Origin of the sequence: Thermococcus sp., assembly GCF_027012695.1 — an archaeon.
GTDB lineage: Archaea > Methanobacteriota_B > Thermococci > Thermococcales > Thermococcaceae > Thermococcus.
Genome location: NZ_JALUYR010000047.1, coordinates 1 through 55,902, shown reverse-complemented (window position 1 = coordinate 55,902; position 55,902 = coordinate 1). Strand labels below are relative to the sequence as shown.

Annotated in this window: 58 protein-coding genes and 3 tRNA genes (1 of these 61 only partly in view); 34 read left to right on the top strand and 27 right to left on the bottom strand. The window is 55.9% G+C overall.

Annotated elements, in window-relative coordinates:
- Positions 1–216 carry the 3' portion of an NOG1 family protein gene (locus MV985_RS03160; RefSeq protein WP_297461577.1) on the top strand. Its footprint begins 864 nt before the window's first position, so 216 of the gene's 1,080 nt are visible here — the last part of the coding sequence; its start codon lies beyond the left edge, outside the window; its stop codon occupies positions 214–216.
- 39 nt (positions 217–255) lie between these two features.
- Here the strand turns inward: MV985_RS03160 and MV985_RS03155 are convergent, their stop codons facing one another.
- Positions 256–648: a 30S ribosomal protein S8e gene (locus tag MV985_RS03155; RefSeq protein WP_297461566.1), complete on the bottom strand. Its 393-nt coding sequence runs from the start codon at positions 646–648 to the stop codon at positions 256–258.
- 134 nt (positions 649–782) lie between these two features.
- Here MV985_RS03155 and MV985_RS03150 point away from each other — a divergent pair, with 134 nt between their 5' ends.
- Entirely contained in the window at positions 783–1,661 is an 879-nt protein-coding gene (locus MV985_RS03150) for a hypothetical protein (RefSeq protein WP_297461552.1), read from the top strand.
- A 3-nt stretch (positions 1,662–1,664) separates the two neighbouring features.
- Here MV985_RS03150 and pyrG read toward each other — a convergent pair whose 3' ends face one another.
- The 13 genes from pyrG to MV985_RS03085 all read right to left on the bottom strand — a co-directional run bounded on the left by pyrG (position 1,665) and on the right by MV985_RS03085 (position 15,678).
- Positions 1,665–3,266, bottom strand: coding sequence for a glutamine hydrolyzing CTP synthase (gene pyrG / locus MV985_RS03145; RefSeq protein WP_297461892.1), 1,602 nt, complete (start codon positions 3,264–3,266; stop codon positions 1,665–1,667).
- 120 nt (positions 3,267–3,386) lie between these two features.
- Positions 3,387–3,767, bottom strand: a complete 381-nt coding sequence (locus tag MV985_RS03140) for a DUF555 domain-containing protein (RefSeq protein ID WP_297461540.1) — start codon at positions 3,765–3,767, stop codon at positions 3,387–3,389.
- 10 nt (positions 3,768–3,777) lie between these two features.
- Positions 3,778–4,065, bottom strand: coding sequence for a DUF357 domain-containing protein (locus MV985_RS03135; protein ID WP_297461882.1), 288 nt, complete (start codon positions 4,063–4,065; stop codon positions 3,778–3,780).
- Positions 4,066–4,234: 169 nt separating this feature from the next.
- Positions 4,235–4,322 (bottom strand) — tRNA-Leu (locus tag MV985_RS03130).
- Positions 4,323–4,471: 149 nt separating this feature from the next.
- Positions 4,472–5,140 (bottom strand): uracil phosphoribosyltransferase, encoded by a 669-nt coding sequence (upp, locus tag MV985_RS03125; protein ID WP_297461871.1) that lies wholly within the window; start codon positions 5,138–5,140, stop codon positions 4,472–4,474.
- Between the two features lie 69 nt (positions 5,141–5,209).
- The gene (locus tag MV985_RS03120) at positions 5,210–6,640 is read right to left on the bottom strand and encodes an MATE family efflux transporter (protein WP_297461532.1); all 1,431 of its coding nucleotides are present in this window, start codon (positions 6,638–6,640) and stop codon (positions 5,210–5,212) included.
- A 38-nt stretch (positions 6,641–6,678) separates the two neighbouring features.
- Entirely contained in the window at positions 6,679–7,482 is an 804-nt protein-coding gene (locus MV985_RS03115) for a DUF2334 domain-containing protein (RefSeq protein WP_297461861.1), read from the bottom strand.
- Between the two features lie 42 nt (positions 7,483–7,524).
- Positions 7,525–8,922, bottom strand: coding sequence for an MATE family efflux transporter (locus MV985_RS03110; RefSeq protein WP_297461517.1), 1,398 nt, complete (start codon positions 8,920–8,922; stop codon positions 7,525–7,527).
- A gap of 118 nt (positions 8,923–9,040) precedes the next feature.
- Complete coding sequence (gene ppsA, locus MV985_RS03105; RefSeq protein ID WP_297461504.1) at positions 9,041–11,392, bottom strand: phosphoenolpyruvate synthase; 2,352 nt, start codon at positions 11,390–11,392, stop codon at positions 9,041–9,043.
- Between the two features lie 132 nt (positions 11,393–11,524).
- Complete coding sequence (locus MV985_RS03100; RefSeq protein WP_297461501.1) at positions 11,525–12,937, bottom strand: glycosyltransferase family 39 protein; 1,413 nt, start codon at positions 12,935–12,937, stop codon at positions 11,525–11,527.
- On the bottom strand, positions 12,919–14,025 hold the full coding sequence (locus tag MV985_RS03095; RefSeq protein WP_297461851.1) for a hypothetical protein: 1,107 nt from the start codon (positions 14,023–14,025) through the stop codon (positions 12,919–12,921). Before MV985_RS03095 ends, MV985_RS03100 begins: the two co-directional genes overlap by 19 nt.
- Positions 14,015–15,016, bottom strand: coding sequence for a hypothetical protein (locus MV985_RS03090; protein ID WP_297461498.1), 1,002 nt, complete (start codon positions 15,014–15,016; stop codon positions 14,015–14,017). The genes MV985_RS03095 and MV985_RS03090 overlap by 11 nt, the downstream gene beginning before the upstream one ends.
- Positions 15,013–15,678, bottom strand: coding sequence for a hypothetical protein (locus MV985_RS03085; RefSeq protein WP_297461496.1), 666 nt, complete (start codon positions 15,676–15,678; stop codon positions 15,013–15,015). The genes MV985_RS03090 and MV985_RS03085 overlap by 4 nt, the downstream gene beginning before the upstream one ends.
- A 240-nt stretch (positions 15,679–15,918) precedes the next feature.
- On the opposite strand from MV985_RS03085, the gene MV985_RS03080 reads away from it, so the two are divergent.
- The 11 genes from MV985_RS03080 to MV985_RS03030 all read left to right on the top strand — a co-directional run bounded on the left by MV985_RS03080 (position 15,919) and on the right by MV985_RS03030 (position 32,707).
- On the top strand, positions 15,919–21,987 hold the full coding sequence (locus MV985_RS03080; RefSeq protein ID WP_297461493.1) for a S8 family serine peptidase: 6,069 nt from the start codon (positions 15,919–15,921) through the stop codon (positions 21,985–21,987).
- 77 nt (positions 21,988–22,064) lie between these two features.
- Positions 22,065–22,364 (top strand): DUF424 domain-containing protein, encoded by a 300-nt coding sequence (locus MV985_RS03075; RefSeq protein WP_297461837.1) that lies wholly within the window; start codon positions 22,065–22,067, stop codon positions 22,362–22,364.
- 52 nt (positions 22,365–22,416) lie between these two features.
- Positions 22,417–23,583 carry a 60S ribosomal export protein NMD3 gene (locus tag MV985_RS03070; RefSeq protein WP_297461490.1) on the top strand — a complete coding sequence of 389 codons (1,167 nt, stop codon included), beginning with the start codon at positions 22,417–22,419 and terminating at the stop codon, positions 23,581–23,583.
- Between the two features lie 47 nt (positions 23,584–23,630).
- Positions 23,631–24,959, top strand: a complete 1,329-nt coding sequence (gene cdr, locus MV985_RS03065) for a CoA-disulfide reductase (RefSeq protein ID WP_297461823.1) — start codon at positions 23,631–23,633, stop codon at positions 24,957–24,959.
- A gap of 63 nt (positions 24,960–25,022) precedes the next feature.
- Positions 25,023–26,462 carry a potassium channel family protein gene (locus MV985_RS03060; protein WP_297461487.1) on the top strand — a complete coding sequence of 480 codons (1,440 nt, stop codon included), beginning with the start codon at positions 25,023–25,025 and terminating at the stop codon, positions 26,460–26,462.
- Positions 26,463–26,466: 4 nt separating this feature from the next.
- Positions 26,467–27,603 (top strand): ATP-NAD kinase family protein, encoded by a 1,137-nt coding sequence (locus MV985_RS03055; protein WP_297461485.1) that lies wholly within the window; start codon positions 26,467–26,469, stop codon positions 27,601–27,603.
- A gap of 96 nt (positions 27,604–27,699) precedes the next feature.
- Positions 27,700–29,523 (top strand): aldehyde ferredoxin oxidoreductase, encoded by a 1,824-nt coding sequence (gene aor / locus MV985_RS03050; RefSeq protein ID WP_297461820.1) that lies wholly within the window; start codon positions 27,700–27,702, stop codon positions 29,521–29,523.
- A gap of 72 nt (positions 29,524–29,595) precedes the next feature.
- Complete coding sequence (locus MV985_RS03045; protein WP_297461482.1) at positions 29,596–30,774, top strand: tungsten cofactor oxidoreductase radical SAM maturase; 1,179 nt, start codon at positions 29,596–29,598, stop codon at positions 30,772–30,774.
- A 205-nt stretch (positions 30,775–30,979) separates the two neighbouring features.
- The gene (locus MV985_RS03040; protein WP_297461480.1) at positions 30,980–31,324 is read left to right on the top strand and encodes a hypothetical protein; all 345 of its coding nucleotides are present in this window, start codon (positions 30,980–30,982) and stop codon (positions 31,322–31,324) included.
- A 65-nt stretch (positions 31,325–31,389) separates the two neighbouring features.
- Positions 31,390–31,866 (top strand): ArsR family transcriptional regulator, encoded by a 477-nt coding sequence (locus MV985_RS03035; RefSeq protein WP_297461477.1) that lies wholly within the window; start codon positions 31,390–31,392, stop codon positions 31,864–31,866.
- A 106-nt stretch (positions 31,867–31,972) separates the two neighbouring features.
- Positions 31,973–32,707 (top strand): sulfite exporter TauE/SafE family protein, encoded by a 735-nt coding sequence (locus MV985_RS03030; RefSeq protein ID WP_297461817.1) that lies wholly within the window; start codon positions 31,973–31,975, stop codon positions 32,705–32,707.
- Positions 32,708–32,709: 2 nt separating this feature from the next.
- Here the strand turns inward: MV985_RS03030 and MV985_RS03025 are convergent, their stop codons facing one another.
- Positions 32,710–33,144 (bottom strand): ferredoxin family protein, encoded by a 435-nt coding sequence (locus MV985_RS03025; RefSeq protein ID WP_297461474.1) that lies wholly within the window; start codon positions 33,142–33,144, stop codon positions 32,710–32,712.
- Positions 33,145–33,302: 158 nt separating this feature from the next.
- Here MV985_RS03025 and MV985_RS03020 point away from each other — a divergent pair, with 158 nt between their 5' ends.
- Genes MV985_RS03020 through MV985_RS03005 form a run of 4 tightly spaced genes read left to right on the top strand, consistent with a single transcriptional unit; the run spans position 33,303 to position 34,782 of the window.
- A complete protein-coding gene (locus tag MV985_RS03020) occupies positions 33,303–33,422 on the top strand; it encodes a hypothetical protein (RefSeq protein ID WP_297461471.1) in 120 nt (39 codons plus the stop codon).
- Between the two features lie 36 nt (positions 33,423–33,458).
- Positions 33,459–33,728 (top strand): hypothetical protein, encoded by a 270-nt coding sequence (locus MV985_RS03015; RefSeq protein WP_297461460.1) that lies wholly within the window; start codon positions 33,459–33,461, stop codon positions 33,726–33,728.
- Positions 33,725–33,958, top strand: coding sequence for a universal stress protein (locus MV985_RS03010; RefSeq protein WP_297461445.1), 234 nt, complete (start codon positions 33,725–33,727; stop codon positions 33,956–33,958). Before MV985_RS03015 ends, MV985_RS03010 begins: the two co-directional genes overlap by 4 nt.
- A complete protein-coding gene (locus tag MV985_RS03005; protein WP_297461428.1) occupies positions 33,955–34,782 on the top strand; it encodes a bile acid:sodium symporter in 828 nt (275 codons plus the stop codon). Before MV985_RS03010 ends, MV985_RS03005 begins: the two co-directional genes overlap by 4 nt.
- Before the next feature lie 206 nt (positions 34,783–34,988).
- Here the strand turns inward: MV985_RS03005 and MV985_RS03000 are convergent, their stop codons facing one another.
- Positions 34,989–35,402: an OsmC family protein gene (locus MV985_RS03000; RefSeq protein WP_297461416.1), complete on the bottom strand. Its 414-nt coding sequence runs from the start codon at positions 35,400–35,402 to the stop codon at positions 34,989–34,991.
- A 64-nt stretch (positions 35,403–35,466) separates the two neighbouring features.
- A complete protein-coding gene (gene tdt, locus MV985_RS02995) occupies positions 35,467–36,468 on the bottom strand; it encodes a tellurite-resistance/dicarboxylate transporter (RefSeq protein WP_297461402.1) in 1,002 nt (333 codons plus the stop codon).
- A 75-nt stretch (positions 36,469–36,543) separates the two neighbouring features.
- On the opposite strand from tdt, the gene MV985_RS02990 reads away from it, so the two are divergent.
- The gene (locus MV985_RS02990; protein WP_297461391.1) at positions 36,544–36,879 is read left to right on the top strand and encodes a NifB/NifX family molybdenum-iron cluster-binding protein; all 336 of its coding nucleotides are present in this window, start codon (positions 36,544–36,546) and stop codon (positions 36,877–36,879) included.
- Positions 36,880–36,945: 66 nt separating this feature from the next.
- Positions 36,946–37,848, top strand: a complete 903-nt coding sequence (locus tag MV985_RS02985) for a cation diffusion facilitator family transporter (RefSeq protein ID WP_297461386.1) — start codon at positions 36,946–36,948, stop codon at positions 37,846–37,848.
- On the opposite strand, the gene MV985_RS02980 is transcribed toward MV985_RS02985, so the two are convergent.
- On the bottom strand, positions 37,845–38,804 hold the full coding sequence (locus MV985_RS02980) for a tetratricopeptide repeat protein (RefSeq protein ID WP_297461383.1): 960 nt from the start codon (positions 38,802–38,804) through the stop codon (positions 37,845–37,847). The two genes, MV985_RS02985 and MV985_RS02980, sit on opposite strands and share 4 nt — an antisense overlap.
- Positions 38,805–38,886: 82 nt before the next feature.
- On the opposite strand from MV985_RS02980, the gene MV985_RS02975 reads away from it, so the two are divergent.
- From MV985_RS02975 to glmM, 8 genes are all read left to right on the top strand, one after another.
- Positions 38,887–39,831: a ribonuclease Z gene (locus MV985_RS02975; protein ID WP_297461380.1), complete on the top strand. Its 945-nt coding sequence runs from the start codon at positions 38,887–38,889 to the stop codon at positions 39,829–39,831.
- The gene (locus MV985_RS02970; protein WP_297461377.1) at positions 39,828–40,517 is read left to right on the top strand and encodes a TraB/GumN family protein; all 690 of its coding nucleotides are present in this window, start codon (positions 39,828–39,830) and stop codon (positions 40,515–40,517) included. Before MV985_RS02975 ends, MV985_RS02970 begins: the two co-directional genes overlap by 4 nt.
- A 27-nt stretch (positions 40,518–40,544) precedes the next feature.
- Positions 40,545–40,724, top strand: a complete 180-nt coding sequence (locus MV985_RS02965) for a KH domain-containing protein (protein ID WP_297461374.1) — start codon at positions 40,545–40,547, stop codon at positions 40,722–40,724.
- Between the two features lie 18 nt (positions 40,725–40,742).
- A complete protein-coding gene (locus MV985_RS02960) occupies positions 40,743–41,315 on the top strand; it encodes a glucose-6-phosphate isomerase (protein ID WP_297461371.1) in 573 nt (190 codons plus the stop codon).
- A 62-nt stretch (positions 41,316–41,377) separates the two neighbouring features.
- Positions 41,378–42,739 (top strand): ADP-specific glucokinase, encoded by a 1,362-nt coding sequence (locus tag MV985_RS02955; RefSeq protein WP_297461804.1) that lies wholly within the window; start codon positions 41,378–41,380, stop codon positions 42,737–42,739.
- Positions 42,740–42,803: 64 nt separating this feature from the next.
- Positions 42,804–44,198: a mannose-1-phosphate guanylyltransferase/mannose-6-phosphate isomerase gene (locus tag MV985_RS02950; RefSeq protein ID WP_297461791.1), complete on the top strand. Its 1,395-nt coding sequence runs from the start codon at positions 42,804–42,806 to the stop codon at positions 44,196–44,198.
- Position 44,199: 1 nt separating this feature from the next.
- Positions 44,200–44,610: a hypothetical protein gene (locus MV985_RS02945; RefSeq protein ID WP_297461368.1), complete on the top strand. Its 411-nt coding sequence runs from the start codon at positions 44,200–44,202 to the stop codon at positions 44,608–44,610.
- Between the two features lie 9 nt (positions 44,611–44,619).
- Entirely contained in the window at positions 44,620–45,990 is a 1,371-nt protein-coding gene (gene glmM / locus MV985_RS02940; RefSeq protein WP_297461365.1) for a phosphoglucosamine mutase, read from the top strand.
- Positions 45,991–46,342: 352 nt separating this feature from the next.
- On the opposite strand, the gene MV985_RS02935 is transcribed toward glmM, so the two are convergent.
- The 5 genes from MV985_RS02935 to MV985_RS02915 all read right to left on the bottom strand — a co-directional run bounded on the left by MV985_RS02935 (position 46,343) and on the right by MV985_RS02915 (position 48,724).
- Positions 46,343–47,143, bottom strand: a complete 801-nt coding sequence (locus MV985_RS02935) for a proteasome assembly chaperone family protein (RefSeq protein ID WP_297461362.1) — start codon at positions 47,141–47,143, stop codon at positions 46,343–46,345.
- 1 nt (position 47,144) lies between these two features.
- Positions 47,145–47,321 carry an RNA-protein complex protein Nop10 gene (locus tag MV985_RS02930; protein ID WP_297461359.1) on the bottom strand — a complete coding sequence of 59 codons (177 nt, stop codon included), beginning with the start codon at positions 47,319–47,321 and terminating at the stop codon, positions 47,145–47,147.
- A complete protein-coding gene (locus MV985_RS02925; protein WP_297461356.1) occupies positions 47,321–48,148 on the bottom strand; it encodes a translation initiation factor IF-2 subunit alpha in 828 nt (275 codons plus the stop codon). Before MV985_RS02925 ends, MV985_RS02930 begins: the two co-directional genes overlap by 1 nt.
- An 84-nt stretch (positions 48,149–48,232) precedes the next feature.
- Positions 48,233–48,424, bottom strand: coding sequence for a 30S ribosomal protein S27e (locus MV985_RS02920; RefSeq protein WP_297461778.1), 192 nt, complete (start codon positions 48,422–48,424; stop codon positions 48,233–48,235).
- A 9-nt stretch (positions 48,425–48,433) separates the two neighbouring features.
- Positions 48,434–48,724: a 50S ribosomal protein L44e gene (locus MV985_RS02915; RefSeq protein ID WP_297461354.1), complete on the bottom strand. Its 291-nt coding sequence runs from the start codon at positions 48,722–48,724 to the stop codon at positions 48,434–48,436.
- A 173-nt stretch (positions 48,725–48,897) separates the two neighbouring features.
- Here MV985_RS02915 and MV985_RS02910 point away from each other — a divergent pair, with 173 nt between their 5' ends.
- Positions 48,898–49,455: a hypothetical protein gene (locus tag MV985_RS02910; protein ID WP_297461768.1), complete on the top strand. Its 558-nt coding sequence runs from the start codon at positions 48,898–48,900 to the stop codon at positions 49,453–49,455.
- Between the two features lie 23 nt (positions 49,456–49,478).
- On the opposite strand, the gene MV985_RS02905 is transcribed toward MV985_RS02910, so the two are convergent.
- Positions 49,479–50,060 (bottom strand): lysine exporter LysO family protein, encoded by a 582-nt coding sequence (locus MV985_RS02905; RefSeq protein WP_297461351.1) that lies wholly within the window; start codon positions 50,058–50,060, stop codon positions 49,479–49,481.
- Complete coding sequence (locus MV985_RS02900; RefSeq protein ID WP_297461348.1) at positions 50,057–50,299, bottom strand: hypothetical protein; 243 nt, start codon at positions 50,297–50,299, stop codon at positions 50,057–50,059. The genes MV985_RS02905 and MV985_RS02900 overlap by 4 nt, the downstream gene beginning before the upstream one ends.
- A gap of 185 nt (positions 50,300–50,484) precedes the next feature.
- Here MV985_RS02900 and MV985_RS02895 point away from each other — a divergent pair, with 185 nt between their 5' ends.
- Positions 50,485–51,681 (top strand): pyridoxal phosphate-dependent aminotransferase, encoded by a 1,197-nt coding sequence (locus MV985_RS02895; RefSeq protein WP_297461759.1) that lies wholly within the window; start codon positions 50,485–50,487, stop codon positions 51,679–51,681.
- Positions 51,682–51,725: 44 nt separating this feature from the next.
- On the opposite strand, the gene MV985_RS02890 is transcribed toward MV985_RS02895, so the two are convergent.
- Entirely contained in the window at positions 51,726–51,929 is a 204-nt protein-coding gene (locus MV985_RS02890) for a MoaD/ThiS family protein (RefSeq protein ID WP_297461747.1), read from the bottom strand.
- A 123-nt stretch (positions 51,930–52,052) separates the two neighbouring features.
- Between MV985_RS02890 and MV985_RS02885 the strand changes: the two genes are divergently transcribed.
- The 5 genes from MV985_RS02885 to MV985_RS02865 all read left to right on the top strand — a co-directional run bounded on the left by MV985_RS02885 (position 52,053) and on the right by MV985_RS02865 (position 55,284).
- A tRNA-Ser gene (locus tag MV985_RS02885) sits at positions 52,053–52,138 on the top strand.
- 19 nt (positions 52,139–52,157) lie between these two features.
- Positions 52,158–52,232, top strand: a tRNA-Cys gene (locus tag MV985_RS02880).
- A 397-nt stretch (positions 52,233–52,629) separates the two neighbouring features.
- Positions 52,630–53,898 (top strand): Nre family DNA repair protein, encoded by a 1,269-nt coding sequence (locus MV985_RS02875; RefSeq protein ID WP_297461345.1) that lies wholly within the window; start codon positions 52,630–52,632, stop codon positions 53,896–53,898.
- A gap of 30 nt (positions 53,899–53,928) precedes the next feature.
- Entirely contained in the window at positions 53,929–54,144 is a 216-nt protein-coding gene (locus MV985_RS02870; RefSeq protein WP_297461342.1) for a hypothetical protein, read from the top strand.
- 18 nt (positions 54,145–54,162) lie between these two features.
- On the top strand, positions 54,163–55,284 hold the full coding sequence (locus tag MV985_RS02865; protein WP_297461339.1) for an alkaline phosphatase family protein: 1,122 nt from the start codon (positions 54,163–54,165) through the stop codon (positions 55,282–55,284).
- A 220-nt stretch (positions 55,285–55,504) separates the two neighbouring features.
- Here MV985_RS02865 and MV985_RS02860 read toward each other — a convergent pair whose 3' ends face one another.
- On the bottom strand, positions 55,505–55,834 hold the full coding sequence (locus MV985_RS02860) for a hypothetical protein (protein WP_297461337.1): 330 nt from the start codon (positions 55,832–55,834) through the stop codon (positions 55,505–55,507).
- Between the last annotated feature and the right edge of the window lie 68 nt (positions 55,835–55,902).

The following is a 55,902-nucleotide window of genomic DNA, read 5'->3' as shown; positions in this document are numbered from 1 at the left end:
AAGGTGGATATAGCCGATGAAGAGAAGGTGAAAGCGGTGGAGGAGTTTCTCCGCTCGAAGGGTCTGGAACCCCTCAGGGTATCCGCTGCCACGGGCGAGGGCCTAGAGGAGCTTAAGAGAAGGGTCATCGAACTCGTTAAACCGATGGTCGAGGAGCAGGCGAGGAAGGTGATGGAGAGGGAACTAAAACGGTATCGGGAAGAGTCCGGGCTCTAGATGTTCCCGGTTCAAATTTTCGAAGAAGGGAAAAGAGAATCAGGCGCCCTCTTCCTTTATGAGAACGGCGTTGACGACGCCATCCTGCCCGGGCCTGCTGGTTACCACGGCCTTCCCGAGCTCGGTTTCTATTATGGCGCCCTTTGTGATGATATCACGTCTGACGTACTGCCTGTTGGCCGGGTTCTCCACGACACCGAGTATCTTGACCCTCTTACCCTTCCCGCCATCGAAGACGTTGGCGTAGAGGGCCTCAACCAGGCGGACTTTCTGGTTGCCGCCGTGGGTTCTTATCAGTTTCATCTTCTCCCTGTCCTCTCCGACCTTTGTAAACGCAGGCTCCCTTCCGAGCTCCCTCTTCCGCTTCTTCCGTGCGAGGATGATCCTTCCGCCTGAGGGCTTCTTGAGTGATCTTCCCTGCCAGATAGCCATTCTTCTCACCTCATGAGATTGATATCAGCCTTTACAACCCATCGCCACTTTCGGAGGTTCGTTTATAAGCTTTTCTGGGAGGGACGGATGGAAAAGACTTTAAAGGTGGAAGCTTTACTCCTCCCGGTGGTGGCATGGGAGCGGTGGAATCATTCGCGCGCACCTTCTCCATCCTGCTGGAGAGCAGACGGCTGTACCTTCTGGCCCTAATCCTGGCACTCCTCCTGGCACCCCTCGAGGCCCAGCTCCTCCTGACCGGGCTTCCCGCGGGTGGAGACGAATCCGTGACCGGAAACATCCTGGTGGAGCACTACGGCAGTCCCGGGGTGGAAGGGGCACATCCCCATGAATTCCTTAAAAATATGGGCCTCTACATGGTCATAGCCTTTGTGCTGAGCTCCATCTTCCAGTATGGGATCGTGAAGGGGGCCCTTGAGCACCTCAGGGGCGGTGAGATACGGTTATCCGGGCTGATATTGGAGGGCATCAGGAGATCCCCCGGGGTTATCGCGGTTAACCTGCTCTACACCGTTGTGGCCCTGCTCCTGATCGGCGTAGCCCTGGTGCCCATCGGCGTGGGCCTGATGACCCTGCCCACGGGTGCCATCCTCCTTGTGGTCGGTTTCATCCTGTTGATACCCCTTGGGGCCCTCGCCACGGTTCTCAGCCTTCTCGCGGTTCCAATTTACGTCGAGAAGGGTCACATCGGTGCATCCTTTAAAGCCATCAACCTTGTTCTGGGAAGCGTACTTCAGAGTATTGGTTTCGGACTGCTCGTCTGGGCGGGAATTCTGGGGATTTCAGTTGCCTCCTCCCCCCTATCCTTTCTTTCGACGCTGATCTTCAGCGGAAAAACTGGGGCCTACGTATCCGCTTTCCTCCAGACCCCCCTCAACGCGCTCCTCTACGAGTTCCTCTGGGTTGCGGGGGTTTCCTTCTACGTGGAGCTCCGAAAAAGAGATGAACCCGAAGAGGGAAAGGAAGGTTCGATCGGGGTGGAAATGAGCTTTTAGTCCTCAGCTTCCGTACTTCCTCTCTTTTGCTGCCTTTACTAGTCCCCTGAAGACCGGCGCGGGATTCATCGGTCTGGACTTGAACTCCGGATGGAACTGAGTCGCTATAAAGTATCTGTGTCCCGGAAGTTCAAGTATCTCCATCCTCCGCTCGTCGTCACCGGCTATCCCGCTGAACACCAGTCCGGCCTTCTCAAACCGCTCTATGTAGTCGGGGTTGACCTCCCAGCGGTGTCTGTGGCGCTCGTAGACTATCTCCCTGCCGTAGAGCTTTCTCGCAAGGGTGTTGGGCTTTACGTGGACAGGATAAGCACCGAGGCGCATCGTTCCTCCGAGCCTGTCCAGATCGCGTTGCTCCGGCATTAGATCGACGACCGGATACGGAGTCTGCGGGTCTATCTCGGTTGAATGTGCCCCCTTGAGTCCGAGGACGTTCCTCGCGAACTCGACAACGGTGAGCTGGAAGCCGAAGCAGATGCCCAGGAACGGAAGGTCGTTCTCCCTCGCGTAGCGTATGGCCATCATCTTGCCCTCTGTGCCACGCGCACCGAAGCCGCCGGGGACGATGATTCCATCGACGCCCTCGAGGAGACTAAAGCCACCCCTCTCAAGGTCCTCCGCTTCCACCCAGCGGATCTTCACCTTGACATCGCTGGCGACACTGGAGTGCTTTAACGCCTCCTTTATGCTCAGGTAGGAGTCCGCCAACTTGACGTACTTTCCAACAACCGCTATCTCGACCGTGTCCTCTAGGGACTTATACTTCTCGACCATCCCGCGCCAGTCGTCGAGATCGGGCTCTCTCTCGGGAAGGTTCAGTCTCCCGGTGAGGTACCTCGCGAGTCCCTCCCGCTCGAGCATTATCGGAACCTCATAGGTATCCTCGACGTCGTGGGCGCTTATTACCGCCTCGTCCGGGACGTTCGTGAAGAGGCTTATCTTTCTCCTGGCCGACTCCTCCAGGGGATCCTCGGAGCGGGCAACTATAACGTCCGGCTGGATTCCGAGGGAGCGGAGCTCCTTGACACTGTGCTGGGTCGGTTTGGTCTTCTGCTCGCCGACAACGCGGAGCTTGGGCACGTAGGTGACGTGGACGAAGGCAACGTTGTCCCCTCCCTCCTCCAGTTGCATCTGCCTGGCAGCTTCAAGGAAGGGCATGCTCTCGATATCTCCCACCGTTCCCCCTATCTCGACGACCACAACGTCGTAGTCCCTCGCTATCCTCCGGATTCTGTCCTTTATCTCGTTGGTGACGTGAGGTATGACCTGGACGGTCGCTCCCAAATATTCGCCTCTCCTCTCCTTCTCGATGACGGCCGAGTAGACCTTTCCCGTGGTTATGTTGTGGTCGAAACTGAGGCTTGTATCGAGGAACCTCTCGTAGTTGCCGAGGTCGAGGTCAACCTCACCGCCGTCGTCGAGGACGAAGACTTCCCCGTGCTGATAGGGGTTCATCGTCCCGGCATCGTAGTTGAGGTAGGGGTCGATCTTGATGTTCGTCGTTCTAAATCCGCGCGCCTTCATGAGCATCCCAAGGGAGGCGCTCGTTATTCCCTTTCCGAGGCCGCTGACGACACCACCGGTGACAAAGATGAACTTAGTCATGGCAAAACCTCCATCCGTTATGTCGTCCATTGATTGGGGGGTGTTTAAAAGCTTTGTCGGGCTGGAAACCCTTGCCCGGATATCTTCACTGAACCCGTCGGAAAGGGTCGGAGAAAAGGATCATCCATCCAGCTCCAAACCGTTACCCTCATCCTCTCCCGTCAGCTCATGGATCTCATAGACCTTGAGGGGGACTTTCTTAAGTGCCTTCCCTATCACCGCCTTGGCTATCCTCTCGGCATGCTCCACCGTCTGCGCGTTGTAGACCTTTATGGTGAGGTACATCCCGACGAGTCCCACGGAGCCGATTACAAAGGCACTCTCAAAGTGGGCACCGCAGACAGGACACCGGGAGTAGCCGATCTCCACCCGAACGAAATCGAGCTTTTCCCTGTTCAGGGCCTTGGCGACCTTGGAAACGGCGACGTTTATTGCATCCTCCCCAGTCTCAACGTCCCTCACTATTATCGGAGCCTCCAAAACAACGACGTAGTCCCCCATGGTCCTCACCTCAGCCGAAGGCAAAGAGTCTGTCATCCTCTCCCCTGAAAACCCCGAGTCTTACGCCTGCATCAATGAAGCCATGGGCGTAGTTCAGGGCAGCAAAAGCGGTCACGTAGTCACCTTTCCCGTAGTAGTATTTTGCGTCCTCAAAATAGCTCTTGGCCATGGTCAGAAAATCCTGAGCGGCAACCCAGAGGAGGCTTTTCTCGTGAACGGCAACTTCGAGGGTTTTAAGGGCCTCTTCAGTTATTTTAAAATACTTCAGGAGCTTTTCCTCGGTTATCTCTCGTCCCACCGGTCTCGCCTCAGCCATCGTTGGGAGGCCGTCTTATAAACCTTATCCCACGGGCTTTCTCAACTTCACCAATCGAACTTTGCACTTCCTAAGATGGAAATCCGAGTTATATATGACCTAAGAAACAGTCAGCAATATTCCGCCAGCGCTTTCGTCAGAAAGGGCTGAATGGTGCGGGGGCGGGGATTTGAACCCCGGAACCCCTGCGGGAGTGGATCTTGAGTCCACCGCCTTTGACCAGGCTCGGCAACCCCCGCGCCGGACAGTTCACCATGACGGGAACACCCAAGATACTTTATAAATTTTTAGCCTGAAAGCCCTGTGAATTGGACAGTTTAGACTTTGCCGCTCAACCCCTGACAGGCCGGAGTAATCCCAGGAAGGGGGTAAAATCAATAAAGGAGAATCAGGGTCGCACCGGTTCCCCGAAGGCCCTGTCTCCAGCGTCCCCAAGACCCGGCAGAATGTAGCCCTTCTCGTTGAGCTCCCTGTCTATGGCCGCCACGAAAATCTCAACGTCCGGATGTGCCTCCTTTATTCTGCTTATCCCCTCCGGGGCCGCGAGAACGCCGAGGACAACGAGCCTCTTCGGCTTCCCGTAGCGCTTGACCTCGTCGAGAACCCTGATGAGCGTCGAACCGGTCGCTATCATCGGGTCAGCCACGATGACCGTATCCTCTGCCTTCACCTGCGGAACCTTAACGTACTTCATCTCTATCTCGAACTTCGGTGCCTTTCCGCGCGATGCCGAGACGATACCAACGCGCGCATGCTCGAGGACCTTTATCAAACCTTCCATCAACGGTATTGCCGCGCGGAGGACGGTTATTATTACCACGTTGCGCCGGTCCTTTATGATCATCCCCTTCGTCTCCTCGAGGGGCGTTTTCACCCGGACTTTCTCCACATCCATCGTTTTGGTCAGTTCGTAGGCCATGTAGCGACCGAGTCTCACGAGACCCTTCCTAAAGGCTATCGGTCCGGTTTTTTCGTCTCTCAATTCGGTCAGAATCTCCATGATGAAGGGGCTGTCCTCGAAGGAGTAGACACCCTTCCAGCGTTCGTCCCTCTTCACAGACCTCACCGGCGAACCTTCGGTACCTGGTTTATTAGATTTCCGCCTGACGATTTGTGGGGCGACCGGTTATCCTTTTGACTCATCTATGATGCGCCTCATCCAGCTGCCGCGCAGGAACCAGGCCAGCGCAATCATCGCGGCTATGAAATTGCTCAACCCCATCCCGAAGAAAACCCCCCTGCTCGTGAAGTCGAAGAGGCTCGCGAGCGGTATGGTAAGACCGAGGATGGTTATGGCTCCAACGTAACCGAAGGCGTAGCTCAGGGGTATTCTAAGCCCCCACAGGCGAAATATCCCGAGAAGCATGCTCTTCTTAGTATGACCCGCTGCGCTGAAGGTCCTGTTCACAACCATGAATATGCCGTTGAAAAATGGCACGGATATCAGGAAGTACTTTAGAACCACCCCGCTCTCCCCTATCACCGCAGGATCGTTGAGGAAGAAACGAAAGACATCCTCGCGGAGGAGTGCTATTACAACAACCGCAAGGGTTGCTATGGCGAAGTTCACGGCCATCGTCCGCTCCGCGATTCCCTTAGCCCTCCCGTAGTTCCCGGCCCCGACGTTCTGAGCTATCATCGTTCCCATCGCCATGGTTATTCCCCTGGAGATGCTCGTCAGGAAGTTGACCAGCCTGGTCGTTATGACATATGCCGCGTATGTAACATCCCCAAAGCCGAAGATTATTCTAGTGAGGACGATGAAGCCGAAGCTGTTGGCGGACTGACCGATGCTTGAAGGCAGGCCAACGCGGAAGATTTTCCCGTAGAATTCCCTGTCGGGCCTCAGATTTTGCCAGGTTAGATGGACTCCTACCTTACCCCGGAACATCAGGTAGAAACCTGTGAGGGCACCTACGATGTTCGAGACCACCGTGGAAAGGGCAGCTCCGGCCACCCCCATCCCGGAAAATCCCATCCAGCCGAAAATGAGGAAGGGGTCCAGGATTGTGTTTATCGTCACGGTGAGAAGGGTTATCTTAACCGGTGTTCTGGTATCCCCCGCGGCGCGCATCAGGGCGGAGAAGGACATGAAGGCAAAGCTGAAGGGCAGCCCGAGGAAGACTATCGCCGCGTAGGTGAGGGCGTAGGGGTAGACGTTGTCGCTGACCCGCATGAAGCGGAGCGCAAGGGGAAGTACTAGGAGAGCCACCATCGCCGTTGCCACGGAGAAGAGCAGCATGAGCGAGTAGAGGGCCCCGGCGGATCTACTGGCCTTCCCGTATTCTCCCGCCCCGATGTACTGGCCCACGAAGGCGAAGCCCGCCGTTGCAAACCCCATGCCGAGGGCCATGAGCGTTCCTATTATCGGCCACACGGTACCGGGGGCGGATAGTGCCTCCCTTCCGAGTTTACCGAGCCAGTAGGTGTCCGTTATGTTGTAAACGACCTGGACGAGATTGTTGACGATGAGGGGGCCCGCGAGAACGAGCAGGGTCTTCTCGATAGGCCCGTGGAGTATTTGCTCCCGCATCCTCTGGATTTTCTCGCCATTCATTTCGATCAGACAGCAATCGAAACGCTGATATAAAAAGCTTATGACCTCCCCGGCGTCCCAACCTCCTCCAAGAACTTCCTCAGGAAGTCAAGTCCGCCCCCGTAGTTGACGACCCCGGGATGAACGGAGAGGCAGAAGGGCACCCCCTCCCTTGAGGCCATCCTGTAGTCGTGTAACGCAACGCGCAGCCTGTCCGGAACCTGGCTCTCGTTAATGTACCAGGTGTACTCTCTGTTCACTATCCTCACCCTGCTCCCCTTTGGAAGTATCATGTAATCGACCATTATGACCGTCAGGTTGTGTTCAAGGATCGCCCGCAGGGACTCGTTGTTGATGGCCCAGGCGGGTGGTAGGAAGAGGCTCAGGTTTTTGAAGCCCAGCGATGTCATCAGGGAAATGGCTTTGTCGAGCTTCCCGCTGGCGAGTTCGTAGGAACAGTTAAACTCATGGTAGGTGTGGGCGTAGCCGTGAAGCTCTATCCGGTAGCCCCTTCCACGGAGCTCGTTGAGGTATCTAATGAAATCCGGGTGCTTCCTCAGATCCCATTCGTCCCCGTAGTGGGTGGTGTCGAAAACGGGAATGACGAAGAGAATCGTGGAGTTCGAATAGTTGTATTCGTCGAGCACTCCGATTATCTCGCGTATCTCCTCGAAGTAGTAGGGCGTGACGTCGTGGACCAGAACCGTTGGCCTTTCGTGACGAAAGTCGGTTTTTACCCTGTGGAGGGATCCCGGAGCCTTGGGAGAATCTTCCCCGGGAACGGATGTTTCTCCCCTGTGGAAGGTACCGATCGGCAGAAGGAGGAGAAGGAGGATCACCGACAGGAGGATCCAGCGTTTCATCGGTGGCACCTGTGAGAGGTTAACGCCACCAGTATAAAAGACTTACCCTTTTCCGGAGTGCCCCTCGATTATGCCCACCATCCAGCTGCCGCGCAGGAACCAGGCGAGGGCAACTAAAGCTCCCAGGACGTTGCTCAGCCCCATGCCCAGCCATATGCCCGCCGTGTCCCTCATCAGAACGCCAAGACCGTAGCTGAGGGGCAGTCTGAGTCCCCAGAGCCGGAACATGCTGAGGAGCATGCTCTTCTTCGTGTGCCCCGCGCTCTGGAAGACGTTGTTCACCGCAGAGAAGATGCCGAAGAAGGGTAGCGAGGCCGAGAAGTACTTCACCACCTTGGCGCTTTCCGCTATTATGGCGGGGTCGTTGATGAAGAAGCTGAATATCTCAACGCGGAAGAGGGCAAAGAGAAGCGTTCCAGCGCCGAGGATCGTGAAGTTTATTGCCATTGTCCTCTCGGCGATTGCCCTTGCCCGATCATAGAGCCCCGCCCCTATCGCCTGCCCAACCATCGTGCCCATTGCCATGCTTATCCCGTCGGAGAAGGCGAACATGAAGTTTGTAAGGCGATTGGTTATGGAGTACGTGGCAAAGGCCACGTCGGGATCACCGTACCGCGCCCCGAGGGTGAAGATTATCCTGGTGAGGATTACGAAGCCAAGGGCCGTCGTTGATGAGCCCACACTCGAGGGGATCCCAACGCGAAAGATCCGACGGTAGAAGGGCCAATCGGGTTTGAGGGCCTCGGGTGTCAGGTGAATCCCCACCCTGCCCCTGAAGAGAAGGTAGCCGCCGATGGCCGAGCCCAGGCTGTTGGAGAACATCGTCGCAACCGCCGCTCCGACGACACCCATCTCGGGGAACGGACCCCAGCCAAAGATCAGGAAGGGATCGAGGACGAGGTTAAGCAGAACCGTCGCTATGTTTATCTTGACCGGCGTCTTAGTGTCCCCTATAGCCCTAAGGAGGAAGTTGAAGGCGAAGAGGGTAAAGGAGAAGGGTATCCCTGCAAAGATAACCCGGGTGTAGGCCAGGGCGTGGGGGTAAACCGTATCGCTCACGTTCATGAACCTGAGGAGATAGGGAGCCGAGATAACACCAAATACCCCGACGCCAATTGCGAAGAAGGTCATGAGCGAGTAGAGCGCTCCAGCCGCCCTGTTGGCTTTCCCGTACTTCCCCGCCCCGACGTACTGGCTAACGAAGGCAAAGCCTGCCGTTGCAAAACCCATCCCCATGCTCATGAAGAACCAGACGAGGGGCCAGGCCGTTCCGGGAGCGGCCAATTCCTCCCTTCCAAGTTTGCCAAGCCAGTAGGTGTCGGTCAGGTTGTAGAGGACCTGAACGAGACGGTTTATAATGAGGGGATACGCTAACAGGAGGAGTGTCTTAACCATCGGTCCGCTGAGGATCTGCTCGCGCATCGCTTCGACTCGCTTCATTGAGATGGCTGTCGAAACGTTGGTATAAAAAGCTTGGGGTGAATGGAAGGGCCAGCCTTAATGAGTTGTGTCACATAAGCGGAGAAAACGAAGTAGAAAAGAGGAAGCCGAAAAGGCTTCACTCGAAGAGCCTCTTGCGAGCAGCCTCGAGGATGATCTTCTGCTCTTCCTGGGCGACGGTCTTCCTGATGAGCTCGACGGCATCGGGGTTCGCTGAGATGCTGTCAATTCCGAGCCTGACGAGTATCTTCGCCATCTTCGGGTCACTGCCCGCCTGTCCGCAGATGCTGGTCTCGACGCCGTACTTCTTGGCAACCTTGATGACGTTCTCGATGAGCTTGAGCACGGCCGGGTGCTTCTCGTCGTAGAGGTAGGCAATCCTGTCGTTGTCCCTGTCGATTGCCAGTGTGTACTGGGTGAGGTCGTTGGTACCGAAGCTGACGAAGTCAAGTCCCTCCTTGATGAGGTCCTCGATGATTAGCGCAGCCGCCGGGACCTCGATCATGATGCCCCACTCGACGTCCTTGTGCGGCTCGAGGCCGACTGAGCGGGCTATCTCCTTGGCCTTCCTTATCTGGTCGGGGTTGGCTACCAGCGGGAGCATGACACCGATGTTGTCGTAGCCCTCCTCGACAACCTTCTTGATGGCCTTGAACTCTGCCTTGAGGAGCTCGACCTGGTCAAGGCTCCTTCTGATTCCTCTCCAGCCGAGCATCGGGTTCCTCTCGTCCGGCTCGTCCTCTCCACCCGGCATCTCCTTGAACTCGTTGGTAGGAGCATCAAGCGTCCTGTACCAGACCGGCCTCGGATAGAAGGCAGAGGCAACGGTCCTTATTCCGTCGGCGAGCTTCTCTACAAGCTCCTCCTCCTTACCTTCCTTGATGAACTTGACCGGGTGCTGGCCGATGCTGAGTATCATGTGCTCAGCGCGGAGCAGTCCAACACCGTCGGCACCGGTTGCTGCAGCTCTCTCAGCCACTTCCGGCATTGAGACGTTGACCTTGACCTTGGTGGCGGTGACGAGCGGGGCGCCTGCAACGACGACCTGTCCGCCGGCCTTCTCTTCCTCCTTCTTCTCGACGAGGCTCTTGACTATGCCCTTGTAAACGACACCCCTGGTTCCGTCAACGGTGACGTAGTCGCCGGTCTTGAGGACCTTGGTTGCGACCTTGGTTCCGACAACCGCTGGAATGCCGAGTTCTCTACTAACGATAGCGGCGTGGCTGGTCCTTCCGCCCTCGTCGGTGATGATCGCTGAGGCCCTCTTCATTGCCGGAACCATGTCCGGGTTGGTCATAGTTGTGACCAGAACGTCGCCTTCCTTGACCTTGTCGATCTCGCTGGCGTCGAAGATAACCACAACCCTACCGGCGCCGATGCCCGGCGAGGCACCGAGTCCCTTGAGGATGACCTCCGCCTCCTCAACCTCGGCGGCCTCCTCAGCCTTTGCCTCCTCCTTGAGGGTGGTTATCGGCCTTGACTGAACGATGTAGAGCTTGCCGTCGTCCTTGTCGTAGGCCCACTCGATGTCCTGCGGCCAGCCGTAGTGATCCTCTATCTTTGCTCCCATCTTGGCTACCTCGATTATCTGATCGTCAGTGAGAACCTGCTTCTCGACGTACTCCGGGCCGAGGTAGTCTGCAACCCTGACGAGAACGGTTCCCTTGCCGGTCTCAGGGTTCCTGACCACCATAACCTCCTTCTTGGCGATGAACTTCTCCTTTATCTTCCAGGTGCCCTTCTCAACGATGTACTCATCGGGAGTAACGGCACCGCTGACGACGGCCTCACCGAGGCCCCAGCTGGCGTTGATCATTATCTCGTTCCTATCGTTGGTGACCGGGTTCGCTGTAAACATGACACCGCTCTTCTCGCTGTTGACCATCTTCTGCACAACCGCCGAGAGGTAGACCTTGCTGTGGTCGAAGCCCTGCTTGGCCCGGTAGAAGGTAGCTCTGGCAGTCCAGAGTGAGGCCCAGCACTTCTTGACCTTGTCTATGACGTCTTCAACGCCGTAAACATCCAAGTAGGTCTCCTGCTGGCCGGCAAAGGAAGCCTCGGGAAGGTCTTCAGCGGTAGCAGAAGAGCGGACGGCGACGTAAACCGCGTCCTTGCCGAACCTCTGGCTGAGCTTCTTGTAGGCATCCTCGATCTCACTGGCGATCTCCTCGGGCATCGGAAGGGAGATTATCTTCTCCCTGATCTTGGCAGTGTTCTCCTGGAGCTGCTTTGAGTCATCAACGTTGGTCTTGCTGATGATGTCCATAATCCACTCCTGGAGCGTTCTCCCATCCTCAACGCGGACGTTCTCGACGAAGTACTTGTAAGCCTCCGCGGTAACGCAGAACCCGGGCGGAACCGGGATTCCGGCCCTTGTGAGCTCACCGAGGTTCGCGCCCTTTCCCCCAACGAGGGGGACGTCTTCCTTGCTGAGCTCCTCAAACCACTTTATAAACCTGTACTCGCTCATGGCGATTCCCTCCGTTTAATTACTGCGGGTGATATATCGAGCGGTCATTTTTAAAATTAACTATCCAGGCCTGTTCGTCAGTGTATATGATTGAAAAGGAGAGGGGATGTGTCCATTTGAAAATAGGGCGCCCTAATTCGCCCCGAGGTTCTTCCTTATAAAGATTTTGAACTTCCCGTTGTAAAACTCCTTGACGAGCTTGTAGTTCCCACTCGTTATGATGTTAAGGTATGTGTTTGGCTCCTTGTGGATTATCACGTCGTAGTAGGCTTCGCTTATCTTCCTCTGGACGTCTTCCCGGCGGAGTATCATCTCAACCCTTGCGCCGGGATAGTAGAACCCCGCCATCGTGTAGAGGTAGGGGGACACGAGGAGCTTTTCGCCCGGATAATGCTCGCTCGCATACCTTAGCACGTGGGAGTCGTACTTACCCGTTACGTCCCACTTCTCCTTCAGGGCAAAGGCGCTCCTACCCACCGGAACGAGGAGGAGAAGGGCGATGCCTATTGTGACGGCCTTTTTCCATGATTCTACCGGCCTTCCAGCGAGTTCAAGGACTTTCTCAACCCAGTCTACCATTAGCGAAACTCCTTCAACGGCCAGTATTCCCATGACCGGGGCAAGGAACGTTATGAAGCGCGTTTCCTTATGGGTGACCGTCAGGATACCCATCAGACCCACAAAAAACCAGCTCAGGAGAAGCCAGCCCTTCATGTTCTTCTTCTGTCCGAGGATGCCCAAGGCGGTGAGGAGGAGAAGAACCGCGCCCATATCTCTGCGAAGCAGTTTGAAGTAATCTGAGACCGAAACGGGCCTGTCTGCTGTAACGGTCCTGCTCGCTATTTCAAAGGGCTTCAGGGCTCCACCGTAGTGAAGATGGCCCAGGTACAGCCATGGGCTCAGGGTCAGGAGGAGCAGGGCAAAGCCAACCCAGTATTCCCTCTTTCTGGCCCAGTCCCAGCACTCCGTGAACCAGAGGTAGGCGATAAAGACCGCTATTAGGGAGAGTCCAGTGTAGCGCGTCAGTATTGCTAGGCCGGCTGAGACGAAGGCCAGGTAAATCCTTGTGGGATTTCCCCTTTTTCTTCCCGTGTAGAGGAGATAAATCGCGAGGGTGTAGAAGAGCGTAAATTCGCTGTGAACCAGTTCCCTGGTTCCCATGGTGAAGGCCAGGGCGTTGAAGATGTAGAACAGACTCGCTAGGAGGGCTCCTTCATCGTCTTCCAAGAGCTCCCGGGCGAGGAGGAAGACCAGGGAAGCCGTCAGGGAAAAGGCCAGGAGGGAGACGAGCCTCGCGACCGTTAACTGGTCCAGGGGAGCATGGATAAAGCGGTAGAAAGCGGAAAGGGTGTAGGGGTAGAGCGGTGGACGGTACATCACGTAGACCCCCTGGTAGGTGAAGTTGGTTGGATTGACGGCAAGGTTCCTGGCGATGTCTATATAGAGCGCGCCATCGTACGTGAGCGTATCCCAGGGTGGAAAGGTGAGGGTACCAAGAAGGAAGGCAACGGCAAGGGGGATCGGGATCAGCCACTTTCTGCCCACATTCCCACCTCCAGGGAGATGTACGCGAACAGGGAGAGTGCCGAGAGGAAAAACGCATCCATTCCGATCGGAATCATCAGAATCAGGAAGGTAACCGCAAGGATCCCCGTTGGCCGGGTCCTCTCCGAATCGGCCAGCGCCAGCCCCAGGAAACCCGCCTCCAGCAGCCCGAGTATTCCGAAATCGTAGGCGGGCTGACCGAAGATGGTGTAGGTGTAACCGACATCGCTGCCAAAGAGGGAACCGACGTAGCCCTTGGGATCGGTGGAGAACAGTATCCCGCGTCTCCCCAGGGGCATACCCATCTCAAAGAGCCGTTCGTAGACCGTATATGTGAACCCCGGACGATAGAGAAGTGTTTCCAGGAAACCGAGGTGCCAGGAAGGATAGGTCCCGAGGGTCGCCAGGTACCTGACCGCGAGAACCAGAACACCCGCCGCCACCGCGATGAGAAGGGGCAGATGCCCCCTCCATCCACCGCGACCGGAATTGCCTCGACCAACGGCTCCGAGGACGTAGGCCAGTGCCACCGAAAGACCAACCGTCCTGAAGGTCGAGAGAAGCGCTATAACCTCCCCGAGAAGGAAGAACCTCAGATGGGGTCGGATGGAGATGAGTGCAACGGTCAGGTAGCCAGCGGCGAGATAAAAGAACCTGAAGTCCGAGTACCTTTCCACAGGATCAAAGAGGGGTACGGAACCGGCCAGCAGGGGGACTGCAAGGAGGACAACCGCTGGCACCAGCAGTAACCTCTCCACTCTCCCCATAAAAGCCGCCGGATCCATCTTCTTCGCCCTTTGGGTGAGCAGGAACGCGATTCCGATGACCACCAGGGAGACCAGAAAACCGAAAAGGCCGAGGGCTGAGAGAACCAGGAAGATCGTGAGGAGATACAACCGGGCCCTTTCTCTCCCGTCGAGCCCAGGTTCCAGACGGTGAGAGATCCACATGATACCCAGGAATGCCAGGGCATAGAGCAGCGGTGCGGTTTCCACTGGCGGGAGGAGACCCCGGTACAGACTCTTCGAGAGCATTGCGAGCAGGAGGTAGAATACCGTAGCGATCCAGAAGAGCGCGCTAATCCGCATGGTCAACCCCGTGCTTCAATTTCTTCCAGCCCGAGAGGACCACGTAAGCCCCGAGTCCGAAGAGCAGGTAGACGGGGAGATCCAGTATTCCTGTCTCCACGCCGATGAGCCCATAGGCAAGGGTGGAGTAGTAGAGGGACAGCGTAACCGGGTGTGTTGCCCTTGAGATCATTCCATAGTACATCCCTAGGAGGAAGCCCTCAAGCAGGGCGAAGATCCCGAAGTCCAGGTACATTCCCCCCAGCAGTGTTGGGGTTATAGTTGAGCCCGTCCTGACGTAGAGGAACTTTGCCACGAGTCCCCTGGGGGAATAACCACCAGTTATGTAAGATTTAAGCCCACTCCACTGGAGGTAGCCGTGGTAGAAACCCTTCCAGCCGGCGCGCCAGACTATAATATCCAGCACCGATGTGGAGCTCTGAATCCTCACCCAGAGGTTGGAGAGGGCCTCACCCCTGGCGAGGGTCATTCCAATGCCGAGAAGTCCGAGGAACGCCATCAAAAGTGCCACGCCCGTTATCCTGGACCTGTTTCCGGCACGCAGGTTCCCGCAGTAGGCGGAACCGATGGCCACCAGGCTGACAAGAACGGGCGTTCTGTAAGCGTAGAGGGAAACCGCCAGGGGATAGAGGAGGGAATACCTTTTTCCGCGGAGGAACAGGTAAACACTCGACGGAACGCCGAGAAAGTATGTTAAAGCCGTCAGGCGGGGGTTCAGTTGGGTCCTTATCGCGGGGTGAAGGAGGGGAACATCGCGAAGGAGGAACAGCTGAAGAGCTATAATTCCAACCGCCCCCCAGAAGGCGATGATCACGTGCCTGTCCTCCAGCTTTAATCCACCGTCAAGCCAGTTGATCCTGTCCCCCCGGTAAATGCCCAGAACTATTGCCAGGGCGAAGGCCGTTCCGACGACCATCGTCTTCGGCTGGGCCAGACCGAGGGCTATGAATGTGACGAAAGCGAGGGGAATGAGAAGGGGCAGGCCCCTCATCCCGTCCTCACCTCGACCAGCTTCAGGGGCAGATTTCTCTCCTCCGAGTTGACGTAGAGGACGCCGTAAATGTAAACCGAGTAGTTACCTAAGTACTCCCTCAGAAACCCCAGCGGAACCATGTTGGTGCTTATGATTGCCCCACTGGAGCTCACCTGGTTTATCGTCACCGACCCGTAAGAGAGGTAATCAGCTTTGTACTTGAGCATTCCGAGTCTGATCGGGGTTATGTTCCCGTCTATGTACACCATGCCGCTGAATCTCTCCGAGTAGGCGTTGACCGTCAGGTTGTCCGCTATTTCATCCATTCTACCAAGCTGGGGTGGGAGTTCGTAGACGTAGACCTTTCCCCGATAGTGCACCCTTATGAGCCGGGCCCTGAGGTCTTCCTTGGTGGCACTCGGGCCACCGACACTCAGGACGGTTCCGTTGACCACAATGTTTATGGTGGAACCCCTTACGCTCAACAGGGTCCCTGTAATGGTTTTTCCGTCAACGGTCTCAACGGTGATCGTCACGTTGAAGCCCTTCACGAGGAGGCCGTAGGCCCTGTTGGCAGCCTCATACACCTCCCCGCCCTGATAGTGGGGGACGTACTGGTTGAGGAGAAAACCGAACACCGCCACAATGAGGATTATAAGTGCGACTCTCCTCCACTCCATTGTTTCACCGTCCGGCAATTCCTCCTGATAAACAGGTTTTATGTGTTGCGGTTCACAGTTTTTGACCTTCAGGGGTTTTTCAGTACCGGTTAGGAAGCAAATATGTCCCCTGCGCTCCAAAATAGCCACTGACGGTGGTATAGCGACTCCCGGGGTCGTTATCCTACTCAACAGAACGAAATATTTATATTCATGCGGCCTTCACAGTATAGATGACCATTATGGTTAGGAGGTGTCAGGATGAATAAGAAGGCTTTAAGCCTTTTGATCGCGGTAGTAATGCTGCTCTCAGTGGTGCCAGCGGTACTACCAACTCCAGGAGTGGCCGCTACAGATTATCCACACGGAGATTCGGCGGCCGGTAAGATATCAGTGGAGAAAGTATCCCCCGGGACTACCGTCTCGCCCGAGGAAAAGTACGTGAGGCCAGAGGAGATTATCACTCCCGACCTATTGGAGGTTGTGAAGGAGCTCCAGAAGGCCAAGTCTTCGGAAGACTTCTGGCTTCCTGTTAGGGTCGTTTCCCAGTACCCTCTCGAGAACGTGAGGATCAGTGGAGTTAAGATAATGGGACACGCCAACATCGGCGGTACCAACGTCTACATCGTCGGCATCAAGATATCGGAGGATTCTCTCCGGAGCCTCCAGAGTCTGGCAAAGATCAAGGGCGTCCTCGAGATAGCCCCCATGAGCGACGTCAGGCCGATGATAGAAACCCTTAGGAACGCAGGGGACGATACATCCCTGAAGGCTGTGTTCAGATATCTTAAAGAGCACAATTCACCGGGACTCAGCAACGTCTACCCCGCGATGCTCCATGACCCCATGATGGTGAACGGCAAGAAAGTTGTTCCCATCAAGAATGTGATTTCAAGGAACAACCTCGCGATCCCCCGCGTTCTGCCGGTCCTCAAGGGCAAGATGGCCCTCGCCCGCCAGATGAGGAAGGCCTACCCGATACCGGAGCCGCAGGACATCTTCGCCGTGCACAACCTCGGTTCGATGGACGTCTGGGAAAAGTACAACGTGACCGGCAATAACATAAACGTCGCGGTAATCGACAGCGGAGTTGACTTCGGAAACCCGGATCTCCAGGATGCCTACGCCATCGAAACCAACCCCGAGTCGCCCTACTACGGCTGGCCCATAGCCTTTGACAGCGCTTCGATGATGGACTACCTCCAGTTTAACATGGTGTTCCCCCAGGCCATACCGTTGTTCGGAATCATCCCGTGGTACACGAACACCTCGCTTGTCACCGGCGTTCCCGTGGTGGTTTACGCGCCCTACATAACCGGCTATACGGGGGACAATTTCTCCCTTGTCTTCTCGGGAATGAGCCTTGCCAACGTGCCCAACGAGACCTACCGGGCAATCCTCATGGCCAACGCCCTCTACTTCCTCTTCAACGGAACCCCGAGCGGGAAGATACTCCTCGTGGACGATGACAATGGCCCCGACAACAACGGTACAATGTGGTACGACTTCGACAAGTACTACGTGACCGCCCTTGAAAAGCTCGGCTACAACTTCACCCTCTACCGCGTTGGAGTTGACGGGCCACGGCCCAACACCACAGTTCTGGCCGATTATCAGGCGGTTATCTGGTTTACCGGCATGAACTATGAGCCCTTTACCGACGATGAGCTTGCAAACGTAAGCACGTATCTCGACAACGGCGGCAGGCTCTTCCTCATAAGCACGAACTTCCTCGATACCAACGGGTTCTACATTCCCACCGAGACCAACGTGCTCCTCAACGAGACCAACGTTCCGGCTCCCCCCGATGGGAACTTCACCGTATACCCCGTAACAATAAACGACACCGTTGACACCTTCGTTGTCGAGACATCTAGCGTCAACGAGAGCCTTGACATTGATATCTATGTGGTTTACAACGGATCAATCGTGGGAAGATCATTTAAGATCGGTCCCGATGAGAGAGTCGAGCTTGACAACCCCGCGCCCGGCGACTATCTCATCATCGTCCACAGCTTCGACAACCCGGGCAACACCACCTACAACATAGATGCCTATACGGTGAAGTACCTCCCGCCGATACCCCTCAACTTCACCAAGAACTACCTGCACATTGACACCCGCACCTACGACCTGCTCAACCTGGGAATACCCAGCGTCGTCGGCGTTGACGGCGTCACCTTCCGCGCCAGCGCGATAAACAAGGGTGCCGTCGGACTTGGAATGGGCAACATCGGGGTACCCTACTACTACCTCCTGCCATCCACGACCGACTTCCTGGCAGACCCGCTCATTCCAGATCCCAACGCCACCGCCATCAGCCTAGGCTTCATGGCCATGCCCTACATCGATGGAATGGGCCCGCTGCCCGTGAGGCTCCCACTCAACACCAACCTAACACTCCCCTTCGAGGGCAACGTCGTCCACATCGGTCTCCACCCGGACCTTGCACTGGCGGTTGTTAACACTCCACCCGACGCTGAGTACCTCAACCTAGGCTTCGTTCTCGTTGTTGACTCCGACGGAGACGGTACCTCGGACAAGGTTTACGTGGATCTCACCACCGACTGGGGCTACTTCGTTGACTTCAACGAGGATACCGGCCACACCAAAGACAACCCCGTGATAGCTTGGGACCTCTTCAGGACGGACTTCGATCCAGACTACGGAGAGTTCAGCGTTCCGGGCAGGGACGGCTACGCCGACCTTTCGGGAGGAATGATCTACTTCATAGCCGACGGCAAGACCCCGATTCCCTATGCTGAGCAGGTCTACGAGAGGTGGAACCTTGGACAGCACGGAATAAGCGAGGAGAAGCTTACCCCGGAGGATGGCTCACTCGTTGCCTTCATGCTGGGAACGATCTTCGCAGGCGGTCTCGAGCACGGAACCCTCTGTGCCGCAGCGATAGCCGCGAGGGGCAGGACCGTTGGACCGGCCTCGTTCGGAATACCCGGGGACTTCTACCCGGTCGTTGGAAACGCCATCGAATCCAAGATAATAGCCGAGGGAGACCTCTACACGCCCACGTCCAACTGGATAGACATGATGTACTTCTCCACCGAGGGCTACGACGGACAGCCCGGAACGGGTGATGAGGCCCAGCTGACGAGCAACAGCTACGGTAGGGGTCTGTACTACTCCTTTGACAGAGGATTCAGCTTCGAGGACAGGTTCCTGGAGTATCTCACCAAGATAAGGCCCGAAACAGTTCACTTCTTCGCGGCGGCCAACGAGGGTCCGGGATACGCCACGGATCCCAGCGAGGGCGCTTCACCTGGAGCCATAACCATAGGTGCAGCCACAGAGTGGGGCTACCGCATAGCGGTTGGATGGAACGCCCTCGATCCACATGGGGACGTCGTTGAGTTCTCGAGCAGGGGACCAAACGCCCTCGGACAGGTCAAGCCAGATGTGCTCACCCCCGGAATGTTCGCCCTGGGAAGTACAACACTCAACATGCAGGCATGGAGGGCAGAACCAATAATCGGTGGAAAGTACGCCAACGAGGTCTGGGCCGGAACCAGCCTCGCCACCCCGATGGCGGCCGGTGTTGGCGCCCTGGTTGCTGAGGCATTCTACCGGGCCCACGGAAGGTACCCGACCACCGAAGAGATGAGAGAGATCCTCATGTCTGCGGCGGAGAACGTCTACAACGACGTCTTCCAGCAGGGTTCAGGTTACCTCAACGCCACCAAGGCGGTTGAGATAGCTCTTGAAGAAGGAGGAGTGCTGGCCAGTCCCACCAAGTGGCAGGCGGGTTCGTACGAGGGCAGTGACCACGAGGCTTTCCCGAACATCCTCTATCCTGGAGAAAGCGACAGTCAGGAGTTCAAGCTGACCAACTATTACAACGAGGACGTTGAAGTCAAAGTCGAGGCCGGCGTTCTCAAGAAGATCGGCGAGACGGAGATACCAATAGAGAACGTCAACTCCACCAACTGGCCACTGGTGAGGATAAACGACCTCATACCCAACGACACGCAGATGATGAAGGTGACCGTCTACCCGAACGTTCCAACACTTGGCGTTCGCATGCTCGTAAGACTCTATGGAATCGGCGGTCTCATCCAGCAGGGTGGAGTAGGTGCCGTCGTCTCGTTCACCGTCAGGGAGCCGCTTGAGAGGTCCCCTCTGCTCCTGCTCCAGGTCAGGCAGTACGGTGATGCCACGTTCAACGGAACAATCAAGCTGGAGTTCTACAGGATCACCCCGTGGGACTGGGTCAAGGTTACACCCGGAGAGTTCATCCTTGGCGCCAAGTCCAGCGGTACCTTCAAGGCCACCCTGAAGGTCCCGGAGAACGCCTCCTACGGACTCTACGAGGGAGCGATCTACGTGGACTACGGCAAGGACATCGTTACCCTGCCGGTCAGCGTGATTGTTGCATCGCCATCGCCGAGCTTCAGCTTCGGAGGTTCGGATGAGGCAAGCGGACTCTACGACAACTCCCACCTATACAGCACCCAGGGTTCCGATTACGTCAAGGACGCGAGGCTCTACTACTTCAACGTTCCGACGGAGGACGCCGAAGACGGCTACATACTGGCGGACGTAACCTGGGACGGATTTGCTGCGGTTTACCCGTCCCTGCTCCAGCCGAAGGTTGACTTCTGGAGCATGGAGTACCCGGACATCTTCGGACCCTACGGCATGGTGGACAGCGCCAGGGGCCACAGGATCCGCTTCGGCGAGAGCGTGGTCATGGCCAAGGCTGTCCCAGGCCTCAACGCGATGTGGGTCTACACGCCCTTCGGACTGACCCCCGTGATACCCTTCACCGGCAGGGTTGACCTAGCCAAGCTAAGTCCGAACAAGTGGGTCGAGGTAAAGAGCCAGAGCAACGAGCAGGTCTTCACGGTGAAGGTGCCTGAATGGGCCGGTGATCTCACCGCCGAGGCCTTCGGATTCAGCGAACCCATCGAGTACCACAACATCCTTGCTCCGGAGACGGGCGAGTCGGATTACTACTTCGTCAACGTGACCAACTCACCGATACTCGACGTGGAGCTCAGGAGCGACTGGGACGACATAGCTGGCGTGGACCTCGACCTGTACGTATACTACAACAACAACGGAACCTGGGTTATGGTCGGCTCTTCGACATCCTTCCGCGCTGATGAGAGGGTTACCATCAACAACCCGAAGGCAGGGCAGTACAAAGTCGAGGTCTACTCCTGGAGCAACCCGGCTGAGGGAGTCGCCACCTACGACCTCAGCATAACCACGATAGACGGCACTGAGCTGACGATCAAGAACATCGAGAAGAGCGGCGATATCTACATGATTACCGCCGGCTACAACCTCACCGAGGAGCATCTCGCCAGCGACAGACCACTCATGGGAATGATCTTCATCGGAACCAGTAAGTTCCCAATGATGTTCCAGGTACCGGTGAAGATACTGCCGAGCGCCGTGGACGTCAGGATATCGGGCATTGAAACCAGCGGCGTCGCCTACGTCGGGGAGACCTACAACATAACCGCCTACATCACCAACGACGGGCTCATAAACGTCTCCAACGTCAGGATCCTCCTCGTGAAGGACGACGTACCCACAGACCTTCAGGCCACGATCCCGGTGATGTCACCCAAGGATGTCTACAAGGTTAGCATAGAGATACCGGTAGTTGATACCAAGCTCCACGAGTACAGGTTCGTAGTTGATGCACTGGACGACCTGGTACCGGACAACAACAGGGAAACGATCTACGTCAAGGGGGTTGACAAGGAGAACGTCCAGGAAACGTACGACATCGAGGAGAGCATTGGCGGAAAGGCCTCAATCACCAGGTTTATAGACGCAGGCAGGATCTACTACCTCACCGTCAACGGCGATCACGGAACCATAGTCACGGTTGTCCTCAAGCTCCCGGCAGACACCACCAGCTACTACGTCAGCGTCAAGAACGCCGACCTCCTGGATGTCAAGAAGGACACTGCCAAGGGAGGAACGCTGCTCCACATAAGGATGAGGCTCCACTCCCCAGGAGAGATCAGGGTTGACTACATCACCAAGTCCGACATAATGAGGATCTCAACGCTAAACTACGTCTGGTACATGCTCTACTGGAGGTACGACCAGAAGTTCGATGAGCTCTACAAGAAGGCCCTTGAGCTCGGAGTGGACAACGAGACCCTCCAGGAGGCGCTGCACTACAAGGAGCTCGCCGACAAGTACTACGAGGAGGCCGAGAAGTACATAACGCCCGGCAGGGACAACCTCGCCATAGCCGCACTTCCGAACATCCGCAAGGCCTACCTCAACATCCTCAAGGCCTACACCATCCTCGAGGCCGCGATAGAGGAAGTCGAGGGTTCTGAGGGCTGATGCCCTCTCCTTTCTTCTCCTTTTGTACCATCGCCAACCTTTTAAGAGTCCGTGCCCTTCTTTCACCGGTGAAACCCGTGATATACACCAAGGTCTACCGCGTCCAGGGGGAGGTTCTTTTAGCGGCATGCGACGAGGAGCTTCTCGGAAAGACCTTTCGCGAGGGCGAGCTGAAGCTTGAGGTAAAGGAGCGATTCTACAAAGGTGAACTCGTTGAGGAGGACAGGCTCGGGGAACTTCTGGAGGAGGCGACGATAGCCAACCTGACTGGTGAGAGATGCGTCTCAAAGGCCATAGAGCTCGGCTACGTGGACGAGAACAGGGTTCTCAGGATAGATGGCATTCCCCACGCCCAGATGGCCAAGATGTTCCTGTGAGGGAGACTCTAACGTTTTTAAGCATGCGCTCCCTCTTACTCCGGGTGAGATCATGAGCGAGAGGTTCTGTTACCGGTGTGGAATAAGCGAGGAAGAAGGAGGTCCTCTCATCGAGGGGCTCTGTCAGGTGTGCTACCGCAAGGAGAACCCCGTGCTCCTCATTGAAAGCGAGATAAACACAGAACTCTGCCAGAACTGTGGAAGTTATAAGAAGAGGGGCGTATGGGTTGATCCTCACAGCTACGAGCTCGACGAGCTTATCTTTGAAGTCGCCGACAACGCGCTTCTCGAGACGCTTGAGGACTCGCTGAGCGATAAAATCCGGGAGTACGAGGTAGTTTCGATGGAGGAGCTTGAGGAAGTGGATGAACTCCCGGTTGGAAAAGCAATTGTGGCCTTCCAGCCGGTCGACTGGCACATCGAGTACTTCCCGGCGATAATAACCTACGAGGTTCGCGTCAAGGCCAGAACGCACGAGCTCCAGCGGGAGCTCCACGACGAAAGGAAGCGCGTTACAGTCTACGTTCGCCAGACCGTCTGCCCGCGCTGTTCAAAGTTCCTCGGGGGCTATTTCGAGGCTATTCTGCAGGTTCGCGCCGAGGGCAGGCCGCTGGCCGAGGACGAGAGAAAGGCTATAGGAAAGCTCGTGGAGGAGAAGGTCGACGAGATAATGCGCAGGGACAGGATGGGCTTCATCCAGGACACGATAGAGAAGGAGGAAGGTCTGGACTTCTACATGGGCTCGACCTCGAGCGCCAGAAAACTCGCCCAGGCGATAAAGGAGAAGTTTGGAGGGACGATAAGCGAGGCCTACGAGCTGGTTGGCGTTGATAGACAGACGAGCAGGGAAACCTACAGGACGAGCGTGAGCGTAAGGATTCCGAAGTTCCGGAGGGGCGACATAGTGGCAGATAAGCGCGGCAACGTCTACGAGGTCGAGAGGGTAGACGGGAGGGGCCTCTCGCTGAGGAACCTGGTCACGGGGAAGAGCGAGCACCTCGACTGGAAAACCGCGAAGAGGGAAGGGGTTGATACAGTAGAGCATGAGGAGAGCGAGGCTATGGTAACCAGCCTGAGACCGGGGGAGGTTCAGATGATGGACATGAAGACCTACGAGGTATACGAACTGGAGAAACCGGCGGGGGAAATCCGCGAGGGTGAGGTTTACAGAATGGTTGGGGTGGGCGGAAGGAAGTACTTCCGCTCCAAAAAGGAGTGATTCGCCAACCTTTTTAACCGTCAGCCCAACTCTATCCGGTGATGGCAATGGAGAGGAAAACGGTCGTCGTTATCGGTGGCGGCGCCGCGGGAATGAGTGCGGCATCGAGGGTCAAGAAGCTGAGACCCGAGTGGGACGTCAAGGTCTTTGAGGCAACAGAATGGGTTAGCCACGCGCCCTGCGGCATCCCCTATGTCGTCGAGGGCATCTCACCAATTGAAAAGCTGATGCACTATCCCCCCGAGGTTTTCATAAAGAAGCGCGGGATAGATCTCCACCTGAAGGCCAGGGTCGTTGAAGTCGAGGAGGGAAAGGTTCACGTCAGGGAAGGGGATGGAGAGCACACCTACGAGTGGGACTACCTAGTCTTCGCGAACGGTGCCTCGCCGAGGGTTCCGCCGATAGAGGGCATAGACCTTCCAGGAGTCTTCACCGCGGACCTCCCGCCGGATGCCGTGGCGATTAGGGAGTACATGGAGAAGAATCCAGTTGAGGACGTCGTTATCATCGGCGGCGGTTACATTGGAGTTGAGATGGCGGAGGCCTTCGCGGCTCAGGGCAAGAAGGTCACGCTGATAGAGAGGAATGAGAGGGTCATGGCCAGGGCCTTCGACAGGGAAGTCACCGATATCCTTGAAGAGGAGATGAGAAAGAGGATCAACCTAAGGACGCAGGAGATAACGCTCCGCATCGAGGGTAAGAAGAGGGTCGAGAAGGTCATCACGGACGCCGGCGAGTACAAGGCCGACCTCGTCATCATCGCGACCGGCATAAGGCCCAACGTCGAGCTGGCCAAACAGATAGGTGTCAGAATAGGTGAAACCGGGGCCATATGGACGAACGAGAAAATGGAGACCAGCGTGGAGAACGTTTATGCGGCTGGAGATGTCGCCGAAACGAAGCACATAATAACCGGAAGGCGCGTCTGGGTTCCCCTTGCACCGCCCGGAAACAAGATGGGTTATGTGGCCGGTAGCAACATAGCCGGGAGGGAGATCCACTTTCCGGGAGTGCTTGGAACGAGCGTTACCAAGTTCTTTGAGGTGGAGATTGGAAAGACCGGTCTCACCGAGGCGGATGCCATAAGAGAGGGCTACGACATAAGGACGGCGTTCATAAAGGCCAGCACCAGACCCCACTACTATCCGGGTGCGAGACCGATATGGCTCAAAGGTGTTGTTGACAACGAAACGAACAGGCTCCTCGGACTTCAGGCGGTTGGCGCTGAAATCCTTCCGAGGATAGACACCGCCGCGGCAATGCTTACGGCCGGCTTTACCACAAGGGATGCCTTCTTCACGGACTTAGCTTACGCACCGCCCTTCGCTCCCGTCTGGGACCCGCTGATAGTTCTGGCGAGGGTTCTAAAGTTCTGAACCCCTTTTTCATTTTCAGGTCCGGGAGGAAAAGCTTATTAGTCTCCCGGGGAAGCCCCTCCGATGTGCGAGTACACCTACGAGAACGGGAAGAAGTGCAGGCTCAAACCGGTAGAGGGTTCAAAGTACTGCGCCCTCCACATCCCCTTCGAGGAGGGCGAGAAGCTGCTCGGTGAGAGGATAAAGGAGATCAAGGAAGAAACCTTCCAGAGGAGGCTGAAGCAGGGGCAAACGTACTTCGAGGGCATCTACCTATATGAAACGAGGATCAAAGACTTCAAGGCAGAAAACCCCCTCACCTTCAAAAATTCAACTATAAAAGCCATACTCCTCGACTCCGTCAGCGTCCCGGGAATTACGTTTTTCAATTCCCAGGTGGGCAGGATAATCCTCTTTGAGAGCGATGTGGGGACGTTCCTCCTCCACGGTTCAACAGTTTTCGGACTCAACCTCCTCCGGCTCAGGTTCTCCAACTCCCTCTTCATCCGAAACTCGAGCATTAGATACGTTATGATAAACTCCGTCGAATACTCCGGTGAGGGTGAGAACAGGGACGAATACGGAGAGAGGAGGATCGTCGGCAGGATCGAACTCAGCGGGCTCAGGGACGTGAGGAGAATAGGGATAAACGTTCGCTACCCTCTGATGAGAAGGATCCTCGAGGAGCACGGGTTAAAGCCCTCGGCTTCACCGGAGCGGAGCGTAAAGGTTTCCAGCATGGTCATCAAGGAGATAGAGTTTGACCAGTCCACCCGGTTCAAGAGGCAGGTGCGATTGAGCATCCGCCGGTTCCATGGGAGTCTGATAATCGAGGACATGAACATCTTTGGCCACGCGGAGATAACGGGGAGCAGGCTCAAGAACCCTGAGTTCGTCCACATAACCGTCATGGGCAACATGATTTTCAGGAGAACGTCCATCCATGGGGACCTTACATGGAACTCCACGGTTCTCCCGAACATTCCGGTTGAACTGATGGTGAACGGTTTTGTTGAGGTGGAGGGCTGCAGGTTTAACAGCCCCAGAGCGGCGGAGGTCTTTTACCGGCTCGCCAGGATAAGCTGGGAGCGGAACGGCGACTTTGAGAAAGCCGACGAGTACTATTACCTGGAGATGGTTGCCAAGAGGAACTCCCGTCTCTCCGGCAGGACCGGAGGATTGCGCTCGCTCGTGCTCAAGGTCGAGGTGCTCTTCGAATGGCTTTTCGCGGATCTGACCTGCAAGTACGGTACCGACTGGAAGAGGCCCATCCTCATATGGCTCGCCGCGGTTAACCTCTTTTTCCCGGTTCTCTACCTCATTACTGGAAGCGTGGAGGGCTTTTCAAGGATCATGACTCTCCTTGACTACGAGTACTTCAGCATCGTAACCGCTACAACCCTCGGTTACGGTGACTACCATCCAATAGGCGTGGGAAGGGCCATAGCTTCCGTCGAGGCCCTCTTCGGAATGTTCATGTGGGCGGTGTTCCTAACGGTCTTCGCGAGAAAGTACATGAGGTGAACCGATGAGGGTCGGGCTCATTGTCAACCCAATCGCCGGAATGGGGGGCAGGGTGGCCCTGAAGGGAACCGATGGTGTCGTTGAGGAGGCCATAAAACGCGGGGCGAGGCCAGTGGCCCCTGAACTGGTCAAACTGTTCCTGCGGGAGCTGAGCACGTACCCGGAAGCGAGAAGGATCGAGTTCATAACGGGCCCAGGGCCTCTCGGAGAGGACATCCTGAGGGAGTTCAACTTTCCCTACGATGTCATCCGGCACAGGGAGATAGGTTATCGCCTCGTTGACGGCATCAGGATCCCTGACACGACCCCGGAGGACACAAAGGAGCTCGCAAGGAGAATGGTTGGAAAGGTCGAGCTGCTCCTCTTTGCCGGCGGCGACGGAACCGCCAGGGACGTGGTTGATGCCGTTGACAGAAAGCTCCCGATCCTTGGCATTCCAACGGGCGTTAAAATGTACTCCGGGGTTTTTGCAACGTCACCCGAGGACGCGGCGAAGCTCCTCGTGGAGTTCCTCAGGGGGAGGGCAGGACTCGAGGAGAGGGAAGTGAGGGACATTGACGAGGAATCTTACAGACACGACGAGGTTAGGGCCAGAACCTATGAAAAAGCGATCGTCCCCGTCGTCGAGACCCTTGTGCAGGGTAGCAAGGAAGGAATCCCCCTCGATGAGGAGGAAGAGCTTGAGGCGATGACTGAGGCCGTTGCGGAGGAGATACTTGAGAACGATGGTATCTACTTCCTCGGCTCAGGCTCGACAATAAAGCGGATAAAGGACAGGCTTGGAATAGACGGAACGCTTCTCGGGGTTGACGTTGTCGAGGTCATGGATGGGAAGGTCCGGCTCCTAGTGAAGGATGCAACAGAGAAGGATCTCCTGCGGTTTGCTGATAAGGATCCTAAGATCGTTGTCACGGTTATAGGAGGTCTCAACTTTCTCTTCGGCAGGGGAAACCAGCAGTTCTCAGCCGAGGTGCTGAGGCATATCCCGAAGGAGAACATCCTCGTGGTCGCAACCCCGTCAAAGATAGCCAATGGCGCTATCAGGGTCTACACGGGGGATCCCGAGGTGGACGCGAGACTCAGGGGGTACCTGAGGGTCCGGGTGAGTCCCTGGCGAGAGCGCGTTGTGAGAGTTCTCTGAGTTAAACGGAAAAGTTTAATCCTCCTGGGCGGGACAAGACCATTCATTTTCGCTAAATTTATATGCGCTACTGTGCATCATTCACTGGCGATGTCCATGTATGGCAACTGGGGTAGATTTCTGCGCGTGAACCTCTCCACCGGAGAGGTAAAGGTTGAGGAATACGACGAGGAACTGGCCAAGAAGTGGCTCGGCAGCAGGGGACTTGGGATATACTTCCTCCTCAGGGACATGGATCCCACGGCGGATCCCCTCGGGCCTGAGAACCTGCTCATAATAACCCCCGGTCCACTGAGTGGGACGAGTGCCCCAACAGGCGGCAGGTACAACGTGATTACCAAGAGCCCGCAGACGGGCTTCATAACGATGTCAAACTCAGGTGGCTACTTTGGTGCAGAGCTGAAGTTCGCGGGCTGGGATGGGATAATAGTCGAAGGAAAGGCCGAAAGCCCCGTCTACATCTACATCAAGGACGACAACGTTGAGATCCGCGACGCGGGCCACCTCTGGGGCAAGCTCGTGAGCGAAACCGAGGAGACCATCAAGAAAGAGATCGGAAGCAAAAAGCTCCACATAACGAGCATTGGGCCGGCAGGTGAGAACCTCGTCAAGTTTGCTGCCATAGTCAACGACGGTCACCGCGCCGCCGGGAGGGCTGGGGTTGGTGCCGTTATGGGAAGTAAGAACCTCAAGGCGATAGCCGTTGAAGGAACCAAGCGCGTTCCCATAGCGGACAGACAGAAGTTCATGCTCACGGTGAGGGAGAAGATAAACAAGCTCAAGAACGACCCGGTGGCAGGAGGAGGTCTGCCCAACTACGGAACCGCGGTTCTCGTTAACATAATCAACCAGAACGGCCTCTACCCGACGAGAAACTTCCAGACCGGCGTTTTCGAGTACGCAGAGGAGCAGAGCGGCGAAGCCATGACGGCAAAATACCTCATAAGGAACCAGCCCTGCTATGCCTGTCCGATAGGCTGTGGAAGGGTCAACAAGCTGACCACGGTCGGAGTCACCGAGGGGCCGGAGTACGAGAGCATCTGGGCGCTCGGAGCCGACCTCGGCATAAACGACCTCGCGAGCATAATCGAGGCCAACCACCAGTGCGACGAGTTCGGCCTCGACACCATCTCAACCGGCGGAACTTTGGCCGCCGCGATGGAGCTCTACGAGAAGGGCTACCTCAAGGATGAGGATCTCGGCGAGGAGGCGCCGCCCTTCAGGTGGGGCAACACCGAGGTTCTCCACTACTACATCGAGAAGATAGCCTACAGGAAGGGCATAGGTGACAAGCTCGCCGAGGGAAGCTATCGCTTCGCCGAGATGTACGGCCACCCGGAGTACTCAATGAGCGTCAAGAAGCTCGAGCTTCCGGCTTATGATCCGCGTGGTGCCGAAGGCCACGGTCTCGGCTACGCCACCAACAACCGTGGCGGCTGTCACATCAAGAACTATATGATAAGCCCGGAGATACTCGGCTATCCGTACAAGATGGATCCGCACGACATAAGCGACGAGAAGATAAAGATGCTCATCCTCTTCCAGGATCTCAGCGCGGTCATAGATGCGGCCGGTCTCTGTCTGTTTACGACCTTCGGCCTCGGAGGAGACGACTTCCGCGACATGCTCAACGCAGCTCTGGGCTGGGACTTCAGCACGGAAGATTATCTCAAGATAGGCGAGCGCATCTGGAACGCCGAGCGTCTGTTTAACCTCAAAGCCGGACTCGTTCCGGAGAGGGACGATACCCTGCCGAAGAGATTCCTCGAGGAGCCCATGCCCGAGGGACCAAACAAGGGCCACGTTGTTCGCCTGAAGGAGATGCTGCCGAGATACTACAGGATGCGCGGCTGGACGGAGGATGGAAGGGCAATCAAGGATGAGAAGCTGGAAGAACTCGGTCTTAAGGAATTCGCCTGATCCTTTTCTACCCATTTTTGCCCAGCAAGTTTTTTATCGGCGCTGGCCAAAGACGGGGATTAAGGTGAGATCATGGGGCATTCGTTCTCGCTTTCGGGCTCAAGAAAGGCCAGGGAACTGGACAGGGAGTACACTTTCACCCTCTGGGACGGAAAGGTTATAGTGAAGCCAAAACTCGATATGAAGTACCTTTACATCGAGGTCACCAGCCGCTGCAACCTGAAGTGTGAGATGTGCTTCAAGCAGTACTGGGAAGATACCGAGGGGGATATGGACTGGGAGCTGTTCCTCAAGATCCTCGACGACGCCGAGGAGTTTCCCGAGCTGAGGATGATATACTTCGGCGGCATCGGTGAGCCAACCGTCCACCCCCGCTTTATGGACATGGTGCGCGAGGTAAAGAGGAGGGGCTTTGCCCTCGGGATAAGCAGCAATGGAACCCTCCTTACGGATGAGATGCTCCGCGAGTTCGCGAAGCTCGGCGTTGACCTCATGTACTTCTCGATGGACTCTGTTCCGACCGCCCAAAACGCCATAACCCTGGGGCACATAGCAGCCGCCGTAACGGCCGATAAAATAAGAAAGCTGGTAAAGTACCGTGAGGAGTACGGGACGCACAGGCCGAGCATAGGCGTTGAAGTAGTTGTCACGAAGGAGAACTACACACAGCTGCCTGACATGGCGCGCTTCCTTCTCGACCTCGGTGTTGATTCGATGCTCGTCTCAAACCTCCTACCGCTTACTGAGGAGCAGACGAAGGACATAGTCTACGACGGAAGCGTTGACATGAAGCCCATTCTTGACGAGCTCTACAAGATAGCTCACAATGGCCTCTACATAAAACTCCCCAAGTTCGAACTGAAGACCGAAAGGGCCTGCGACTTTGATGAGAACAACGTTGCCGTCGTCAGATGGGACGGGGAAGTTGCGCCCTGCTACCGCTTCCTCCACAGCTATTACGAATATATCTTCGGCAGGAAGAAGAAGGTCAACGCCTACTCCTTTGGCAACGTGAGAGAGAAGAGCCTCGCCGACATCTGGACGAGCGAGAAGTACACCTGGTTCCGCTTTACCATGAAGAACTATATGTACCCCTCCTGTACCGACTGCGAACTCGTGAACGCCTGCGACTTTGTCAAGACAACCGATATAGACTGCTGGGGCAACGAGCCAAGCTGCGCCGACTGCCTCTGGTCCAGGAGAATAGTCCAGTGTCCCATACCTCAGTACAACTTTGGAAAGTTCTACTGACCCTGAACTTATTCCTTTATTCTGGAGTTTTTCTTTTGCGGGTTCCAGCCTGGCCTACCCATGATGCCGGTATCGGCTGATGTGAAAAATATGTTAATTATTTTTGATATATCAAAATAATCCGTAAAATTTAGATAATCCCGTGAGGAGATACCATTGACGAACCTTCGGGAGGTGAGAAAATGGTCTCCGCAAAGAGCGGAATGTGGACCGCCATCCTGGGTGCCCTCCTGATACTGGTGCCCTCCTGATACTGACGGACGGCATACTGGTACTGGCAAACAAGACATTCTACGGCTGGCACTACGGAAGCGTCAGCACCGTCGGTTGGATCGAGATAATAATTAGCCTGACGATAATGATCCTTGCCTACTACTACAAGAGCAACAGGAGCCTCGTCGGATGGACAATCGCAATTCTTGCCCTGATAACGATGCCCTTTGACGGTGGCTTCTGGACACTCGGCGCTTGGATCGCACTGATCGGCGGCGTCATGATAGCCACCGGTGAAGTCTCCTCCCCCGGAACCTCCAAAAGAACGACGGCGTGAATTCAAAACTTTTTTAAGCCCCCCCTTTCTTTTAGTTTTTAAGGCACGCTCCCGGGGATGGTTTAATGGCGTCATCGAAGAGGGACTCCAGGCAATTCGTCGAGATCGTTGCCCAACTCCTGAGCAGGTGGGGTTATACCCATACCGACGGCAGGATATACGGCCATCTCCTCCTCAGCGACAGACCCCTAACAATATCCGAGCTGGCGGAAGCAACCAACCTCAGCAGGTCCTCGGTCTCCGTCTCCCTCTCCCGTCTCACCCGGGACTACCTGGTAACCTACCGCAAGGAGGGCAAGACAAAATACTTTTCCGCCGTTCCGGCCTTCCTCGAGAAGTTCCTCCAGCAGCCCAGGGACATACTGGAGAGGGAGGTCAGGCCGCTGAAGGACATAGTCAGTCAACTCGCAGAAAGGACCGACTCGGAGGAGGCCCGGGCCAGATTCGAGGACATTCTCAAAGACCTCTCCGTTCTTGAGTGTGTCCTCAGGAGGATAATCGAACTGGAGGAGCAGGAAAGCGAGTGTATCGGAACTGGCTGATCCTCGAGTCTTTTCTTTACAACTTTTATCGGCATCTCTAACGTATCAAAATCTTTTTAAATGACATTCCCTTCACCCAACCGTCCACGAATGGGGTGAAGGAGTGATGAACTACCCGGAGCTGGCCCTAATAGCGTTCATCCTCAGCGTCGTGTTCTCGATAGGTGGTGTCGGGAGCGCGATAGCGATAGTTCCAACTATGGGCTGGCTCGGAATTCCGCTGATGACGGCGAAGCCAACCGGCCTCTTCATAAACACCCTCTCCATGCTCTCGGCAACGCTCAAGAACCTCAAACACGGCAAGCTCGACCACCGCTTCGGCCTTCCAATCCTGCTCGTTGCCACGGCCATGGCCCCGGTTGGTGCTTACGCCGGTAAGTTCATCCCCAAGGTTTACGTTTTGTGGGTTTTCGTGGGCTTTCTGCTCTACTCCGGAACGGTCATGATATTCTTCAAGCCGCGGAGGCACCCAAATACTGGCAACCACATCGTTGAAGGCTCTATAATCGGGGGAATAGCGGGTTTCCTCGGCGGTCTCCTCGGAGTGGGCGGCGGTGGGATAATAAGCCCTGCCCTGATAGTTCTCGGCTACGAACCGAAGAAGGTCGCCTCAACGACGGCCCTCGTTGTTTTCTTCTCCTCGCTTAGCGGTTTTCTAACCTACTGGGGTATGGGGACCCTCGACTGGATGCTTCTTCTCTGGGTTTCGATTCCTGCTATAGCCGGCGGCTGGATCGGGACGCATCTCATGCACTTCAAAATGAGCTCCGAGGGGGTAAAGAAGGTCATAGGGCTGATAATCTACGCCATCGCCTTCAAGACGCTTCTGAACGTTCTTTAAGCCTATCCTTTCTTCGGCGGGTCCTGCTCCGGCGTTGAGGTTATCTCCCCATCGCTCATGTGGTTTTTGGGCATTATACTGTCGACTATCTCAAAGGCCTTCTTCGTAACCTTCGCCCTCGCCACCCACTTCCTGAGGTACTCCTTCGGCGGAAACTCTATGGCGTTGCAGGGGCAGAGCATGGCGCAGGTGTTGCAGCCGACCATACAGTTGTAGGGCCTCGCAACTATGGGCGCGCTCCTCTCGACGTCCCAGTCGAAAACGCGCCTCCCGCAGGTGACGAAGCAGATTCCACAGCCGGCGCAGACGTCGTAGTTTATCTTGGGATACCACTCTATCTCCTTCCTATCAACGCCCCACCACGGAATAACACTCAGGTCCTTAACCGGTCTCCCAAGGGCGTCCTTCCCGATGATGGGAGCTTCAACGTTGGGCATCTCACTCACCCCAATTACAGCTAAAGCATCTCATTTAAATTATTTTTCATATGTTTCTGTTTTCAACCGTTGGTTCTGGACAGACCTGCCACAACGAGACTCCGTGGCGAGGGGAGGGATTTTTAAAAGCTTTCTCGAGCATTCCATGGTGAGAGACGATGGAAAAGCTCATCCTCTTCGTCTGCGTCAAGAACTCCGCTAGAAGCCAGATGGCGGAGACCTTCTTCAACCGCTTCAACGACGGCCCGCGCTTTAGGGCCATGAGCGCCGGAACCTAACCGGCCAAAGAAATAGACCCGCTCGCGAGAAAGGCTATGGAGGTGGTCGACATCTCCCTCGAAGGGCAGAAGCCGAAGTTCTACACCGGGGAGATGGCCGATAGGGCTACTCGTGATAACATAAGGACAAACGAAGTCCCTGGGGAAGAGGTTATTCTCCTCCACGTCATCGACGAAGGGACAATGGAGAACCTCATAAACGGCTACTCGCTCCTCTACGAACCCGAGGAGCCTGAGCTTGAGGCGGTAAAGAAGAAGCTTGAAGAGAAGGTCATGGAGAGGCTCAGGCGAAGGTCGAGGATGTGAAGAAGACTTTCAGAACGGACAAAGTCAAGCCCGTCGTCCGCTTCGGCTTTCCGTGGGAGGAGATAGTTAAAGTTGCAGAGGAGGACGTTTCGCTCATAATCCTCCCGACCCACGGGAAGCTTGGCTTTTCCAAGGAACTCATCGGCTCAACCGCAATGCGCGTGCTGAAGAAGACTTACCGCCCCGTTCTGATCATAAAGCCAAAGTGCAGGTGTGGCGATGAGGAATGAACTGGCTGAAGTTTAAGAACCACCTCGAAAAATACATTCCGGTTTACGTTACGCTGGCGATGTTGGCAGGTTTCTACGTTGGAACGCACGCCAACCGCAAGCCCTACCACGAAACGCTCAAGGCTCTCAACATGCCCGTCGTCATCAGCATGATCTACCCGATGATGATAAACCTCCGCCTCGGCGAGCTTAAGAACAGCGCCAAGCTCGGGAAACAGTTAACTATAGCCCTCACGATGGGCCTTGTGATCTCCCCGCTCATCATGTACGGCGCGATATGGCTGACCGAGCTTTTCCACCCGGTTAACCGCATGCTCGCCCTCGGACTCCTCCTGGCGGTAGTCGTCCCGTGCTCCTCGATGAGCATAGCCTACACGGGCTTCACCAAGGGCAACATCGAGCTTGCGACCATCGTCGTGGCTTTGAGCTTCACTTTAGCTATCGTCACCGTTCCGGCGTGGCTCAAGGTCTTTGCATCGAGCTACCATGTAGCGATCCCGGTCTGGCTCCTCGTCAAGACCATCCTCATCGTCGTCATAACGCCGATGATACTTGGAGTTCTAACCAGGGCCTACCTCATGGGCAAGCTCGGCCCGGAGGGCTTCCTCAGGATCAAGCCGGCCTTTCCAGCAATCTCGCTCCTCGGCATGTACACCATCGTCTTCCTCATCTTCATGGAGAAGGCGAAGCTCATAGCCAGCAAGCCAGGCATCGTGGGAGTAGCTTTAATCCTGCTGGTCCTCTACTACACCATCGCCCTCCTCTTCATGACCTTCGTGGACAGGGCAGTTGGAATACCCTACAGGGGCCATATGGCTATATAATCTTCACCTCCGTTGGAAAGAACGAGGGAACGGCCATGGCAATAGCCCTCGCCGCTGGAATCGACCTTATGGCCATAGCGCCCGCGATAACCCCAATCGTCCAGATACCTTCCTGGTCGGCTACGTCAAGGCGTTGAAGAAAAGAGCGACCCTCTGGAAGTGCAGGGCCCTGAAAGAAGAAGGCGGCGTTCCCGCCTGAGCAGACATCACTCCGGGTGGACTATCTCGATTTCCCCATTTATCTTCTCCTTTCCGACCGTGTTGAAGACCGTCCCGTACTTCTCGGACAGTTCTTTGATGCGGAGTATCTTTTTCTCCGGTGCATCCGTCACAATCCTCACGCGGTAGGTTATCTCCTGGAGCTGGGGCTCCTTGAGGTTTCTCCAGCCCCTGACTTCGATGCTCATCTCCTCGACGTTGAGGTGCATCTTCTTGATGAGTCTTCCCCAGTTGACGGTCAGACAGCCGCCTATGGCCGAAAGGAGGTACTCCGTTGGATTCGGCCCTTTATAACCACCATCTGTGTTGGTATCGATGGTAAAGGCAAACTCCCTGACCCTTGCGAAGCTCCCAACGTTGCCGTCCCACTCAAGCTCGACAATGTACTCGAGCCGCTCCATATTATCACCGGATGGGGGTGATTTCACGGGTTTAAAGAGTTTCCCGGAGGAAAGAACGAAAGGATCAGGCGCGCGTATCCTTCCGAAGAACGGCCGTCTTGAGGACGACAATCAGCCACATCGCCAGGAGAACCCATAGGAGCATAAAGCCGAAGAGATCGAGTATTTTGAGGCCGAAGACCGCCCCTATGTCCCTTGTAGCGTTGGTGAACGCTCCTAGCGGGAAGATGAACGCCCACCAGGAGCTGCTGTAGGGCAGGCTGATGTTCCTGATGTAGTGGAGCGTCATCGCGGCCGCCATCACCAGCCACCAGAAGCCGAGTCCCCAGAGGAAGAACGCGAATACGAAGAGCGGCTCCTTACCAGGCATTGGAGAGTTATTGAGGAGCGCGAAGAGCGCTGTAATCCCAGCCCCTATCGGACCGAGGTTCATCCATATCAGCGGGGCCATCTGGGGCGGCATGAGTTCGTGCCTGATGAAGCGGAGCGTGACGACGGCGTAGAGGGCCAGATAGAGGAAGAATCCGGCTCCCCACCCCATGTAGTTGATTACCGTAACGAGTTCCTTCGTGTATCCCGTTGTGGCCTTCATAAAGGCCGCGCCGAAGGGGAGGATTATCAGAGCCACCGGCGGTATGTACCACGCCGGCGAGAGGTGCCTCAGGTCTACCTCTCCGGCTATGAAGACCTCGTAGGACATCCAGAAGGCGAAGAGAATCGTCAAAGCGGCCCCCCAGAGCCAGAGGTACCATGCGATGGTTTCTTTTCCGAGAACGAAGAGAAACTGGGCCGCGAGAACGATGGTAGCGGCGCCGCTCGTCCCGTAGAAGTGCCCCCGGGAGGGGTGCCTCAGGTCCTCGAGTGCGTCCTTTCGATAAAGAATCCACCTGAGCAGCCAGGGAACGAGGAGCATAAAGTACAGTGCCGCGTTGAGGTAGGTGAGTCCTATCCCGAGCCCCCTGAGGGGATCCCAGTAGCCCGAGTACCTGTACGTCGCTATCGCTACTGCTCCGGTCCCCATAACACTCGCGAAAGCCGCGGGGTTGAAGTTCCTGATTCGCTCCATACCCTCACCTCACCTGAAATCTTTTCCATACGTTATATGGAGCCGGGCGAGGAGTTAAAAGGTTGTTCCCCCCCTTTGGAATGGGTAACCATGCTGGTCGCGATTCCTACATCAAAGGGTGGTCTCGATGACGAGGTTCACGAGAGCCCGGTGAGGGCCCCAACCTTCACCCTGGTCGAGCTTGAGGACGGGAAAGTTAATGGGGTCAAGGTTATCGAGAACCCCTACAGGCGGGAGCCTTACGGCGCGGGTTCAAAAGTTGCCCTCTTCCTGGTCAACCTCGGCGTTAACGCCATAATATCAAGGACGGACTGCCCGAAGGGCAAGATGATCCTAGATTCCGCTGGAGTTAAGATGGTCATCGTTGATGATGCCATTAAGGTTGGGGATGCGTTGAAGGGGCTTCGTTGAGATGCTAATTTTAACGCTCAAAATCTTTTTAAGTTCCTCGCTTCACCTGAAATCGGTGGGTGAAGAATGGGACATCATCACCACGGCGAGCTTAAGGGCAGGATGGCCTTCTCGATAGTTCTCAATCTGGTCATCACGATTGCAGAGGTAATCGGCGGAATCCTCTCGGGGAGCTTGGCTTTGCTAAGCGACTCCCTCCACAACTTCAGCGATTCGATGAGCTTACTCGCGAGCTACTTCGCGATAAAAATCGGTGAGCGAAAGGCCAACGAGAAGTACACCTTCGGATACAAGCGAGCTGAAATCCTCGTGGCTTTCATAAACTCCGCCGTTCTCGTTGGTGTTTCGCTCTTCCTCCTGGTTGAGGCCTACAGGCGCTTCAAAAACCCTGAACCAATAGACGGCCCGCTGATGCTGGCGGTTGCCATGATTGGGCTCCTGGCGAACCTCCTCTCGGTTTTTCTCCTCCACGGTCATGCACACGAGAGCATGAACGTCCGCTCCGCTTACCTCCATCTCATGAGCGACACCCTCTCCTCGGTGGCGGTCGTTGTTGGCGGGCTTTTGATAATCCGGTGGGGCATCGGGTGGATTGACTCCCTCATAACGGTTCTCATCTCGCTCTACATTTTGAGGGAGGGCTACGAGATACTGAGGGAGAGCGTTGAGGTTTTGATGGAGGCCTCTCCAGAGCTTGACCTTGAGGAGATAAAGGCCGAAATAGAATCCATCCCCGGCGTTAAAAACGCCCACCACTTCCACGTCTGGCGCATAGGGGAAAAGGAGGTTCACTTCGAGTGCCATGTGGAAGTTGACGACATGCCTATAAGCGAAGCCCAGTCCATAATTGACCGGGTCGCGGCCGTCCTCGGCAAACGCGGAATCGGCCATGTTACCGTGCAGCTGGAGGCAAATCGGTGCCCGGACAAAGACGTCATCTGTCGGGATAAGAAGGGGGAGGGGAACTAGAGCTCCGCCTCACCCAGGAGCTCCAGGAGTTCGATCTGCCTCTCGTCCGTTACCTTCTCCAGGTACTTGCTGACCTCTTCCGCATCCATCTTGCCGTCCTTGTACAGGGCTATTGCCTTGACCGCTTCGAAGAAGTTCCTCATGTCGGGGAACGCCTCCGCGAACATATCGATGTTGAGATAAACCGTCTCGAACTCGTCATCAAGGAAGAGCTGCCACAGGACGTCCATCAGCGAACCGAAGGCTATATCCTCGTAGTCAGTACCCTTCGCGTGGATCATGGCGTAGAGGCACTCCTGAAGGGCGGCATCGTAGTTCTCGTCGTCCTCGAATATCTCCTCAAAACTGAGGTGTACCTCCACGTGGAGGTCCTTCTTGTCAAGAACCTTGGGCAGAAGTCCGGCGAGCATCGCCTTCGCCTCGTAGGGGTGACCCGCCTCAAACATCACGTAGGCCCTGTGGATCCTGACCCTAAGGAGCTCTTCCTCGTTGCCAAGGCTCTCGAAGGCCTCCTCTGCCTTTTTCATCAGCTCAAGGGCCTTGTCGTACTCCTGGAGCTCCTCGTATATCATGGCCATTGCGTAGTAGATCTTCCCCACGTGCTCGAGGTGTCCCTTGGCAGCCTCCTCCTCGAGGAGCGCCCGGTAGAGCTCGAGGCTCTTTTCGAGCTCACCTATAAGGTAGTAGAGGTCGGCGAGGTGGTACTTTACCTCGAAGGTGTCCTTTTCTTCGGCAAGCTTCTCGAACTCGGGAACTTTGTTAATACCCAGAAGCTCGTGGAAGTAGTAGACGACTATCTTGTAGAGCTCGTAATCCTCGCACTCGAGGGCCAGCTTTTCCGCCTTCTCGAGAACCTCCTTGAGCTCATCATCATCGAGCTGATCGACCTTGGTGTAGAGGAGCTTCGCGACCCGTTTGCAGTCCTTCTCCTCGATGGCCTTCAGTATTTCCTCCATAACAACACCTCACCCCCCTTACCGCGCCGGGGTATTTAACGCTTTAGGGACGGGTTTTTAAACCCGGCTTCCAACTCAGACCATGCTCGAGTTGTTCTTCCTCGGAACCGGTGGGATAATGCCCACTAAGGAGAGGAACGTCCCGGCGATAGCGCTCAGGTACAGGGGAGAGATAATTCTCTTTGATACGGGAGAGGGGACCATACGTCAGATGAACACGGCGAAGCTCAGCCCGATGAAGGTCGATAAAATATTCGTAACCCACTTTCACGGCGACCACTACCTCGGACTGGCCGCGTTAATCCAGACGATGAACCTCTGGAACCGGGAAAAGCCGCTCCACGTCTACGGGCCGAAGTACACCTTCCGGTTCGTTGAGAACCTCTTGAACAGTGGATTCTTTAGGCCGGGCTTCGACATCCACGTCCATGAGCTCGGTGAGACCCGATTAAAGTTCGGTGACTACGAAATCTGGTCCTTCAGGGTTGAGCACGGTGTTCCAGCCCTCGGCTACGTCTTCAAGGAGAGGGACAAGCGCGGAAAGTTCCTGCCCGAGAAGCTGAGGGAGTACGGCCTGAGCGAGGGGCCGATACTCGGGAAGATTGAGAGGGAAGGCAAAATCGAGTGGAACGGCAGGATAATCCGCCTCGAAGACGTCACCGGGCCGCGGAGGAAGGGGCTGAAGGTGGTTTACACAGGCGACACAGCACCGACGGAGAGGGTGAGGCTCTTCGCCGAGAGGGCCGACCTGCTGATCCATGAGGCGACGTACCTCAGCCCTGAGGACAGGGGAGAGGGCTACCACTCCACCGTTGAGGATGCCTGTGAGACAGCGAAAAAGGCCAGGGCAAAGCTCCTCGCGCTCTTCCACAGGGCCTTCCGCTACACCTACGAGGAATACGCAAGGGAAGCGGCGAGGATATGCGAGGTCCTCGGCGTTAACTTTATCATTCCAGGGGACTTCGACGTGGTAACCTTCAAATCCGGCTCCTGGGAGCTGAGGAACCTCCTGGAGGAGAGAGGATGAGCTATCTGCGCTACGTCAGGGTTATAGGCACGATGCACGTTTCCCCGAGAAGCAGGGAGGATGTCGTCAGAACGATACTCAAGGAAAGGCCCAACGCCATAGCTGTGGAGCTTGATAGGGCGAGGTTCCTGGCAATGGAAGGCGAAAGGAAGGCGACCCTCGGGGATGCCATTCGCCTCGGAAAGGGGGGACTGATAAACTACGCCCTAGCGAAGCTCGAGGAGAGACTCGGGGAGGAGTTTGGGATGAGGCCCGGCGGGGATATGCGGGCGGCAGTGGAGGTGGCCAGGCGCTTCGGGATTCCCCTCTTCCTCATCGACGAGAACATAGACGTTATCATTGGGAAGATAGCGGCCGCTCCGGGGAGGGAAAAGCTCCTCATGGCCCTGGAGTCCCTCGCGGTCTTCCTGCCAGTGAAACCCGGCGATGAAATGCCGGATCCGTTGGAGGAGTACAGGTTCATGATGGCGGCCTTCAGGCGGCGCTACCCCTACCTTTACCGCGTTCTGGTCGAGGAGAGAAACGAGATCATGGCCCGAAACCTGATCTCAATCGTGGACAGTCTGCGGGCTGCGGGGGTGAGGAAACCCCGGGTGGTAGCGATAGTCGGCCTGGGCCACAAGCAGGGCATAGAACACCTCCTCGACCGCTGGAAGACGGGAACCGGTCGTTACGTTTATATTTGATGCCGCCAACTTACGCAGGGGATCACCATGAAGGACAGGCTTGAGAGGATGCTCAACGTGAAAATACTGGACATGGAGGAGCTCGAGGACAGGGTGATCGTCTACGTCCCCGAGGATCAGGTGCGGATAGCGGTTGGAAGCGGTGGAGCGGCGGTTAAGGCGGCCGAGCTGGTCATAGGGAAGAAGATAGAGGTCAGGGGAAAGTGATCCCCTCGCGGGGTGATAATGGTGGCCTATAAAAGACCCATCGGAGTCAACGTGGATCTCGAAACCGGCGTTATTCCAGGGGCGAAGAAGCTCGTCAGAAGACTGAGCGATCTCAGGGGCTACTTCCTCGATGAGGAGGCCTACAACGAGCTCCTCAAGGATGATCCGGTAGTTTACGAGGTCTACGCGATGGAGCAGGAGGAGAAGGAAGGCGACCTTAACTTCGCCACAACCGTCCTCTACCCCGGCAGGGTCGGGAAGGAGTTCTTCTTCACGAAGGGCCACTATCATGCCAAGCCGAACAGAGCGGAGATATACTACGGAATCAAAGGCGAAGGGGGAATGCTCCTCCAGACCCCCGAGGGCGAAGTCGAGTGGATACCGATGAAAGCGGGAACCGTCGTCTACGTCCCGCCCTACTGGGCGCACAGGACGGTCAACACCGGAGACGAGCCCTTCATATTCCTCGCGATCTATCCTGCCGATGCGGGCCATGACTACGGCTCGATAAAGGAACGGGGCTTTGCAAAACTCGTTATCGAGGAGAACGGCGAGATCAAGCTGATAGACAACCCGCGCTGGAAGGACTGATCTCTTTTATTCACCACAACCCTTATTAACTCCGGCCAGTTACATCACCCCCGGTGATACATATGGACTGGGACGTTCTCTACTCGTCCGCTTTTGATCGTGTCAGGGCCGGGATCGGAGAAGTTGGGCCCGTTCTCCTGGCGTACAACACCAACATCGACGCGATAAGGTACCTCGACAGAAAAGACCTTGAGGAAAGGATCAATAAAGCCGGAAAGGATGAGGTTCTCCGCTACTCTGATGGGCTTCCCGGGAGGATAGAGAACGTCCCCCAACTCCTTGGCTCGATCCTCTGGAGCATTAAGCGCGGAAAGGCCGCCGAGCTGTTCATCGAGGACTGTCCCACAAGGTTCTACATGAAGCGATGGGGCTGGGACGAGCTTAGGATGGGGGGCCAGGTTGGAATCATGGCCAACCTCCTCGGCGGAGTTTACGGAGTGCCCGTTATAGCGCACGTCCCCCAGCTTTCGAGGCTTCAGGCGAGTTTGTTTAAGGACGGGCCCATCTACGTGCCGAAGCTCGAAGATGGAACGGTTAAGCTCGTCCACCCGAGGGACTTTGCCGGAGATGAGGAGAGCTGCATACACTTTATCTACGAGTTTCCAAGGGGCTTCAGGGTCTTCGACTTCGAGGCACCAAGGGAGAACCGCTTCATTGGTGCCGCCGACGACTACAACACGACCCTCTTCATCCGCGACGAGTTCAGGGAGGACTTTGAGAAGATAGCCGAAAGCCCTTCCCTCGCGATAATCAGCGGCCTTCAGGCGTTAACAAAGGAGAACTACCGCGAGCCTTTCGAAATCATCGGGGAGCATCTTGAGGTTCTCAACGGGCTTGAAATCCCGGCCCACCTAGAGTTCGCCTTTACCCCCGACGAGACCGTCAGAAATGCCATCCTCGACCTCCTCGGAAAGTTCTGGAGCGTTGGCCTCAATGAGGTTGAACTGGCATCGATAATAGAGGTTATGGGTGAGAAGAGGCTCGCGAAGAAGCTCCTCGCCCACGATCCCGTCGATCCGATAGCCGTCACCCAAGCCATGCTCAAGCTCGCCGAGAAGACCCGCGTAAGAAGGATACACTTCCACACCTACGGCTACTATCTCGCATTAACCGGCTACAAAGGTGAGTTCGTCAGGGATGCACTCCTCTTCGCGGCCCTCGCTGCTGCCGCTAAGGCAAAGCTCGGCGATATAAACTCGATAGATGACGTGGTGAAGGCCATGGACGTTCCCGTCAACGAGAAGGCCAGATCCGTTGAGGAAGCCCTCTCGAAGGAGTACGGTATGCGGAACGGGATAGCGGAGCTTGACGGTTATCAGCTCGCCTTCATCCCGACGAAGATAGTGGCAAAGCCCAGATCCACCGTTGGCATCGGAGACACCATCTCGAGTTCGGCTTTCGTGGGCGAGTTCGCCCTCCGCTGATTTCTTTTCGCTACCGTTAAAAGCCAGTATGCCCAAATGATCCCAGGTGCTCAGGGTGGTTGCCATGAAGACGCTGATTCTCGCCGGTGGGAAGGGAACCAGGTTATGGCCCCTCAGCAGGGAACTCATGCCCAAGCAGTTCGTCCGATTCCTCGACGGAGAGAGCCTCTTCCAGAAGACCGTTAGGAGGGCGCTTAAGTTCTCCAAGCCCGGAGAAATCTTCGTGGTCACGAATCGGAAGTACAAGTTCCGCGTTTTAGACGATCTGGGCGAACTGGGTGTTGAACTGCCAGGGGAGAACCTCCTTCTCGAACCTGCAGGCAAAAACACCCTCCCGGCGATATACTGGGGGACGAAGACCATTGAAGAAACCTTCGGCGACTCCATCGTGGCGGTTCTTCCGAGCGACCACCTCATCGATGCTGGAGAGGCCTATGAGAGGGCCTTCAGGAACGCGGAGAAGCTCGCCAAAAGCCACCTCGTAACCTTCGGCATAAGTCCGACGAGGCCCCACACCGGCTACGGCTACATACGTCCCGGTGAGGCACTTGAGGAAGGGGGCTCCCTCCTTGGCTACACCGTCGCCGAGTTCAAGGAGAAGCCCGACCTCGAAACGGCCAGGCGCTACGTCGAGGAGAACTACCTCTGGAACAGCGGCATGTTCGCGTTCTCGAGTTCCCTCTTCCTTGAGGAAGCTAGGAAGCACGCCCCCGAGGTTGTCAGGGCCTTCGAGGAGGGGAGCGTAGAGAAGGCCTACGAGCTGGCCCCCGATTTGAGCATCGACTACGGGATAATGGAGAAAACTGACAAGGCAGCGGTCGTCCCGCTCAACGCCTACTGGAACGACCTCGGAAGCTTCGACGCCATCTACGACGTCCTCGAGAAGGACGAGAACGGAAACGCCATCCGGATTTCCGGGAGAAACGCATACCACATCGGCGTGAACTCGAAGAACAACCTCATAATGGCCGAACGCCTCACCGCGACGGTGGGAGTGGAAGACCTCATCATCATCGACACCGACGACGCTCTCCTAGTAGCTCACCGCGGGGAGGGGCAGAGGGTCAGGGAGGTCTACAAGCACTTGAAAGAGATAAACGACGAGAGGGCGATCGTTCACAGGACCGCATACAGGCCGTGGGGGAGCTACACCGTCCTTGAGGAGAACGAGCGCTACAAGATAAAGCGCCTTACCGTTCTGCCTGGCAAGAAGCTCTCCCTCCAGATGCACTACCACCGCTCGGAGCACTGGGTCGTGGTGAGGGGAACGGCAAAAATCCGCGTCGGGGACGAGGAGATTCTCCTGAGGCCCGGGGAGAGCACCTTCATCCCTGCTGGAGTTATACACCGCCTCGAGAACCCGGGAAGGGTGGTTTTGGAGGTCATAGAGACCCAGATAGGGGAGTACCTCGGTGAGGACGACATAGTAAGGTTTGAAGACGATTTTGGGAGGGATTGAGATGGGGAAGGAGGAAAAGGTTAAGGTCGTTGAGTGTGGCGATGGCTGGGAGAGGTTCAGCAGGTCGATATCCTCGCTTTCGCTGAGCCTCCTCCCAACCCTGCTCTTCACCCTGATAATGGCCTACGTCATAGTGGTCGGCCTTGAGAACGCGAACTTCACCCTGACCGTGAACGGCCAGGAGGTGAACTTCAGCTTTCCCGAGATAGAGGTCCCCATAGACTACGCCGCAATAAGGAACGCGGTTCTGTACCTCTTCGGGGCGGTCCTTATCGGTCTGCCGGTGCCGCTCCTTTCGGGTAAGCTGAAACCTCTCAAAGTCCTCATAACCCTCATCCAGGCCGGAGCGTTCGTCTACGGGCTGTACATCTTCGTGATGGTGATAGTGAACTTCGCCGTTTCCCTGATGTGAGGTGGTAGAATGGGAAGGCTCTTTGGAACCTTTGGCGTCCGCGGAATAGCGAACGAGGAGATAACGCCGGGGTTCGCCCTTAAAATGGGCATGGCCTTCGGGACGATGCTCAAAAGGGAAGGGAGAGAAAAGCCCCTCGTCGTTGTCGGCAGGGATACAAGAGTAAGCGGTGAGATGCTCAAGGACGCTTTGATAAGCGGTCTACTGAGTGTGGGCTGCGACGTCATCGATGTCGGCATCGCCCCAACGCCCGCCATACAGTGGGCAACAGCTCACTTCAACGCCGATGGCGGGGCGGTTATTACAGCTTCCCACAATCCGCCCGAATACAACGGCATAAAGCTCCTTGAGCCGAACGGCATGGGCCTCAGGAAGGAGAGGGAAGCGGTTGTTGAGGAGGTCTTCTTCAACGAGGACTTCGACAGGGCTAAATGGGACGAAATAGGTGAGGTCCGCGATGAGGACATCATAAAGCCCTACATCGAGGCGATAAAGAGCAGAGTGGACGTCGAAGCGATAAAGGCTAGAAGGCCCTTCGTTGTAGTTGATACTTCCAACGGTGCTGGCTCACTAACCCTCCCCTACCTCCTCCGCGAGCTTGGCTGCAAGGTCGTCAGCGTTAACGCCCATCCCGACGGTCACTTTCCAGCGAGAAACCCCGAGCCGAACGAGGAGAACCTGAGGGAGTTCAGGGAGATGGTGAAGGCCCTTGGGGCGGACTTTGGCGTTGCTCAGGATGGTGATGCAGACAGATCTGTCTTCATAGACGAAAACGGACGCTTCATACAGGGCGACAAGACCTTCGCGCTGGTTGCCGATGCCGTTCTGAGGGAGAACGGCGGAGGACTGCTCGTCACCACAGTAGCGACTTCCAACCTTCTCGACGACATAGCGAAGAGGAACAACGCCGAAGTGATGAGAACAAAGGTCGGCGATCTCATCGTTGCCCGCGCGCTCCTCGAGAACAGCGGAACCATCGGCGGCGAGGAGAACGGGGGAGTTATCTTCCCGGACTTCGTCCTCGGCAGGGACGGGGCGATGACGACAGCGAAGATAGTCGAGATCTTCGCCAAGAGCGGAAAGAGGTTCAGCGAGCTTATCGATGAGCTTCCGAAGTACTACCAGTTCAAGACGAAGAGAAAGGTGGAGGGCGACAGGAAGGCGATAGTTGCCAAGGTCGCCGAACTGGCTGAGAAGAGGGGTTACAGAACGGACACGACCGACGGAACCAAAATCCTCTTCAGCGATGGCTGGGTTCTCGTGAGGGCCAGCGGAACCGAACCCATAATCAGGGTCTTCAGCGAAGCTAAAAGCGAGGAGAAAGCTAAGGAATACCTCGAGCTGGGACTTGGGCTGTTGGAGGAGGCGATGAGGACCTAGCCCCTCCCCACTCCTCCACCTCTTCCACGCTCTCTTGGGGAAATGGAAGATCCAGGAAGAGCTCCACCGGGACGGTTATCGAAGTTGTGTCCGTCAAAAGACCGGAGTTTCAAGGTATCATTCCAGCCCCTGTTCTCCCCCATCCACCCCTCGTTATCACCCGATGGTTATCATCACGGGGATGTTCAGCAGTCCATCGGGTACGTGCAATCGAACACTACAATGACCGATGCCATCAATTACGCAAATAAAACCGCCCATTGCCGGCCAAAAGTTTGAGACGGTCTTCAACAGAAACGAAGCCGGGAACGGGATTGGAAAGAAGAATCGCAAAAGTACAGGGACAGGGGAGTCAGAGATAACCCCTGTCCTCCTCTTCGGGGGCCGGTGGCATCGTCTGCTCGAGCATTGCCCTCTGCATCTCCTGAACCTTCCGTAGTATCTCCTCCGTCTCCCGGGCGCGTTCCTCGAGGGCGGTCATGTCAACCTCAAGGCCTAGGATCCTGGTCACCGCGAGGAGAACGGACTTGGCGGATTTTGCATCAACGATGTAACCGAGACTCTCACCGAGAAGGCTTATCCCGTACATCGAGCGGAGCTTGCCCATGCCGAGGAGCAGTCCAGCCGCTCCTACTATCGCGCCCCCCTCGTCCTCCCTCCAGATGACCTCAACCGAGCAGTCTTTGAGCTTCTCCTGGTAATAGCCAACCAGTTCTTCGTGGGTAACCGCCGCCAGAACCCTCGGCTCGCCCTGGAGCTCCGGGACCTGGTAGCCGCCCATGGTGATGATCTCCCTGGTTCCGAACTCGCTCACGAAGTCCAGCATCCTGCCAACTACCTCGTAGTGGCCAGGGCTGTCCGTTGGAGCGACCTGCTGATCGCCGGTTATGATGATGAGATCCCTGCCTTTTTCATCGGGGTTCTTCCAGTAGTAGAACTCGTTCTTCATCAGCTCGACGACGGAGTTCTTCTTGATGAGAACCTGGTGCATGAAGTGCGGTGAGTAAAGTTCTGCGAACTTGACGGCGTTGAGCTCCTGGATGAGGTGCTCAGCTGCTAATTTTCCAACGAGACCTATCCCCGGGAGTCCCTCGATGAAGACGGGATCCCTCAACCTGGGCCTCTCAAGGACATGAACAATCGTTTCCTTCATCTTACTTCCCCCCAATCCCAAGTCTTTCGCGCTTCAGCCTCCTCCGATACTCCCCGTAGGGGTCCTCGGGGGAGAAGCGCGGCGGATGGGCCACCTTCGTCTTTGTCCCGCAGACGGGACAGACCTCCTTCAGGGTGTAGCGCCCGCAGCTGGGACACTTCCTTATTCTGAAGCGCATCACTTACCCCTCTTTTTGACCTTCTTTATGCGCTTCTCCTTCCTTATGAGGGTCGCCTCGCCGCCCGCTTCCTTGATGACGCGAAGTATCTCCTCGGCTATGTCTTCAAGGACTTCTTCAGCTTTGTAGTAGTCCGGGGCGGTTATGTCTATCCTGTAGCGCGGCGCCCCCTGGTAGGAGAACTTGACGTCAATCTCCTTCTCCTCGTTGGCCCTGTCGCGCGCCCTGATGAGGGCCTCCCTGATGATTTCGATGCCGTTCGGCTTGGGAACGGTTATCTCGAACTCGGCGTCAATGGTTACCGTCGGAATCTCGACGTAGGCCTCTATTATCGGTCTGAGCGCCTCTATCCACTCGTCGCTTATGAGCCCCTGGAGGACGTCCATGCCGTTCTGAGCTGCATCTTCAAAAGCGGCGTAAACCTCGCCGTACTCCTCCTCGAGCGGAACCCAGACCTCCCTCCAGGCGGTCTCGAAGTCTTTACCTACCTTCTCGGCCGCCATCCTGAGCAGGTTCTCGGCCTTTTGCGCCCTTTTATACTCCTGGAGCTTGGCCTTCCTCTGCTGCTGGTTGACCCTTTTAAGGCTCAGGTCAATGTGTCCCTTGTTCGGGTCAACGCGGATGACCTTGGCAACTATCTTCTGACCCTCCTTGATGTGGTCCCTGATGTTCTTCACCCAGCTCGAGGCGACCTCGCTTATGTGCATGAAGCCCTCCTTGCCCGGGTACTCGTCGAGCTTCAGAAACGCACCGTAGGGATGAATGTTCTTAACTGTGGCGACCACGAACTCTCCCTCTTCGGGGTACTCCTTGGCTTTCCTCGGCATTGCAACCACCTCAAAATTTTCTCTGCCGGATTAAGTTACGGGAGGAGGTATTTAAAGTTTAGCAGGTAGAAAAGAAGAAGAGGTTCACTCGAGAACCTCGAGTATCTTTGCCTTGACGATCCCCTTCCCTCCGGTGGGCTCGACGAGGGTAGCACCGCAGACCAGACAGCGAACCCGGGTGGCGGGGTTGCTGAAGACGATCTGCTCGTTACCGCAGTCGATGCACTTGACGCGGAGGAACCGGCTCCTCGGCATGGGTATGAGGTTCTTCGGCAGGGCCATTGATTACACCTCCACCTCTACCAGTTCGAACTTCTTAACGCGGAATCCCTGCCCCCTGGTGTGGGCCTTGCCGCAGACGGTGCAGCGGAAGCGGAGGTCGAGCTTCTTGACGGGCTTTTCTCTGCCAGCGGGGTTCGGCCTCGGGAAACCGCGGTAGCCCTTGAGGATCCTCCTGAAGCGCCTCTGACCCTGACTGAGTTCACTTCTCGGCCTCTTCTTGACCTTTTCGACCTTGTGGATCGTATGCTTCTTGCAGTACGGGCAGTAGGTTCTTATCCTCTTTGGATACTTCATCTTCTCACCCCCAAGAGAGGCCCGGTGGGTTCCTACTCGTGCTTCGGACACCCCCGAGCCGTGAGGCATGACTGTGCCTTCGGTCTCCGTAGCCGGGAGGCTTTAAAAAAGTTTTGCGCTTGAACCAAAAGCTTTAAAACACGCTAGGTTACTAAAATCCCGGGGTGACCATTATGGTGAGTTTGATAAGCAGGGTCGAGGAACTCAAGAGGATAGAGGAGAAGACCGAGAAGGAGTACAGAAAGCTTTTGAAGAAGCTGAAGGATCCCGAGTACGCCGATCTGAGGAACCTCATCCTCAGGCTCGCGATAGACACCGCCTTCCACAAACACCTGATGGAGGCGCTGAAGAAGGCCTACGAGGATGCCATAAAGCTGGTCGCTGAATACGGCCCGGAGGAAGGCGAGGAGGCAGTGGCCCTCATTCCGGGAGTTCCGACCATAGCAATGCCCCTCGGCTTCGGCCAGATAGGGGCGAGGGTTCCACCCGAGGAGATAGTGGAGGTGTTCCTCCGCGACTTCCCGGCCGAGGTCGTTATCCCGGACGACGAGAAGATACTGGACCTGATAAAGAGATACCTCGAGGACGAGGAGCGGATGGAGAGGCTCTACGACGACATCTCGAAGAGGGCCTTCCACCCGATAGTCAGGACGCTGGCCCAGGAGATAAAGAGAAACGAGGAGCAGCACCTGGCACTGCTGAAGGGCCTCGAAAAGAAGTACAGCGAGTAATGTTTTCCTTTCCCCTTTTCTCGCTATAGGCTGAGAAAAAGCGGGATCAGAAAGGGCACGACCGCCGTCAGAACGAAGCCGTGAACGAAGGCAACGAGGGCAACGTCCCTCCCCCCGAACATGGCCATCACAGGCAGCGTCGTGTCCATCGTCGTCGCACCCCCCATGGACACCGCCAGCTCCCCGGGGATTATTCTAATCACGATGGGGTAGAACAGAACGGTGAGCAGCTCCCTAATCAGGTTGGCCAGAAAGCCCAGCGTCCCGTAGGTGGGTGAATACCGTCCGATCAGCGGACCCGTCAGCGAGTACCAGCCGCAGCCCGCGGAGATCGCCAGACCCCACCGGAGTTCGATCCCAAGGAGAAGGGACGCAGCCAGACCCCCGAGCAGAGAACCGGCGAGGGTTGCGAAGGGCAGTTTTAGGGCCGTCCCCCCGAGTTTCCCGAGCTCTTCCGGTTTAAAGCTCTGTCCGATGTCAATACCCACGAGGAGTATCAGGGCGTATAGCATAATCTCGTAGAGGTTTCCGAAGTCCGGGCCGTACACTCTTCCGACCGCAACCCCCAGCAGAAGGGAAACCAGGACGTGGACGGAGAACCTCATTTTCCACCCCCCAGTAGCAGGGCGGCTCCCAGACTTCCGGCCATGTTGAACACCGCGAAGACAAGGGAAGAGACCACGAGCCAGATGGCGTTTACCTCAACCTTACCGGTCTCGACACCCATGAAGAACACCATGAGAAGCAGGATCACGTTCATTGGGCGTTCCATTTCAAGCTTCCGCCCCCTCTCGATCAGGCGCCCGATCAGAATCCCGACCAGAAGTGCGATGAATATTTTCATGGACCAGTCTTTGTCTGAAGGTTAATAAGCTTATCGAGGGGCTCGGAGGGTGTTCACGTCATCATCCGTGAGCCCTCAGTTTGCTTGCTAATCGTCATCGCCCCGACGTTCTTTGATGTCGCCCTTTTAAAGGTGTGGGCGAAGGTTTTTATGATGAAACTCTTATCATTCAAACGGTGATCCCAGTGATAAGTCCGTCCAGAAAGGCGATGGCCATTGAGTATGCCATTAGGGACGTTGTTCTCCCCGCCAGAGAGCTTGAAAAGAAGGGGATAAGGGTCATCCGGCTCAACATAGGCGATCCTGGGAAGTACGACTTTCAGCCGCCGGAACATATGAGGAACGCATACTGCCGGGCCATCCAGGAGGGCCACAATTACTACGGACCGAGCGAGGGCATTCCGGAGATGAGGGAGGCTGTTGTGAAGAGGGAGAAGTGGAAGAACGGCGTGGAGATAGGCCCGGAGGATGTTCGGGTTACCGCCGCGGTCACGGAAGCCCTTCAGCTGATCTTTGGTGGAATCCTCGATCCCGGCAATAACATCCTCGTTCCAAGCCCCAGCTACCCGCCCTATACCGGCCTCGTCAAGTTCTACGGTGCCGAGCCAAGGGAATACCTTACCGAGGAGGAGAACGGCTGGCAGCCGGATCTTGATGATATGAGAAAGCTCATTGACAACAGGACGAAGGCCATAGCGATCATAAATCCCAACAACCCTACGGGGGCTCTTTACGAGAAGAAAACGGTAAAGGAAATCCTCGACCTGGCTGGAGAGTACGATCTGCCCGTGATAAGCGACGAGATCTACGACCTCATGACCTACGAGGGGAAGCACGTTTCCCCAGGTTCGCTCACCAGGGACGTCCCGGTAATAGTTATGAACGGTCTCTCCAAGGTTTACTTCGCCACGGGATGGCGCCTGGGCTACTTCTACTATGTGGATCCGGAGGATAAGCTCACCGAGATCCGGGAGACCATAGACAAGCTCGCCAGGATAAGGATATGCCCGAACACACCAGCCCAGTTCGCGGCCATAGCCGGTTTGACCGGTCCGATGGACTATCTGAAGGAATACATGAAAAAGCTCCGTAAGAGAAGGGACTACGTCCAAGGGCGGCTTGAAGAGATCCCCGGTATCAGTGCAGTTAAACCAAGGGGGGCCTTCTACATCTTCCCTCGCATTGAGGAGAGGAAGTGGAAGAACGATTTTGACTTCGTCATGGACGTCCTCCACGAGGCGCACGTGCTCTTCGTCCACGGTTCCGGCTTTGGACGGGCCGGTGCCTGGCACTTCAGGATAGTCTTCCTCCCGCCAATGGAAATCCTCGAGGAGGCCATGGACAACTTCGAGGCCTTCATGAGAAAGAGGCTCACTCCGTGAGCCCTTCCCCATTCATTTCGATTACACACTTCGGTTAAAGCCGATCACCCCCCAGAAACCACAGGTATGACCTCGACGTAGTCCCCGTCCTTCACGGCCTCATCTTCCAGAGCAACCCTCCCGTTGATCCTCGCTATTGCGCTCTCCGTGTTGAAGCCGACCTCCCTGAGGACGTCCGCAACTTTCATTCCCTTCCTCCACTCCAGTTCCTTCTCAACACCCCTGCCGAGCACCTTAATCCTTATCATGGTCACCACCGGATGGCCTACCCACACCCCCTTATAAAATCCACCGGTCTGGAAGGCGTTGAGAACACGCTTCCGGGCTCCAAAAAACTTAAAAACCCTCTCCCGCTCATATACCACGGGCGTGCCGCGGTAGCCTAGCCTGGTAGGGCGCCGGCCTGCTAAGCCGGTGGGCGGTGCCCACCGGGGTTCAAATCCCCGCCGCGGCGCCATTAATTTCTCTGGGTCCACGCCGGGATAGCCTAGAGGTGAGGCGGTGGACTGCAGATCCGCTTTACGGGGGTTCAAATCCCCCTCCCGGCTCCATAACAGCCCCTGCTTGCGCAAGCGCTGGCGGAAAATTATCGACTTTTTAGCGCTCCTTCGGAGCGCAGTGGGAGGAACCTTCTGAAAAGAGCCCCTTCCAGACAATCCACTCATTAATGCTATGAATTCCGCGTGAAATCCTTGAAAGGGGGGTATTAACGAGGAATCACGAACTTTGATGAAACTTTGCAATGCAAAGTTTCCTGTGCTCTCAAACCCCAGGAGTGGGGTTTCGCCCCACAACCCCGTTTTCTCTCAAACCTGGGAAACTACGTTTCCCCACCTTCCTTATCCATTAATCCTCCGGGAGGCTAACGCCTCCACACCCCCCAGAACTTTACTGAGCAAAGTTTTCACCGGAACAAACCATAAATACCACCCCACGTACCTGCCCTTGATGAGTGCCCCGGTTTTCAACTCGAAACTCTGCGCGATATGCAAGGGCAGGAAGCTCCTCTGTGGCAGGCCGACCTGCCCGATTCTCGAGAGGTTCCGGGTAGCCCGCAGTGTTGAGCAGCGGTTAAACAAGCGGCACCTCTTCGGCTCCTCTCCGCCGAGCATATTCGTTGGCGAGTACGGCTATCCAAAGGTTAGAATCGGCCCCCTAGTTCCTCCCATTGAGGGGAAGACCGACTACCTCGACAACCCTCTCAAATGGGGGGACAAAACGATAAGGGACATTCTCTACTACCGCTCCCTCCTAGTCATGGGTGAGACGAGAGCGGATGTGAACGTCAGGAAGAGCGGCAGAATCTTGGGCGAGGTTCAGGAGCTTGCGATGAGCGTTAAGCCCGTCGACAGCGAGGTAATCCTCAAGAAAAAGCCCGTCCTTAAGGTTCTCCCGAGCGAGTTCGCGCCACCGCTGGGACCGAAGGCGGAACTCCTCGACTTCGAGCTGACCGAGAACCCAAAAATCCCCCGCAGGACAGATTATGTTGTGAACGACGAGCTTAAGGCGGAGCAGGCGATAACCCGCCTTTATAACTGGGGCTTCGACGAGTACTACATCATAAGACTCCTCTCTGCCGGACTTCTCGGCGTGGACAGGAGGCTCGTCCCCACCAGGTGGAGCATCACAGCGGTGCAGGACACGATAGGAAAGAACCTGAGGCGCGAGATTCTCCACTACCCGCTCATCAACGACTACGAGGTCTACTTCTACCGCTTCATGGGCAACCGCTATGCAGTACTGCTGATGCCCGAGAGCTATGCCTTCGAGCTTTTGGAGGTCTGGCTGAAGGACTCGCTCTTCGGCGCTTCGGAACCCAACGTCATCCACGACTACGAGGACTTCAGGGGAAGGAGGGAGTACGTTAAGGAAACCGCCGGTGCCTATCACGCGGCCCGCTTAAGTGTCCTCGAAGCGCTTCGCGGGAGAAGGAGGCAGGCAAGGGCCGTTGTTTTCAGAGAGGTTACGCCGGAATACTACGCCCCTGTTGGAGTGTGGCAGATTCGCCTCGGGGTGAGGAAGGCGCTAAGCAATCCGATAGGCCGCTTTGAGACCCTTAACGAGGCACTTGATGCCATAAGGAGGCGCCTTGATCATCCATTCGAGAAGTATCTCCAGAGGAGCTACATCCTCGGAACCCTCGCGAGACAGAAGACGCTGGATGAATGGCTCGGAAAGAATATATACCGCCCCGGTGGAGAGAAGGCAGGTGGATGATGACCACTCCATCCCACTGAGGGGTGATGAGTGCACGTCAGGCTGACACCGATTGGAGGTGATAAAGTGGAAGGGGTTGATGTCGTTAGGGAACTCATGAGGATCGAGGAGAAGCTTGAGCATATAGAGAAGCTCCTTTACGAGTTGCTCGAAGCGGAGGAGAGCTACGCCATAATGAAGCTCTCGGAGAAATCCCTAAAAGATTTCCTTGAGGACGAGCCCGACATTTACGGGAGTTTGAATTAAGCCCATGGGGTTTAAACCATGAGAAAGAAGCTCGCCCTCATAAGCCTCGACGGCAATGGTGTCTACAACCTCAAACACATGCCCTTCCTGAGCGATTTAGCTGAAAGCGGTGACTCCACGGTAGTTGATTCCATCTTCCCCACGCTGACCGATTTGGTTCACACGAGCGTAATGACCGGCGTATGGCCGAAGGATCATGGCGTCGTTGAGAATGGCTACTACGACAGGCTAAGTGACAGGAAGGTGAACTTCTACGACTATGAAATAGCGTTCAACCCGCACAAGGTCATAAAGGCACCAACAATCGTTGATATACTCCGGGGGAGAGGCATTAGAACGGGCTCGGTCAGCGGTTATACTATGCCGCCCTTCAGCGGAACGGACATGAGGATTTTCCCGCCCTTCTTCGCGAGCAATGAAATGTACCGGAAACACGGAAGGGACTGGAGGAAGGACGTTTGGGTTCTTAACTCAGCTCTCTACCTCTACGAAGAATGTAAACCCGACCTGCTCCTCGTCCACTTCGCCTCGATCGATGGAATGCAGCACGACCACGGGCCGGGAAGCGAAGGAGCTTTAAAAGCGGTGGAAACCGTTGATACCGCCGTCAGAACCCTGTGGGAGAGGCTTAAAGAGGAATACGCCTTCATAATCTTCGCCGACCACGGACAGGAGGAGGTTCACACCTGGGTGAACCTGAAAACCTACCTCAGGGAGCACGGGGTTGAGACGCTTCGCGTTTCCTCCGGCGGCGGAGTTCACGTCTATTTGAGGAACCCCACCGAGGCCGAGAAAGCCTTTGAGATTCTAAGGAGGGCACCTGGAGTTGGAGAGGTCTTCTTCCGCGACGAGCTCCCGCATCTGAACACGCCCAACAGCGGCGAATTAATAGTTTCTGCCAAGCCCGGCTACTGGTTCTGCTCCCACAGGATGTGCAAAGGGATAAAAGGGACAAGCCACTGGGTCAGGGGCATGCACGGGTCAATGAACAAGCCCGTCGTTAAAGTTCCGCTCATTCTATGGGGCTTTGAGAGTATAAATCTTGAGAACGCCTCGCTCATGGACATAGCACCGACGATACTTGATTTCTTCGGCGTTGAGAAGCCGGGGAATATGGTTGGGAGAAGTTTGATAGTTTAGTCATTGGTCTTGAAGGGGTTTAAACATGAACTTGAACACCCACGCCTTTTCTTTCTCCGAGTAATGAATTTCTGTCCTTGGGGCCAAAGATCTTAATGTCTGTTCTAGTGCCTCTTTGATTTCTGAAAGCTGGGGGCCACCAAGTTTGGATTTAATAATTCCTATACTGCTATCGACTCCATACCATAATGACCCATCGTAGCGGATAATCCTGATGTATTTATTTAAAGAGATAATCTTCAGGTTTCCTAATGACCCCCTCGTAGACTTTCATTTCTATTATAGGGGTATTCTTAAAAAATACGGACTTAAGATTCTTTGTATCCTCAGAGCGATTTTTTCTGGAAAGCTTACCTACCCCTGATTTTGTGCTGAACAATATTATCCGTTCATTAGTTACTGCTAATCCATTAAAGTTCCCAGGGGAAATATCGAGATTTGTAAAGACAGTAAGGATATACTCCCCCGGCATCAGATAGTCCCGAAGCTCCATTTCCCTTCTCCCGAAGGGTAATATACTGGGCGAAGGCGTTAAATATCCTGACACCAATCGCTAACCCGGTGGGAAGATGGGAAAGAAAATAGTTGTTGAGCTACCCGGAATGGTAAAGATACCTG

What these genes read in the sequence shown, in the direction of transcription:
- MV985_RS03155 (WP_297461566.1), bottom strand. Translation starts at nt 648, where the DNA reads ATGGCTATCTGGCAGGGAAGATCACTCAAGAAGCCCTCAGGCGGAAGG.
- MV985_RS03150 (WP_297461552.1), top strand. Translation starts at nt 783, where the DNA reads ATGGGAGCGGTGGAATCATTCGCGCGCACCTTCTCCATCCTGCTGGAG.
- pyrG (WP_297461892.1), bottom strand. Translation starts at nt 3,266, where the DNA reads ATGACTAAGTTCATCTTTGTCACCGGTGGTGTCGTCAGCGGCCTCGGA.
- MV985_RS03140 (WP_297461540.1), bottom strand. Translation starts at nt 3,767, where the DNA reads ATGGGGGACTACGTCGTTGTTTTGGAGGCTCCGATAATAGTGAGGGAC.
- MV985_RS03120 (WP_297461532.1), bottom strand. Translation starts at nt 6,640, where the DNA reads ATGAATGGCGAGAAAATCCAGAGGATGCGGGAGCAAATACTCCACGGG.
- MV985_RS03115 (WP_297461861.1), bottom strand. Translation starts at nt 7,482, where the DNA reads ATGAAACGCTGGATCCTCCTGTCGGTGATCCTCCTTCTCCTCCTTCTG.
- MV985_RS03110 (WP_297461517.1), bottom strand. Translation starts at nt 8,922, where the DNA reads ATGAAGCGAGTCGAAGCGATGCGCGAGCAGATCCTCAGCGGACCGATG.
- ppsA (WP_297461504.1), bottom strand. Translation starts at nt 11,392, where the DNA reads ATGAGCGAGTACAGGTTTATAAAGTGGTTTGAGGAGCTCAGCAAGGAA.
- MV985_RS03095 (WP_297461851.1), bottom strand. Translation starts at nt 14,025, where the DNA reads ATGCGGATTAGCGCGCTCTTCTGGATCGCTACGGTATTCTACCTCCTG.
- MV985_RS03090 (WP_297461498.1), bottom strand. Translation starts at nt 15,016, where the DNA reads ATGAGGGGCCTGCCCCTTCTCATTCCCCTCGCTTTCGTCACATTCATA.
- MV985_RS03085 (WP_297461496.1), bottom strand. Translation starts at nt 15,678, where the DNA reads ATGGAGTGGAGGAGAGTCGCACTTATAATCCTCATTGTGGCGGTGTTC.
- MV985_RS03080 (WP_297461493.1), top strand. Translation starts at nt 15,919, where the DNA reads ATGAATAAGAAGGCTTTAAGCCTTTTGATCGCGGTAGTAATGCTGCTC.
- MV985_RS03070 (WP_297461490.1), top strand. Translation starts at nt 22,417, where the DNA reads ATGAGCGAGAGGTTCTGTTACCGGTGTGGAATAAGCGAGGAAGAAGGA.
- cdr (WP_297461823.1), top strand. Translation starts at nt 23,631, where the DNA reads ATGGAGAGGAAAACGGTCGTCGTTATCGGTGGCGGCGCCGCGGGAATG.
- MV985_RS03060 (WP_297461487.1), top strand. Translation starts at nt 25,023, where the DNA reads ATGTGCGAGTACACCTACGAGAACGGGAAGAAGTGCAGGCTCAAACCG.
- MV985_RS03055 (WP_297461485.1), top strand. Translation starts at nt 26,467, where the DNA reads ATGAGGGTCGGGCTCATTGTCAACCCAATCGCCGGAATGGGGGGCAGG.
- aor (WP_297461820.1), top strand. Translation starts at nt 27,700, where the DNA reads ATGTATGGCAACTGGGGTAGATTTCTGCGCGTGAACCTCTCCACCGGA.
- MV985_RS03045 (WP_297461482.1), top strand. Translation starts at nt 29,596, where the DNA reads ATGGGGCATTCGTTCTCGCTTTCGGGCTCAAGAAAGGCCAGGGAACTG.
- MV985_RS03035 (WP_297461477.1), top strand. Translation starts at nt 31,390, where the DNA reads ATGGCGTCATCGAAGAGGGACTCCAGGCAATTCGTCGAGATCGTTGCC.
- MV985_RS03030 (WP_297461817.1), top strand. Translation starts at nt 31,973, where the DNA reads ATGAACTACCCGGAGCTGGCCCTAATAGCGTTCATCCTCAGCGTCGTG.
- MV985_RS03025 (WP_297461474.1), bottom strand. Translation starts at nt 33,144, where the DNA reads ATGCCCAACGTTGAAGCTCCCATCATCGGGAAGGACGCCCTTGGGAGA.
- MV985_RS03020 (WP_297461471.1), top strand. Translation starts at nt 33,303, where the DNA reads ATGGAAAAGCTCATCCTCTTCGTCTGCGTCAAGAACTCCGCTAGAAGC.
- MV985_RS03015 (WP_297461460.1), top strand. Translation starts at nt 33,459, where the DNA reads ATGGAGGTGGTCGACATCTCCCTCGAAGGGCAGAAGCCGAAGTTCTAC.
- MV985_RS03005 (WP_297461428.1), top strand. Translation starts at nt 33,955, where the DNA reads ATGAACTGGCTGAAGTTTAAGAACCACCTCGAAAAATACATTCCGGTT.
- MV985_RS03000 (WP_297461416.1), bottom strand. Translation starts at nt 35,402, where the DNA reads ATGGAGCGGCTCGAGTACATTGTCGAGCTTGAGTGGGACGGCAACGTT.
- tdt (WP_297461402.1), bottom strand. Translation starts at nt 36,468, where the DNA reads ATGGAGCGAATCAGGAACTTCAACCCCGCGGCTTTCGCGAGTGTTATG.
- MV985_RS02985 (WP_297461386.1), top strand. Translation starts at nt 36,946, where the DNA reads ATGGGACATCATCACCACGGCGAGCTTAAGGGCAGGATGGCCTTCTCG.
- MV985_RS02980 (WP_297461383.1), bottom strand. Translation starts at nt 38,804, where the DNA reads ATGGAGGAAATACTGAAGGCCATCGAGGAGAAGGACTGCAAACGGGTC.
- MV985_RS02975 (WP_297461380.1), top strand. Translation starts at nt 38,887, where the DNA reads ATGCTCGAGTTGTTCTTCCTCGGAACCGGTGGGATAATGCCCACTAAG.
- MV985_RS02970 (WP_297461377.1), top strand. Translation starts at nt 39,828, where the DNA reads ATGAGCTATCTGCGCTACGTCAGGGTTATAGGCACGATGCACGTTTCC.
- MV985_RS02965 (WP_297461374.1), top strand. Translation starts at nt 40,545, where the DNA reads ATGAAGGACAGGCTTGAGAGGATGCTCAACGTGAAAATACTGGACATG.
- MV985_RS02960 (WP_297461371.1), top strand. Translation starts at nt 40,743, where the DNA reads ATGGTGGCCTATAAAAGACCCATCGGAGTCAACGTGGATCTCGAAACC.
- MV985_RS02955 (WP_297461804.1), top strand. Translation starts at nt 41,378, where the DNA reads ATGGACTGGGACGTTCTCTACTCGTCCGCTTTTGATCGTGTCAGGGCC.
- MV985_RS02950 (WP_297461791.1), top strand. Translation starts at nt 42,804, where the DNA reads ATGAAGACGCTGATTCTCGCCGGTGGGAAGGGAACCAGGTTATGGCCC.
- MV985_RS02945 (WP_297461368.1), top strand. Translation starts at nt 44,200, where the DNA reads ATGGGGAAGGAGGAAAAGGTTAAGGTCGTTGAGTGTGGCGATGGCTGG.
- glmM (WP_297461365.1), top strand. Translation starts at nt 44,620, where the DNA reads ATGGGAAGGCTCTTTGGAACCTTTGGCGTCCGCGGAATAGCGAACGAG.
- MV985_RS02935 (WP_297461362.1), bottom strand. Translation starts at nt 47,143, where the DNA reads ATGAAGGAAACGATTGTTCATGTCCTTGAGAGGCCCAGGTTGAGGGAT.
- MV985_RS02930 (WP_297461359.1), bottom strand. Translation starts at nt 47,321, where the DNA reads ATGCGCTTCAGAATAAGGAAGTGTCCCAGCTGCGGGCGCTACACCCTG.
- MV985_RS02925 (WP_297461356.1), bottom strand. Translation starts at nt 48,148, where the DNA reads ATGCCGAGGAAAGCCAAGGAGTACCCCGAAGAGGGAGAGTTCGTGGTC.
- MV985_RS02915 (WP_297461354.1), bottom strand. Translation starts at nt 48,724, where the DNA reads ATGAAGTATCCAAAGAGGATAAGAACCTACTGCCCGTACTGCAAGAAG.
- MV985_RS02910 (WP_297461768.1), top strand. Translation starts at nt 48,898, where the DNA reads ATGGTGAGTTTGATAAGCAGGGTCGAGGAACTCAAGAGGATAGAGGAG.
- MV985_RS02905 (WP_297461351.1), bottom strand. Translation starts at nt 50,060, where the DNA reads ATGAGGTTCTCCGTCCACGTCCTGGTTTCCCTTCTGCTGGGGGTTGCG.
- MV985_RS02900 (WP_297461348.1), bottom strand. Translation starts at nt 50,299, where the DNA reads ATGAAAATATTCATCGCACTTCTGGTCGGGATTCTGATCGGGCGCCTG.
- MV985_RS02890 (WP_297461747.1), bottom strand. Translation starts at nt 51,929, where the DNA reads ATGATAAGGATTAAGGTGCTCGGCAGGGGTGTTGAGAAGGAACTGGAG.
- MV985_RS02875 (WP_297461345.1), top strand. Translation starts at nt 52,630, where the DNA reads ATGAGTGCCCCGGTTTTCAACTCGAAACTCTGCGCGATATGCAAGGGC.
- MV985_RS02865 (WP_297461339.1), top strand. Translation starts at nt 54,163, where the DNA reads ATGAGAAAGAAGCTCGCCCTCATAAGCCTCGACGGCAATGGTGTCTAC.